The 55,998-nt window shown below is 73.4% G+C and carries 52 protein-coding genes and 3 tRNA genes (1 of these 55 cut by a window edge); 31 read left to right on the forward strand and 24 right to left on the reverse strand.

The features are described from left to right. The 14 genes from tdh to mnhG form a co-directional block, all read left to right on the forward strand. Nucleotides 1–917 carry the 3' portion of an L-threonine 3-dehydrogenase gene (gene tdh, locus AB0P07_RS10300; protein ID WP_365547827.1) on the forward strand. The gene continues 112 nt to the left of window position 1, outside the view, so only the last 917 of its 1,029 coding nucleotides appear in the window; its start codon lies off the left edge, out of view; its stop codon occupies nt 915–917. 31 nt (nt 918–948) lie between these two features. Next, a complete protein-coding gene (locus AB0P07_RS10305) occupies nt 949–2,142 on the forward strand; it encodes a glycine C-acetyltransferase (protein ID WP_365547830.1) in 1,194 nt (397 codons plus the stop codon). A 31-nt stretch (nt 2,143–2,173) separates the two neighbouring features. After that, nucleotides 2,174–3,076, forward strand: coding sequence for a LysR family transcriptional regulator (locus AB0P07_RS10310; RefSeq protein WP_365547833.1), 903 nt, complete (start codon nt 2,174–2,176; stop codon nt 3,074–3,076). 46 nt (nt 3,077–3,122) lie between these two features. Next, entirely contained in the window at nt 3,123–3,731 is a 609-nt protein-coding gene (locus AB0P07_RS10315; RefSeq protein WP_365547836.1) for an XRE family transcriptional regulator, read from the forward strand. Further along, nucleotides 3,728–4,285, forward strand: coding sequence for a GNAT family N-acetyltransferase (locus AB0P07_RS10320; RefSeq protein WP_365547838.1), 558 nt, complete (start codon nt 3,728–3,730; stop codon nt 4,283–4,285). Before AB0P07_RS10315 ends, AB0P07_RS10320 begins: the two co-directional genes overlap by 4 nt. Nucleotides 4,286–4,315: 30 nt before the next feature. After that, nucleotides 4,316–4,675: an MmcQ/YjbR family DNA-binding protein gene (locus AB0P07_RS10325; protein ID WP_365547841.1), complete on the forward strand. Its 360-nt coding sequence runs from the start codon at nt 4,316–4,318 to the stop codon at nt 4,673–4,675. Between the two features lie 161 nt (nt 4,676–4,836). Further along, nucleotides 4,837–6,171, forward strand: coding sequence for an MFS transporter (locus AB0P07_RS10330; protein ID WP_365547844.1), 1,335 nt, complete (start codon nt 4,837–4,839; stop codon nt 6,169–6,171). Nucleotides 6,172–6,276: 105 nt separating this feature from the next. Continuing rightward, a tRNA-Pro gene (locus tag AB0P07_RS10335) sits at nt 6,277–6,350 on the forward strand. 116 nt (nt 6,351–6,466) lie between these two features. Beyond that, entirely contained in the window at nt 6,467–9,370 is a 2,904-nt protein-coding gene (locus tag AB0P07_RS10340; protein ID WP_365547847.1) for a Na+/H+ antiporter subunit A, read from the forward strand. Next, a complete protein-coding gene (locus tag AB0P07_RS10345) occupies nt 9,367–10,131 on the forward strand; it encodes a Na(+)/H(+) antiporter subunit C (protein ID WP_256108090.1) in 765 nt (254 codons plus the stop codon). The genes AB0P07_RS10340 and AB0P07_RS10345 overlap by 4 nt, the downstream gene beginning before the upstream one ends. Further along, nucleotides 10,128–11,807, forward strand: a complete 1,680-nt coding sequence (locus tag AB0P07_RS10350; protein WP_365547850.1) for a Na+/H+ antiporter subunit D — start codon at nt 10,128–10,130, stop codon at nt 11,805–11,807. Before AB0P07_RS10345 ends, AB0P07_RS10350 begins: the two co-directional genes overlap by 4 nt. After that, the gene (locus AB0P07_RS10355; RefSeq protein WP_365547853.1) at nt 11,804–12,403 is read left to right on the forward strand and encodes a Na+/H+ antiporter subunit E; all 600 of its coding nucleotides are present in this window, start codon (nt 11,804–11,806) and stop codon (nt 12,401–12,403) included. Before AB0P07_RS10350 ends, AB0P07_RS10355 begins: the two co-directional genes overlap by 4 nt. Further along, complete coding sequence (locus AB0P07_RS10360; protein WP_365547855.1) at nt 12,400–12,717, forward strand: monovalent cation/H+ antiporter complex subunit F; 318 nt, start codon at nt 12,400–12,402, stop codon at nt 12,715–12,717. The genes AB0P07_RS10355 and AB0P07_RS10360 overlap by 4 nt, the downstream gene beginning before the upstream one ends. After that, nucleotides 12,714–13,079: a monovalent cation/H(+) antiporter subunit G gene (mnhG, locus tag AB0P07_RS10365; protein ID WP_365547858.1), complete on the forward strand. Its 366-nt coding sequence runs from the start codon at nt 12,714–12,716 to the stop codon at nt 13,077–13,079. Before AB0P07_RS10360 ends, mnhG begins: the two co-directional genes overlap by 4 nt. Before the next feature lie 12 nt (nt 13,080–13,091). On the opposite strand, the gene AB0P07_RS10370 is transcribed toward mnhG, so the two are convergent. The 8 genes from AB0P07_RS10370 to AB0P07_RS10405 all read right to left on the reverse strand — a co-directional run bounded on the left by AB0P07_RS10370 (nt 13,092) and on the right by AB0P07_RS10405 (nt 19,469). Next, a complete protein-coding gene (locus AB0P07_RS10370) occupies nt 13,092–13,619 on the reverse strand; it encodes an NUDIX hydrolase family protein (protein WP_030403731.1) in 528 nt (175 codons plus the stop codon). 80 nt (nt 13,620–13,699) lie between these two features. Continuing rightward, the gene (locus AB0P07_RS10375; RefSeq protein WP_365547861.1) at nt 13,700–14,848 is read right to left on the reverse strand and encodes an amidohydrolase family protein; all 1,149 of its coding nucleotides are present in this window, start codon (nt 14,846–14,848) and stop codon (nt 13,700–13,702) included. Between the two features lies 1 nt (nt 14,849). Further along, complete coding sequence (locus tag AB0P07_RS10380) at nt 14,850–16,250, reverse strand: glutamine synthetase family protein (RefSeq protein WP_365547863.1); 1,401 nt, start codon at nt 16,248–16,250, stop codon at nt 14,850–14,852. Between the two features lie 126 nt (nt 16,251–16,376). Continuing rightward, a complete protein-coding gene (locus AB0P07_RS10385; RefSeq protein ID WP_365547866.1) occupies nt 16,377–17,246 on the reverse strand; it encodes a hypothetical protein in 870 nt (289 codons plus the stop codon). Between the two features lie 104 nt (nt 17,247–17,350). Continuing rightward, complete coding sequence (locus AB0P07_RS10390) at nt 17,351–18,001, reverse strand: endonuclease (RefSeq protein ID WP_365547869.1); 651 nt, start codon at nt 17,999–18,001, stop codon at nt 17,351–17,353. A gap of 2 nt (nt 18,002–18,003) precedes the next feature. Further along, nucleotides 18,004–18,336, reverse strand: a complete 333-nt coding sequence (locus AB0P07_RS10395; RefSeq protein WP_365547871.1) for a DUF3140 domain-containing protein — start codon at nt 18,334–18,336, stop codon at nt 18,004–18,006. Further along, entirely contained in the window at nt 18,282–18,602 is a 321-nt protein-coding gene (locus AB0P07_RS10400) for a WhiB family transcriptional regulator (protein ID WP_365547874.1), read from the reverse strand. Before AB0P07_RS10400 ends, AB0P07_RS10395 begins: the two co-directional genes overlap by 55 nt. A 57-nt stretch (nt 18,603–18,659) precedes the next feature. Then, nucleotides 18,660–19,469 (reverse strand): lysophospholipase, encoded by an 810-nt coding sequence (locus tag AB0P07_RS10405; RefSeq protein WP_365547877.1) that lies wholly within the window; start codon nt 19,467–19,469, stop codon nt 18,660–18,662. Nucleotides 19,470–19,668: 199 nt separating this feature from the next. Between AB0P07_RS10405 and AB0P07_RS10410 the strand changes: the two genes are divergently transcribed. From AB0P07_RS10410 to AB0P07_RS10420, 3 genes are all read left to right on the forward strand, one after another. Next, nucleotides 19,669–20,856: a thiolase family protein gene (locus AB0P07_RS10410; protein WP_365547879.1), complete on the forward strand. Its 1,188-nt coding sequence runs from the start codon at nt 19,669–19,671 to the stop codon at nt 20,854–20,856. A 65-nt stretch (nt 20,857–20,921) separates the two neighbouring features. After that, the gene (locus AB0P07_RS10415) at nt 20,922–22,445 is read left to right on the forward strand and encodes a long-chain fatty acid--CoA ligase (RefSeq protein ID WP_365547882.1); all 1,524 of its coding nucleotides are present in this window, start codon (nt 20,922–20,924) and stop codon (nt 22,443–22,445) included. A gap of 61 nt (nt 22,446–22,506) precedes the next feature. Continuing rightward, on the forward strand, nt 22,507–23,280 hold the full coding sequence (locus tag AB0P07_RS10420; protein ID WP_365547884.1) for a sulfite exporter TauE/SafE family protein: 774 nt from the start codon (nt 22,507–22,509) through the stop codon (nt 23,278–23,280). Here AB0P07_RS10420 and AB0P07_RS10425 read toward each other — a convergent pair. The 3 genes from AB0P07_RS10425 to AB0P07_RS10435 all read right to left on the reverse strand — a co-directional run bounded on the left by AB0P07_RS10425 (nt 23,207) and on the right by AB0P07_RS10435 (nt 26,773). Continuing rightward, nucleotides 23,207–25,327, reverse strand: coding sequence for an MDR family MFS transporter (locus tag AB0P07_RS10425; protein WP_365547887.1), 2,121 nt, complete (start codon nt 25,325–25,327; stop codon nt 23,207–23,209). The genes AB0P07_RS10420 and AB0P07_RS10425 overlap by 74 nt on opposite strands. 65 nt (nt 25,328–25,392) lie before the next feature. Further along, a complete protein-coding gene (gene cobF / locus AB0P07_RS10430; RefSeq protein ID WP_365547890.1) occupies nt 25,393–26,166 on the reverse strand; it encodes a precorrin-6A synthase (deacetylating) in 774 nt (257 codons plus the stop codon). A gap of 67 nt (nt 26,167–26,233) precedes the next feature. Continuing rightward, nucleotides 26,234–26,773 carry a DUF309 domain-containing protein gene (locus AB0P07_RS10435; protein WP_365547892.1) on the reverse strand — a complete coding sequence of 180 codons (540 nt, stop codon included), beginning with the start codon at nt 26,771–26,773 and terminating at the stop codon, nt 26,234–26,236. Between the two features lie 100 nt (nt 26,774–26,873). Here AB0P07_RS10435 and AB0P07_RS10440 point away from each other — a divergent pair. The 3 genes from AB0P07_RS10440 to AB0P07_RS10450 all read left to right on the forward strand — a co-directional run bounded on the left by AB0P07_RS10440 (nt 26,874) and on the right by AB0P07_RS10450 (nt 29,535). Continuing rightward, a tRNA-Pro gene (locus AB0P07_RS10440) sits at nt 26,874–26,947 on the forward strand. Between the two features lie 282 nt (nt 26,948–27,229). Beyond that, a complete protein-coding gene (locus AB0P07_RS10445) occupies nt 27,230–28,963 on the forward strand; it encodes a SpoIIE family protein phosphatase (protein ID WP_365547894.1) in 1,734 nt (577 codons plus the stop codon). Between the two features lie 122 nt (nt 28,964–29,085). Further along, nucleotides 29,086–29,535, forward strand: a complete 450-nt coding sequence (locus AB0P07_RS10450; RefSeq protein WP_102931977.1) for a spore-associated protein — start codon at nt 29,086–29,088, stop codon at nt 29,533–29,535. A 79-nt stretch (nt 29,536–29,614) separates the two neighbouring features. Here the strand turns inward: AB0P07_RS10450 and AB0P07_RS10455 are convergent, their stop codons facing one another. Further along, complete coding sequence (locus tag AB0P07_RS10455) at nt 29,615–30,037, reverse strand: ankyrin repeat domain-containing protein (RefSeq protein ID WP_365547897.1); 423 nt, start codon at nt 30,035–30,037, stop codon at nt 29,615–29,617. Nucleotides 30,038–30,134: 97 nt separating this feature from the next. On the opposite strand from AB0P07_RS10455, the gene AB0P07_RS10460 reads away from it, so the two are divergent. Further along, on the forward strand, nt 30,135–31,121 hold the full coding sequence (locus tag AB0P07_RS10460) for an aldo/keto reductase (RefSeq protein WP_365547900.1): 987 nt from the start codon (nt 30,135–30,137) through the stop codon (nt 31,119–31,121). An 18-nt stretch (nt 31,122–31,139) separates the two neighbouring features. Here the strand turns inward: AB0P07_RS10460 and AB0P07_RS10465 are convergent, their stop codons facing one another. Genes AB0P07_RS10465 through iolC form a run of 5 tightly spaced genes read right to left on the reverse strand, consistent with a single transcriptional unit; the run spans nt 31,140 to nt 36,647 of the window. Further along, nucleotides 31,140–31,925 carry a GntR family transcriptional regulator gene (locus AB0P07_RS10465; RefSeq protein ID WP_365547903.1) on the reverse strand — a complete coding sequence of 262 codons (786 nt, stop codon included), beginning with the start codon at nt 31,923–31,925 and terminating at the stop codon, nt 31,140–31,142. A 56-nt stretch (nt 31,926–31,981) separates the two neighbouring features. Continuing rightward, complete coding sequence (gene iolD / locus AB0P07_RS10470; protein WP_365547906.1) at nt 31,982–33,856, reverse strand: 3D-(3,5/4)-trihydroxycyclohexane-1,2-dione acylhydrolase (decyclizing); 1,875 nt, start codon at nt 33,854–33,856, stop codon at nt 31,982–31,984. Beyond that, the gene (gene iolB, locus AB0P07_RS10475) at nt 33,853–34,749 is read right to left on the reverse strand and encodes a 5-deoxy-glucuronate isomerase (protein WP_365547909.1); all 897 of its coding nucleotides are present in this window, start codon (nt 34,747–34,749) and stop codon (nt 33,853–33,855) included. The genes iolD and iolB overlap by 4 nt, the downstream gene beginning before the upstream one ends. Before the next feature lie 25 nt (nt 34,750–34,774). Beyond that, nucleotides 34,775–35,671, reverse strand: coding sequence for a deoxyribose-phosphate aldolase (locus AB0P07_RS10480; protein ID WP_365547912.1), 897 nt, complete (start codon nt 35,669–35,671; stop codon nt 34,775–34,777). Nucleotides 35,672–35,684: 13 nt separating this feature from the next. Then, a complete protein-coding gene (gene iolC, locus AB0P07_RS10485; RefSeq protein ID WP_365547915.1) occupies nt 35,685–36,647 on the reverse strand; it encodes a 5-dehydro-2-deoxygluconokinase in 963 nt (320 codons plus the stop codon). A 252-nt stretch (nt 36,648–36,899) separates the two neighbouring features. Here iolC and AB0P07_RS10490 point away from each other — a divergent pair, with 252 nt between their 5' ends. The 5 genes from AB0P07_RS10490 (at nt 36,900) to AB0P07_RS10510 (ending at nt 41,451) form a co-directional block, all read left to right on the forward strand. Next, nucleotides 36,900–37,922 carry a sugar ABC transporter substrate-binding protein gene (locus AB0P07_RS10490; RefSeq protein ID WP_365547918.1) on the forward strand — a complete coding sequence of 341 codons (1,023 nt, stop codon included), beginning with the start codon at nt 36,900–36,902 and terminating at the stop codon, nt 37,920–37,922. Then, entirely contained in the window at nt 37,922–38,998 is a 1,077-nt protein-coding gene (locus AB0P07_RS10495; protein WP_365547921.1) for an ABC transporter permease, read from the forward strand. Before AB0P07_RS10490 ends, AB0P07_RS10495 begins: the two co-directional genes overlap by 1 nt. A 5-nt stretch (nt 38,999–39,003) precedes the next feature. Then, a complete protein-coding gene (locus AB0P07_RS10500) occupies nt 39,004–40,014 on the forward strand; it encodes an ATP-binding cassette domain-containing protein (protein WP_365547924.1) in 1,011 nt (336 codons plus the stop codon). A 2-nt stretch (nt 40,015–40,016) separates the two neighbouring features. Continuing rightward, the gene (locus tag AB0P07_RS10505) at nt 40,017–40,919 is read left to right on the forward strand and encodes a sugar phosphate isomerase/epimerase (RefSeq protein ID WP_365547927.1); all 903 of its coding nucleotides are present in this window, start codon (nt 40,017–40,019) and stop codon (nt 40,917–40,919) included. A gap of 118 nt (nt 40,920–41,037) precedes the next feature. Continuing rightward, entirely contained in the window at nt 41,038–41,451 is a 414-nt protein-coding gene (locus tag AB0P07_RS10510) for a VOC family protein (protein WP_365547929.1), read from the forward strand. A 37-nt stretch (nt 41,452–41,488) separates the two neighbouring features. Here the strand turns inward: AB0P07_RS10510 and AB0P07_RS10515 are convergent, their stop codons facing one another. Then, nucleotides 41,489–42,493, reverse strand: coding sequence for a Gfo/Idh/MocA family oxidoreductase (locus AB0P07_RS10515; RefSeq protein WP_365547932.1), 1,005 nt, complete (start codon nt 42,491–42,493; stop codon nt 41,489–41,491). A 70-nt stretch (nt 42,494–42,563) separates the two neighbouring features. Next, on the reverse strand, nt 42,564–43,727 hold the full coding sequence (locus AB0P07_RS10520; protein ID WP_365547934.1) for a phytanoyl-CoA dioxygenase family protein: 1,164 nt from the start codon (nt 43,725–43,727) through the stop codon (nt 42,564–42,566). Between the two features lie 130 nt (nt 43,728–43,857). On the opposite strand from AB0P07_RS10520, the gene AB0P07_RS10525 reads away from it, so the two are divergent. After that, entirely contained in the window at nt 43,858–44,904 is a 1,047-nt protein-coding gene (locus AB0P07_RS10525) for a LacI family DNA-binding transcriptional regulator (protein WP_365547937.1), read from the forward strand. A 38-nt stretch (nt 44,905–44,942) separates the two neighbouring features. Here AB0P07_RS10525 and AB0P07_RS10530 read toward each other — a convergent pair whose 3' ends face one another. Further along, a complete protein-coding gene (locus AB0P07_RS10530; protein ID WP_365547940.1) occupies nt 44,943–45,551 on the reverse strand; it encodes a TetR family transcriptional regulator in 609 nt (202 codons plus the stop codon). 84 nt (nt 45,552–45,635) lie between these two features. Between AB0P07_RS10530 and AB0P07_RS10535 the strand changes: the two genes are divergently transcribed. Further along, nucleotides 45,636–46,061 (forward strand): nuclear transport factor 2 family protein, encoded by a 426-nt coding sequence (locus AB0P07_RS10535; RefSeq protein ID WP_365547943.1) that lies wholly within the window; start codon nt 45,636–45,638, stop codon nt 46,059–46,061. Beyond that, on the forward strand, nt 46,058–46,903 hold the full coding sequence (locus AB0P07_RS10540) for an NmrA family NAD(P)-binding protein (protein ID WP_365547946.1): 846 nt from the start codon (nt 46,058–46,060) through the stop codon (nt 46,901–46,903). Before AB0P07_RS10535 ends, AB0P07_RS10540 begins: the two co-directional genes overlap by 4 nt. 58 nt (nt 46,904–46,961) lie before the next feature. On the opposite strand, the gene AB0P07_RS10545 is transcribed toward AB0P07_RS10540, so the two are convergent. Both AB0P07_RS10545 and AB0P07_RS10550 read right to left on the reverse strand, forming a co-directional pair. Next, nucleotides 46,962–48,125: a Gfo/Idh/MocA family oxidoreductase gene (locus AB0P07_RS10545; protein WP_365547949.1), complete on the reverse strand. Its 1,164-nt coding sequence runs from the start codon at nt 48,123–48,125 to the stop codon at nt 46,962–46,964. Between the two features lie 201 nt (nt 48,126–48,326). Then, entirely contained in the window at nt 48,327–49,313 is a 987-nt protein-coding gene (locus AB0P07_RS10550) for a bile acid:sodium symporter family protein (RefSeq protein WP_365547952.1), read from the reverse strand. A 109-nt stretch (nt 49,314–49,422) separates the two neighbouring features. Here AB0P07_RS10550 and AB0P07_RS10555 point away from each other — a divergent pair. Further along, nucleotides 49,423–49,496 (forward strand) — tRNA-Pro (locus AB0P07_RS10555). 229 nt (nt 49,497–49,725) lie between these two features. On the opposite strand, the gene AB0P07_RS10560 is transcribed toward AB0P07_RS10555, so the two are convergent. Next, the gene (locus AB0P07_RS10560; protein ID WP_365547954.1) at nt 49,726–50,805 is read right to left on the reverse strand and encodes a hypothetical protein; all 1,080 of its coding nucleotides are present in this window, start codon (nt 50,803–50,805) and stop codon (nt 49,726–49,728) included. Nucleotides 50,806–50,877: 72 nt separating this feature from the next. Between AB0P07_RS10560 and AB0P07_RS10565 the strand changes: the two genes are divergently transcribed. Next, nucleotides 50,878–52,725 (forward strand): LuxR family transcriptional regulator, encoded by a 1,848-nt coding sequence (locus AB0P07_RS10565; protein WP_365547957.1) that lies wholly within the window; start codon nt 50,878–50,880, stop codon nt 52,723–52,725. 20 nt (nt 52,726–52,745) lie between these two features. Here the strand turns inward: AB0P07_RS10565 and AB0P07_RS10570 are convergent, their stop codons facing one another. Then, nucleotides 52,746–55,853, reverse strand: a complete 3,108-nt coding sequence (locus AB0P07_RS10570; protein WP_365547960.1) for a CHAT domain-containing protein — start codon at nt 55,851–55,853, stop codon at nt 52,746–52,748. Between the last annotated feature and the right edge of the window lie 145 nt (nt 55,854–55,998).

Here is a 55,998-nt window from a genome sequence, read left to right on the forward strand (position 1 = left end):
GCGGCACCGACCTGCACATCCGGGCCTGGGACGGCTGGGCGCAGCAGGCCATCCGCACCCCGCTCGTCCTCGGCCACGAGTTCGTCGGCGAGGTCGTCGACACCGGCCGCGACGTCACCGACATCAAGGCAGGCGACCGGGTCAGCGGCGAGGGCCACCTGGTCTGCGGCAGGTGCCGCAACTGCCTGGCCGGCCGGCGCCACCTGTGCCGCGCCACCGTCGGCCTCGGCGTCGGCCGGGACGGGGCGTTCGCCGAGTACGTCGCCCTGCCCGCGTCCAACGTCTGGGTGCACCGGGTCCCCGTCGACCTCGACGTCGCGGCGATCTTCGACCCGTTCGGCAACGCCGTGCACACCGCCCTGTCCTTCCCGCTGGTCGGCGAGGACGTCCTGATCACCGGCGCCGGACCGATCGGCCTGATGGCCGCCGCCGTGGCCCGGCACGCGGGTGCCCGCAACGTCGTGATCACCGACGTGAGCGAGGAGCGGCTGGAACTGGCCCGCAAGGTCGGCGTCAGCCTCGGCCTGAACGTCTCGAACGCGACCATCGCCGACGGACAGCGTGAGCTGGGCCTGCGCGAGGGCTTCGACATCGGCCTGGAGATGTCCGGCCGCCCCGAGGCCATGCGCGACATGATCGCCAACATGACGCACGGCGGCCGGATCGCCATGCTCGGCCTGCCCGCCGAGGAGTTCCCGGTCGACTGGGCCCGCATCGTCACCTCCATGATCACCGTCAAGGGCATCTACGGCCGCGAGATGTTCGAGACCTGGTACGCCATGTCCGTGCTGCTCGAAGGCGGCCTCGACCTCGCCCCGGTGATCACCGGCCGGTACTCCCACCGCGACTTCGAGGCGGCGTTCGCCGACGCGGCCAGCGGCCGGGGCGGCAAGGTCATCCTCGACTGGACCGCGTGAAGACGTACGTATCCTCTTAGGAGCTTCTGAGATGTTCGACTCCGTGCGCGACGACCTGCGCGCCACCCTCGACGAGATCCGCGCCGCCGGCCTGCACAAGCCCGAACGCGTCATCGGCACCCCGCAGTCCGCCACCGTGAACGTCACCGCGGGCGGCCGCCCCGGCCAGGTCCTCAACTTCTGCGCCAACAACTACCTCGGCCTCGCCGACCACCCCGACGTCGTGGCCGCCGCCCACGAGGCGCTGGAGCGCTGGGGCTACGGCATGGCCTCCGTGCGCTTCATCTGCGGCACCCAGGAGGTGCACAAGGAACTGGAGGCCCGGCTCTCCGCGTTCCTCGGCCAGGAGGACACGATCCTCTACTCCTCCTGCTTCGACGCCAACGGCGGCGTCTTCGAGACGCTCCTGGGCCCGGAGGACGCGGTGATCTCCGACGCCCTCAACCACGCCTCGATCATCGACGGCATCCGCCTGTCCAAGGCCCAGCGGTTCCGCTACGCCAACCGCGACATGGCCGACCTGGAGGCGCAGCTCAAGGCCGCGGGCGAGGCCCGCCGCAAGCTGATCGTCACCGACGGCGTCTTCTCCATGGACGGCTACGTCGCCCCGCTCGACGAGATCTGCGACCTCGCCGAGCGCTACGACGCCATGGTCATGGTCGACGACTCGCATGCCGTCGGCTTCGTCGGCCCCGGCGGCCGCGGCACCCCCGAGCTGCACGGCGTCATGGACCGCGTCGACATCATCACCGGCACCCTCGGCAAGGCGCTCGGCGGCGCCTCCGGCGGCTACGTCGCGGCCCGCGCCGAGATCGTCGCCCTGCTGCGCCAGCGCTCCAGGCCGTACCTGTTCTCCAACACCCTCGCCCCGGTGATCGCCGCCGCCTCCCTCAAGGTGCTCGACCTGCTCGAGTCCGCCGACGACCTGCGCGTACGGCTCGCCGAGAACACCGCGCTGTTCCGCCGCCGGATGACCGAGGAGGGCTTCGACATCCTCCCCGGCGACCACCCCATCGCGCCCGTCATGATCGGCGACGCGTCGAAGGCGGGCCGCATGGCCGAGCTGCTCCTGGAGCGCGGCGTGTACGTGATCGGCTTCTCCTACCCGGTCGTCCCGCAGGACAGGGCCCGCATCCGCGTCCAGCTGTCCGCCGCCCACTCCACGGACGACGTGAACCGCGCGGTGGACGCCTTCGTGGCGGCCCGGGAGCAGCTCACGGCCTAGAAACCCTCAGTGACCTGAGAGAATCGATCCCATGATCGAGGCGCGGCGGCTGCACATCCTGCGAGCGGTGGCGGATCACCGCACGGTGACGGCGGCGGCCGCCGCGCTCTACCTCACCCCGTCGGCGGTCTCCCAGCAGCTGGCCGCCCTGGAGCAGGAGACCGGCCACCGCCTGGTCGAGCGCGGCGCCAAAGGCGTTCGTCTGACCCCGGCCGGCGAGATCCTGCTCAGCCACACCAACGCCGTCCTCGCCCAGCTGGAGCGGGCCGAGGCAGAGCTGGCCGCCTACGGCTCGGGCCAGGCCGGCACGGTCACGGTCGCCTCCTTCGCGACCGGCATCGCCCTCGTCGTCGCGCCCGCCCTGGCCCGCCTCGCCGCCTCGGCGCCCGGCATCCGCGTCCGCGTCCAGGACGCCGAGGGCGACGCAAGCCTGCCGATGGTCCTCGACCGGCAACTCGACGTCGCCGTGGCCGTCGAGTACCGGGGTGCGCCGGCCGCCGACGACCCGCGCCTGACCCACGTCCCGCTGTACGCCGAGCCCTTCGACGCGGTCGTCCCGGTCGCCCACCGCCTCGCCGACGCCGCGGAGGTCCCGCTCGCCGAGCTGGCCAAGGACACCTGGATCGGCCCCTACCCGGGCAACCCCTGCCACGACGTGGTCGTGCTGGCCTGCGAGAACGCGGGCTTCCAGCCCCGCCTCGAACACTCCTCGGACGACTTCCGCGCCGTGGTCTCCCTCGCCGCCGCCGACGCCGGGGTGGCCCTCGTCCCGCGCTCGGCGCTCCACGGCACCGACCTCACCGGCGTGGTCGTCCGCCCGGTCGACGGGGTCGCTCCCACCCGCCGCGTCTTCGCGGCCGTACGCCGAGGGGCGGAGGAACACCCGCTCATCCGCCCGGTGCTGGACGCACTCGGCGAGGTGGCCCGGGCGTGAGGCTTCCGTAACCGGGCTGTCTCATTTCCGGGATATCCTCCCGAATATGACACGAGATGAGGAGTGCGCGGACGACGAGCGCGCGGACGACGAGCGCGCGGATACGGTCGACGCCCGCCTCGCCGCGCGGCTGGCCGAACTGCGGGCCGAACGCGGCTGGTCGCTGGGGGAGCTGGCGGAGCGCAGCGGGGTCAGCCGCTCCACCCTGTCCAGGGCCGAGCGGGCCGAGACCAGTCCCACCGCCGCTGTGCTGAACCGCCTGTGCGCGGTCTACGGGCGGACCATGTCCCGGCTGCTCGGCGAGGTCGAGGGCGAACCCGCGCCGCTGGTGCGGGCGGCCGAGCAGGCCGTGTGGGAGGACCGCACGGGCGGGTTCGTGCGCCGCTCGGTGTCCCCGCCGCACGCCGGACTGCGCGGCGAACTCGTCGAGGGGCGGCTCGCCGCGGGCGCCGACATCGCCTACGACCGGCCACCCGTGCCCGGTCTGGAACAGCACGTCTGGCTCCTGGAAGGGGCCCTGGAGATCACGGCGGGGGACGTGCGGCACGCCCTCGCCGCCGGGGACTGCCTGCGGATGCGGGTGTGGGGGCCGACACGGTTCCGGTGCGCCGGAACCGAGACCGCACGCTATGCGCTGGCGGTGGTCCTGCCGTGATCGTGGACCGTGTCGACGAGCACGGGGTGGTCGGTCTGCTGGACGGCCTGGCCGGTCTGCTGACCGACACCGTCGCGGGCGGTGCCTCCGTCGGCTTTCTCATCCCGCTCGGTCACGCGGAGGCCGCGCACTGGTGGCGGGGGCGGGCCGCCGCGGTGGCCGCCGGTCGGCTCGCCCTCTGGGTGGCGCGGGAGGAGGACCGGGTGGCCGGAACCGTGAGCCTCGCCCTGCCGGACAGACCGAACAGCCGCCACCGCGCGGAACTGGCCAAGCTCATGGTGTCCCGCGAGGCCCGCGGTCGGGGACTGGGCCGACGGCTGCTGACCACCGCCGAGGAGGCGGCCGCGGCGGCCGGCATCACCCTGCTCCACCTGGACACCGAGACCGGCAGCCCCGCCGAGCACCTCTACCGGTCCGCCGGATGGACGCGGGCCGGCACGATCCCCGACTACGCGACGGACCCGCGCGGGGAACTGCGGCCGACGACGCTGTACTTCAAGCAGGTCGGCGGGCAGGACGGCCGCCGGACGGGCACACCCGCCGTCGCCCGGTGATTGTCAGTGCCGGCGGATACCGTGCCTGTCATGCCGGACGCAGAAGACGTACGCCGTATCGCCCTGTCCCTGCCGGACACGACGGAGAAGATCGCCTGGAGCATGCCCACCTTCCGGGTCGCGGGAAAGATGTTCGCGACGCTCCCCGAGGAGGAGACCTCCCTCGCGGTGCGCTGCCCGAAGGAGGAGCGCGACGAACTGGTGCTGGCGGAACCGGAGAAGTTCTGGATCGCCGGCCACGAGGCCCAGTTCGCCTGGGTACGGGCCCGGCTCGCCGCCCTGGAGGGCGAGGACGAGCTGCGCGACATCCTCGCCGACTCCTGGCGCCAGGCGGCCCCGGTCCGGCTGCTGGAGGCCCACCCCCGGCTGGGGCTGCCCGCAGGCGGCTGAAAACCCCTCGGGCGTTGTCAGTGCCCCGTGGCATGATCCGAAGGCGTGCGTGACGGCCGGGACCGGAGGGGGGTCCCGGCCGTCGGACGCACGGTGCGCGGGACCGGGGGTGCGGGGGCGGTTCGCCGGCGGGGGACCGGCAGGGGAGAGAAGAGAGCGGGATGGCCGGTACGTCGTCACAGGCCGGGCGCCAGGGCGCGCCCGCGGACGGGCAGCGGGCGGCGGCGCGAGCCGTCTGGTCGCGGGACTTCGCCCTGTTCTTCACCGCCCGGGCCGTGGCCCGCCTCGGCGACACCATGCTGCCCGTCGCCCTCGCCGCCGGCCTGCTCCAGCACGGGTACGGGGCGGGCGCGGTCGGCCTCGCCATGGCCGCCACCGCCGCCGCCTTCGCCGGTCTGGTCGTCTTCGGCGGAGTCCTCGCCGACCGCTTCAGCACCCGCAAACTGATGATCGGCGCCGACCTGGTGCGGCTCGGCACCCAGGCCCTGGCCGCCGCCTTGTTCTTCTCCGGACACGTCGTGCTCTGGCAGATCTGCGCCATCGGATTCGCCAACGGCGTCGCGGGCGCCGTCTTCCAGCCCGGCGTCGCCAGCACCGTGCCCCGGCTCGCCTTTGACGTCCAGGGCGCCAACGGCGCGATCCGCGTCGCCGAGTCCGCCGCCCAGCTCGCCGGCCCCGCCGTCGCGGGTCTCCTGGTCGGCTTCGCCTCACCCGGCGGGGTCTTCGCCGCCCACGCCACCACGTACGCGATCAGTGCCCTGTGCCTGCTGCTGCTCCGGCTGCCGCCGCTCCCGCCGGGCAGTCGGGCGGTGTCCGGCCGCGGGAGCAGGGCCTTCCGCGCCGACCTGGTCCAGGGATGGCGGGAGTTCCTCGCGCGCCGGTGGCTGTGGAGCGTGATAGCCGTCTGGTGCGTCTACATGATCGCGGTCTGGGGCCCGACCGTGCCCCTGGTCGCCACCGAGGTGGTGCGGGAGCACGGCCCGCGCGCCTACGGACTGGTCAACTCCGCCCTGGGTGCGGGGACCGTCGTGGGCGGTCTGCTCGCCCTGCGGCTCAGGCCGCTGCGCATGCTCCGGGCCGGCGCGATCGCCCTCGTCGGCTTCGCCGCCTTCCCCGCCAGCGTCGGTGCCGGGCTCGGCGTACCCGCGATGGCGGCCGGAGCCGCCGTCGCCGGGGCCGGCATGTCCTTCTGGGGCGTGATGTGGGCGACCAGCGTGCAGACCCAGGTCCCGCCGGACGTCCTCAACCGCATCCACGCCTACGACGTCGCGGGCTCGCTGGCGATGATGCCGGTGGGCCAGGCCCTCGCGGGCCCGGCCGCAGCCGCCCTCGGCGCCGACCACGTCCTGCTCGTCGCGGGGGCGACCAGCTTCGCCGTGTGCGCCGCCCTGCTGCTGATACCGGCGGTGCGCGGGCTGGTCCGGGTGGAGGCGGCCGCGGCGGGCCCGGGCGGCACCCCGGCCGTGACCGAGCCGTCGCGCACGCGGAAGTGCTGACGCCGCCGGATGCCGCGCCGGAAAAGCCGTGCGCGACCACCGGCCCGAGTGCGGTATGGTTTTCCTGCACGTTCGGCCGGGGGAAACCCCAGGTCAGGCGGGCAACGGGACGTGGCGCAGCTTGGTAGCGCACTTGACTGGGGGTCAAGGGGTCGCAGGTTCAAATCCTGTCGTCCCGACTGGAGACAGTCGTTGATCGAGGGGCGGTTCCGGAGAGATCCGGAACCGCCCCTCGATTGTTCGCCCTGCGGCGTGCCTGGGCGCTCAGGCGAGATGCCCGATATATCACTGTCGGGTGTCCGCGCTCATCCTCTGCCACTTCGCGCTCGCGCTGTTCGCCGCGCCGCTGGTGAGACGGTGCGGAACGCGTGCCTTCCTCGTACTGGCCCTGCCGCCCGCCGCGGCGACCGTCTGGGCCGCCACCCGGTGGAGCACGACGGCCGCGGGCGGCGCCGACACCGTCGCATGGCGCTGGCTGCCGGCCTACCGGGTGGACTGGGCGCTGAGACTGGACGCCCTCGCCGAACTGATGGTGCTGCTCGTCGCCGGAGTGGGCACGCTCGTCCTGGTCTACTGCGCCTCGTACTTCGACGACCGCTCGCGGCAGCTCGGCAGGTTCGCCGGCAACCTGCTCGCCTTCGCCGGGGCGATGCTCGGGCTCGTGCTCGCCGACGACCTGGTGCTGCTCTACGTCTTCTGGGAACTGACGACGGTCTTCTCCTACCTGCTGATCGGCCAGACCAGCGACCGCAAGCGCAACCGGCGCAGCGCCCTGCAGGCCCTGACGGTCACCGCACTCGGCGGCCTGACCATGCTCGTCGGCCTCCTGGTCCTCGGCCACGAGGCGGGCACCTACCGCCTCTCGGCGATCCTGGCCGATCCGCCGCCCCCGTCGGCGGCACTGTCCACGGCGATCGTGCTGATCCTCACCGGCGCCCTCGCCAAGTCCGCGATCTGGCCCTTCAGCCTCTGGCTGCCCAACGCCATGGCCGCCCCCACTCCGGTCAGCGCCTATCTGCACGCCGCCGCCATGGTCAAGGCCGGCGTCTACCTCGTCGCCCGGCTCGCCCCCGCCTTCGCCGACGTCACGCCCTGGCGCCCGCTCCTGCTGGTGGCCGGCTCGGTGACGATGCTGCTGGCCGGGTGGCGGGCACTGCGGATGAACGACCTGAAACTCGTCCTCGCGTACGGCACCGTCAGCCAGCTTGGCTTCCTCACCGTCCTCACCGGAGCCGGCCGCCACGACACCGGCCTCGCCGCCACCGCCATGATCCTCGGGCACGCCCTGTTCAAGGCGCCGCTCTTCCTGGTCACCGGCATCGTCGACCACGCCACCGGCACCCGGGACCTGCGGGGGCTCTCCGGACTCGGACGCCGGCTGCCCGCCGTGTGCGCCGTCGCCGTGACCGCCGGGGCGTCCATGGCCGCCGTACCGCCCCTGCTCGGCTTCACCGCCAAGGAGGCCGCCTTCCAGACGCTCCTGGACGGGAGCACCGGCGACCGCTGGGCGCTCGCCGCGACCGTCCTCGGTTCGGCCCTCACCACCGCCTACACCCTGCGCTACCTGTGGGGCGCCTTCGCCCGCAAGCCCGGCCTGCCCGACACCGACGCGCACCGCGTGCCGGTGGCCTTCCTCGCGCCGCCCGCCGTGCTCGCCCTGGCCTGCCTGGTCCTCGGACCCGGGGTGACCTGGCTCCAGGGCCTGCTGGGCAGCTACGCCGGGCAGTTCCCCGCGCCCGCCCATCCCTACCACCTCACCCTGTGGCACGGAGCGGGCCCGGCCCTCGGCCTGTCCGGCGCGGCGTGGGCGGGCGGGGTACTGCTGTTCCTCGCCGCGAGCCCCGTCGCGCGGGTCGGCCGGCAGCTCGCCTGGCGCTCCGCCGACCTCGTCTTCGGACGGATGCTGCTCGCCCTGGAACGCACCGCCCTGCAGTGCACCGGACTCGTGCAGCGCGGCTCGCTGTCGGTGTACCTGGTGACGACCATGAGCGTGGTCCTCGCGGGGCAGCTCGCCGTGCTCGTCGTCGACGAACCCTGGACCGGGGTGCCCGCCCCGAGGCTCTGGGACCACCCGGCCCAGGCCGGTGTCGCCCTGCTGACCTGTGCCGCGGCCCTGCTGTGCCTGCGCGTGCGGCGCCGGATGAAGGCCGTCGTCTTCGCCGGCCTCACCGGCTACGGCACCGCGCTGCTCTTCGTCGCCCAGGGCGCGCCCGACCTCGCGCTCACCCAGTTCTGCGTGGAGACCGTCTCGATGATCGTCTTCGTGCTGGTGCTGCGCCGGATGCCGGTGCGCTTCGAGGAGAACTTCAGCCGGTGGCGGCGCCTGCTGCGGATGCCGGTGGCCCTGGCGGGCGGCGCCGCCGTCGCCGTCGTCGTCTGGATCATGGCGGGGCACCGCCGGGCCGACAGCGCGGGCGCCGCGATGGTCGAGGAGACCGCGCACCACGGCCTGAAGGACGTGGTCGCCACCATCCTCGTCGACCTGCGGGCCTGGGACACGATGGGGGAGTCCGCGGTGCTCGCCGCCGCCGCGATCGGCGTCACCAGCCTCATCTACCTGCACCGCCGCGCCGACGGGACCGAGCAGCCCGTCCTGCCGCTGCCCGGCGACCACCCGCACGCCGGACTGCGCACCGCCTGGCGGGCGGGCGGGTACGAGTCGGCGGGGCTGCCCAGCGGCGACGAAGGGGCACCGGAGCGGACCTGGCTCGCCGCCAGCGCCACCCTCGCCCCCGAGCGCCGCTCACTCGTCCTGGAAGTGGTCGCCCGCCTCATCTTCCACCCCGTCCTCGTCCTCTCCGTATACCTGCTGCTGTGCGCGGAGAACCTGCCGGGCGGCGGCTTCGTCGCGGGCCTGACCGCCGGCGTCGCGTTCATCGCCCGCTACCTCGCCGGCGGACGGCACGAACTCGCCGACGCCGTGCCCTTCAAACCGGGCCTGTTCACCGGCCTCGGCCTCTTCCTGTCCACGGGCATCGCACTGGGCGGCCTCGGCGAGGGGACGGTGCTGCACGGCTGGACCTGGCACGGCCACCTGCCCGTGTGGGGCGACGCCCACCTGTCCACCGCCGTCCTCTTCGACTGCGGGGTCTACCTCCTGGTCCTCGGCGTGGTCCAGGACATCGTGCGGGCCCTCGGCGCCAGGATCGACCGCCAGATCGAACGGGCCGCCCCACGCCCCGAGACGGGCCGCGCATGACCGTCAGCCTCTCCCTGCTGGTGGCCGCCGCCGTCCTCAACGCCGTCGGCGCCACCCTGCTGTTGACCCGGTCCCTCACTCGGATCCTGCTGGGCGCCGTCGTCCTCGGCAACGGCGTCAACCTGCTGGTGCTCGCCTCCACCGGCAGCGCTGGCGAGGCACCGCTGCTCTACCCGCACATCATCCGCAACCGCGTCACCGACCCCCTGCCCCAGGCCATCGCCCTCACCGCGATCGTCATCACCCTCGCCACCACCGCGTTCCTGCTCTCCATGGCCTACCGCAGCCACCAGGTCACCGGCTCCGACGAGATCAGCGACGACACCGAGGACCGGATGGTCGCCCTGCGCGCCGAGTTCCTCGACCGGCGCGGCGAGCTCCGCGACCGCTACCGCGAGGCCCGCGCCGAGGACGGCGGCGCCGACGCCGAGCAGCGCGCCCGCTACCGCGCCGCCCGCAAACGGCTCCGCCGCCGGGTCCGCCGGGAACGCGCCTACCAGGCCCGCGCCAACGACGTCTCCGGCAACCTCTGGAACGACATCCTCGGCGCCGACCCCGAGGACTACCGGGAAGGCCGCGAGCTGGGCTCCACCGACGCCGCGGGCCGCCCCGGACCGGCGCCCGCCCGGATCGCCGGGCCCTCCAACGACCCCGAGGAGACCGGCCGCGAGCCCGACTCGCTCCCCGGCGAGGACTCCTGCCACCCGCCGCCCGACCAGCCCGACGACCCGGGCGGCGCCGGCACGGAAGGAACCAGGTGAACGCGCTCGTCCCGCTCCCCGTCCTGCTGCCCCTGTGCGTCACCGGCCTCAAGCTGGCCATCGGGCCCCGGCTGCACCGGCTCCAGCGCTTCATCAGCCTCGCGGTGCTCGGCGCGGTCCTGGTGCTCTCCGTGGTGCTCATGGTGGCCGCCGACCGCCACGGCCCGCTCAGCGTGCACCTCGGCGACTTCGCGCCGCCGGTCGGCATCACCCTCGTCGCGGACCGGCTGGCGGGGCTGATGCTCACCGTCTCCAGCGCCGTCACCCTGCTCGTCCTCGTGTACTCCCTCGGCCAGGGCATGGCAGACCGCGACGACCAAGCGCCGGTCGGGGTCTTCCACCCCGCCTACCTCATCCTCGTGGCGGGCGTCTCCTGCACCTTCCTCGCCGGTGACCTCGTCAACCTCTACGTCGGCTTCGAGATCATGCTCGTCGCCAGCTTCGTCCTGCTCACCATCGGCGGCACCGCGACCCGGATCCGCGCCGGATCGACGTACGTGATCATCTCGCTGTTCTCCTCCGTGCTCTTCCTGATCGCCATCGCCATGACCTACGCGGTCGCCGGGAGCGTGAACCTCGCCCAGCTCTCCCTGCGGCTCCAGGAGGTGCCGCTCGGGGTGCGCACCCTGCTGGAGGCCATGCTGCTGACGGTCTTCGCCATCAAGGCGGCCGTGTTCCCGCTGGCGGCCTGGCTGCCCGACTCCTACCCGACCGCGCCCGCACCGGTCACCGCGGTCTTCGCCGGGCTGCTGACCAAGGTCGGCGTGTACTCGATGCTGCGCACCCAGACCCTGCTCTTCCCCGGCCACCGCCTGGGCGACCTGCTGATGCTCGCCGCGCTCGCCTCCATGGTCGTGGGCATCCTCGGCGCCGTGGCCCAGACCGACCTGAAGCGGGTGCTGTCCTTCACCCTCATCAGCCACATCGGCTACATGGTCTTCGGTATCGCGCTCGCCGGGCACGGCTCGATCAGCGGCGCGATCGTGTACGTCGCCCACCACATCACCGTGCAGACCACCCTGTTCCTCGTCGCCGGGCTCATCGAGCGGCGCGACGGCACCACGGAACTCACCCGTCTCGGCGGCCTGGCGAAGGCGGCGCCGCTGCTGGCCGTGCTGTTCTTCGTGCCCGCCATGAACCTCGCGGGCATCCCGCCGCTGTCCGGGTTCATCGGCAAGCTCGGTCTGATGCGGGCCGGTGTCGACGCGGGCGGCGGCTGGGCCTGGGCGCTGGTCGCCGGGTCCGCGGCGACCAGCCTGCTCACCCTCTATGTCATGGCGAAGGTCTGGAACCTCGCGTTCTGGCGCGACGCGCCACCGGGGGCGGAGGAGGAGGGCGTGGTGCTGGAGTCCGCCGAGGACGAAGAACCGGGCGACGACGAGGACGACGGGGAGGAGGAGAGGGCGAGCGGCCCGGGGAGAGGCAGCGACCGGGGACGGGACGCCGGTGCCGGGCTGCCGGTGCCGGCGGGCGCCGTGGTCTCCGAGGGCTTCCTGGGGCAGTCCATCACCACCACCAAACGGCTGCCCTGGCCCATGACGGCGGCGACCGGCGCCGCCGTCGCCCTCGGCCTGTCGTACACGGTGCTCGGCGGCCCCCTCACCACCTTCACGCAGGCCGCCGCGACCGAACTCCTCGCCCGCACCCCCTACATCGAGGCGGTGCTCGGCCGGTGAGCAACCTCTTCCGCGACCGTTCGCCCTACAGCTGGTCCTTCAGAGTGGGCCGCGGCCGGCGCGTCCTCGACCTGCCGCTCGTCGGCTGGCTCACCGTCATCTGGATCCTGCTGTGGGGCAGCCCGTCCTGGGCCAACCTCGTCAACGGCGTCCTCGTCGCCGTCTGCCTGTGCCTGGCCTTCCCGCTGCCCGCCGTGGACATCGGCCTCAGGCTGCGCCCGCTGGGCATCCTGCGCCTCGCCGCCTACCTGCTGTACGACATGTTCTCCTCCAGCGTCGAGGTCACCCGGCAGATCTTCGCCAAGGGCCCCTACCACGCCGCGGTCGTGGCCGTCCCGCTGCGGGTGCGCAGCGACCTCATGCTGACGGCCACCGCGGTCGCCGTCTCCAACGTCCCCGGCGGCTCCGTGATCGAGGTGCGGCGGTCCACGGCCACCCTGTTCCTGCACGTCCTCGACGCGGCCAACCCCGGCGAGATCGAGGGCGCCCAGCGGCAGGTGTGGCGCATGGAGGAACTCGTCGCCCGCGCCTTCGGCACCGCCGAGGACATCGCCGACGCCGCCCGTCCCGTACCGGAAGGTGACCTCCCGACGTGACCACCCTGCACGCCGTCGAAGACGCCCTGCTCGTCGCCTCGCTCGCGATGATCCTCGTCGCCGGCGCCCTGCTGCTGTACCGGATCTGGTACGGCCCCTCGATGCTGGACCGCGCCGTCGCCCTCGACGTGCTCGCGGCGCTCATCATCGCCGGCATCGGCGTCAAGGCCGCCCACGACCGCGACTCCTTCTACTTCCCCGTGATGCTGGTGCTCGCCTTCCTCGGCTTCAGCGGTTCGGTGGGCATCGCCCGCTTCATCGCCGTACGCGACCGGCCCTCCGTGCAGCCGGACGGCAGGCAGGACCACCGGTGAACGCCTGGACCGATGCCGCCGACCTGGCCGGGACCGTGCTGCTGCTCCTCGGCTGCCTGCAGTGCCTGCTCGGGGTGATCGGGATGCTCCGCTTCCCCGACGTGCTCTCCCGCAGCCACGCGGCGACCAAGCCGCAGACGCTCGGCATGCTCCTCGTCCTCGCCGGAGTGGGACTGCGGCTGCGCCACGGCACCGACGTGGGCACGCTCGCGCTCATCGTCTTCTTCCAGTTCCTCACCAGCCCGGTCGCCTCCCACCTGGTGGCCCGCTCCGCCTATCGCACCGGGCAGACGGGATCCCGGGGCCTGCTCCGGGACGACCTGGACCCGCAGTTGAGCGACGAGGGCCGGCGCGAGGAGTAGCCGGGGAAGCGGTCAGCCCACGCAGCCCACGTGCGCCAGTGCCTGCTTCAGCAGCACCCCGTGCCCGCCCGGCATCTCGCTCTGCACCGCCTCGGACAGGGCCTCGCGCGGATCGAACCAGACCAGGTCGAGGGCGTCCTGGCGCGGCCGGCAGTCACCGGTCACCGGCACGACGTAGGCGAGCGAGACCGCGTGCTGCCGGGGGTCGTGGTACGGCGTGACACCGTGCGTCGGGAAGTATTCCGCCACCGTGAACGGCTGGAGCGAGGACGGCACCCGGGGCAGCGCCACCGGGCCGAGGTCCTTCTCCAGGTGGCGCAGCAGGGCGTCCCGCACCCGCTCGTGGTGCAGCACCCGGCCGGAGACCAGCGTCCGGCTGACCGTTCCGTCGGGCCCGATGCGCAGGAGCAGGCCGACGCTGGTGACTTCGCCGCTGTCGTCCACGCGTACGGGCACGGCCTCGACGTACAGGATCGGCATGCGGGCGCGTGCCATCTCCAACTCGTCCGTCGTCAGCCAGCCCGGCGTGGTCTCGGTCATGTCAGACATCGCTTGATCATACTTTCAGCCGTTCGAGAGTCCCGGGCGGCGCTCCGGGACTGTGACCCGTCACACGCCGCTCAGCCGTCGTCCGCCGGACCGCCGGGAAGCCCGTAGACCCGGCGGGCATTGTCGCGCCCGGCCCAGCTGGCGAGGCGCAGCGCGTCCGGCAGGGACAGCTCGTCGGCGTCCACCCGCTCCTGCAGCAACCCGGCCAGCCCCCGGCGGAAGGCCAGCGCCCCCAAGTGGTGGAACTCGGCCACCCCGTAGGCGTCGGAGCTGTACAGCAGCTTGCGGAACGGAGTGATCTCCAGCGCCTCCGCGAGGACCGCGCCCGCCCGGGCGGGGCCGACGTGGTGCAGGGTGAGACCCACGTCGAGGTGCACCCGCTCGAAGACCGCCGACAGATAGGCCGCCTGGCGCTGGTAGGGCCAGCAGTGCAGCAGCAGGACCGGGATCGTGCCGGCGGTCAGGTGCAGCCAGTCGGTCAGCAGGGCGGGGTCCACCCGGTGCATGCGGATGTCGGCGTCCCCGAACCCCGTGTGCAGCTGCAGCGGCCGCCCGAGGTCCACGGCGGTCCACAGCAACTCCCGCACCAGCACCGGGTCGTCCAGCCGGCCGCCGCCGCGCGCCAGCCAGCGCGCGGCGGCCCGGGTGACCTCGGCGGGCGAGGGACGGGCCGGGTCCAGGTCGAAGCCGGTGCGGTAGGCCGCGACCGACTTGACGCCCACCACGCCCGGCCGCCCGACCGCCTCCCACGCGGCCGTACGGAACGCCTCCGCGTACGCGTCCGGCTCGACACCGCCCGCCGCCACCGCCTCCGCGACGCCCTCCAGCCGGACCACCTCGTAGGCCGCCGCGCCCGCCGCCGCGGCCAGCTCGGCCGGACCCGTCACGGGGTGCGGGGCGAATCCCGTGTCCACGCAGAACATGCCGGCGCCCGCGGCCCGCAGGAACCGCCGGTTGACCTCGGCCGCACCCAGTTCCGCGCGCCGGGCCACGTACCCGTCGGCGGGGGCGTGGCGCGGCAGGTCCAGCAGGGGCGCGCAGTGCCGGCGTACGGCGAGGCCGACGGGAGTGTCGAAGGGGGAGACGCCGGGCCACGCCTCACCCGCGGTGAGCAGGGCCTCGAACCCGGCGCGGTCCAGGTCGTCGGTCACCGCGCCGTGGCAGTGGTGGTCCACCAGGTCGAGCGCGGCGAGCCACTCGTGCACGGGCCCGGCGGTCATCTCAGTACTTCCAGCGGTAGGCCGCCGCCACACCGTCGTCGTCCAGTCCCTCGGCCGCCGCGGCCTCACCCAGCCGTACGGCGATCACCGCGTCGGTCAGTACCGGCCCCAGCGCCCTCCTGAGCACCTCGTCCGTACGGAAGGCCGCCACCGACTCCGTGAGCGTGACCGGCAGCCGCCGCACGCCCCGGGCCGCCGCCTCGGCGGGGTCGAGCCGGGCCGGGTCGCCGGTGGTCTCCTCCGGCAGCGGCGCGGACGAGGCGAGCCCGTCGAGGCCGGCGGCGATCACCGAGGCGAGGGCGAGGTAGGGGTTGGCGGCGAGGTCGACCGGCTTGACCTCCAGATTGGCCGCGCGGTCGTGGATCCCGGCGGTGCCGGTGACGATCCGCAGCGCGGCCTCGCGGGTCTCCCGGCCCCAGGCGGTGAACACGCCCGCCCACTGCGACGGTCGCAACCGCAGCCGGCTGGCGGGGCTGGGCGCGGTCATCGCCGTGAGCGCCGGGAGCCGGCCGAGGACTCCGGCCACGAAGGACTCGGCCTCGGTGGTCATGCCGTAGCGGCCCGTGCCGCCCGCGTGCAGGTTTGCTCCGTCACGCCAGGTGGAGAGGTGGAGGTGCCCGCCGTTGCCGACGCCCTGCCCGAGGACCGCCGGGGCGAAGGAGACGCGCAGCCCGTGTCGCCGGGACACGGCCCGGATCGTCTGCCGCACCAGCACGCTGTGGTCGGCCGCCGCCACCGGGTCGAGCGCGCCCACCGAGAGCTCGAACTGCCCCGCCGCGTACTCGGGATGGAACTGCTCCACGTCCACGCCCTGCGCCGCGAGCGCCGCCAGCAGGTCGGCGGCGCAGTCGCTCAGCTCGATCTGCCGAACGGCGCCGTACGCGGGTCCGCAGACCGCGGGGACGAACGCGTCGCCCTCCGCGTCGTCCCGGCCCACGGCCCACTCGATCTCCACGGCGGCCTTGAAGGTGACGCCGTGCCGCTCGGCCGCCCCGGCCACCGTCCGGCGCAGCACGGTACGTGCGCACGCCGGATGCGGTGCTCCCTCCTGCGTGATCCGGTCGACCGGGGCCCACGCCCAGCCGGGCTGCGCCGCCAGCACGGTCAACCGGTCGAGGTCGGGGTAGAGGCGCAGGTCGCCGTCGGGGGAGCCGAGGACGTCCGTGGTGACGATCGAGTCGTCGGCGAGGAAGGTGTCGAACACCGGTGACATGCCGACGCCCCAGGCGGCGGTGGGAGCGAGCTTCGCGGTGGGCACGGTCTTCACCCGCGTGATCCCGGCCGTGTCGACGTAGGCCAGGACCACGCCGTGCACGCCCTGCCCGGTCAGCTCGCCGCTCAGCGCGGTGGCCCGCTCCACTTCACCGGGGCGGCCGCCGGGCACGGGGTCGCTCTCGCTCACGTCTGGGCTCCTTCGCGCGTGCGCCGTCCGTCGTGGACCATTGTGCCGTCCGGTGATCACGCTGTCCGGGTTTCGCCGGATGTGCGCACGACGCGGTGAAGGCCGCCCGGGATGCCCCGGTGGAGGTCAGTCCAGGTTGGTGGGCTGCGGCGAGGGCGTCCCGCCGTCGAGGACGGTCTGCAGGCGTTCGGTGCCCTGGCGTACGCCGCGCTCGACGGAGGAGGCCTGCCCGCCGTCCAGACCGCCGGCGGTGATGGCGAGGGCGGAGGTGTCGACGCGTACGGCGGCGATGTCCAGGGTGAGCGTGACCGGGGTGGAGTCGGCGCTGCCCTGCACGGTCACGTGCACACCCTCGCGGGCGTCGCCGACGTCGGGCACCGAGGCCTCGGTCACCTGGACCGTGCGCTTGTTGCCGTCGGGGTCGGTCGCGGTGAACTCGTCGCAGGTCTGCGGCAGGGAGTCCAGCCACTTCATGCGGTCGTCGAGACCGGCGCGGTCGTACCCGGCGACCTGCTCCAGGAGGCGGGAGTCCCCCTGCTCGAAGCCGGTGAGCGCGGACGGCCCCGACGGCTCGCCGAGCAGGTTGTCGCGGTAGAGCCCGTCGAGCAGCTGCTGACACTCGGCCGCCTCGGCCTTCGCGGAGAGGAAGGCGGCCACGTCGACCTCGCCGACGAGGAGCCGGTCGCGCCACTTGTCCGCGTCCTGGACCTGGTTCCAGTCGTCCTCCAGGTCGGCCTCGGTGAGCAGGGCGGCCTTGGCGCCGGACTCGGTGAGGGTGCCCGGGGAGGCGCTGGGCGAGCCGGTCGGGGACGTCGTGGGGGAACCGCTCGGGGTCTGCTTCGCCGCGTTCTGCTCGGCGATGCCGGCTTGTTCGGCGGCGGTGCCCGAGGCGCTCCGCGAGCCGGCACCGTCCGAGCAGGCCGCTGTGGTCAGCAGCGCGCCCGCCGCCAGGGCGGAGGCCAGGAGACGGACGGGGTGGGACGGACGACGGCTCATCGCGGGATGCCCTCCTGGGACGGGAAACGGTGTCCTCAGGGCATCACCGGGGCCGAAGGCGCACCAGCGCACCGGGCTGTTCGGGTGAGGGGCCGCCCGGCCGCTCAGGCCGCGTGGTGGAGGGCGTCCTCGGCGACGTCCTTGTCCACCGCCGCCCGCACCAGCGCCGCCGCGAGGACGGCCGGTTCCGTCTTCCCGGCCAGGGTGAGGAGCCGGTCCGCGTCGTCGGGCAGACCGAGGCGCCTGGCGCCCTGGAGGGCCTTGCGGTCCAGGTAGGGGGCCGCCTCCGGCCAGACCAGTTGGGCCTCCCGCAGGAAGATGTCCGCGCCGGTCGGCCCCACTCCGGGAAACTCCTGGAGCAGCCGCCGTTCTTCCGACACGTCGCCGTTCGCCTCGTCGCGCAGCTTGCGCAGGTCTCCGCCCCACCGCTCGGTCAGCAGTTCGGCGCCCTCGCCGAGCTGGGTGGCGGTGCGCTCGTCGTAGCGCCGGTAGCCGCCCCGGCCGAGCGCGTCCACCCGTTCCTGCCAGTCGGCACCGGCCATGCGGCGCGGGTCGCGCAGCCCCGCCTCGCCCAGGGCGCGGGCGGCGGCGACCGCGATGGAGGCGCTGATGCGGGCGCTGAGCAGGTGCGCGAGGACCAGCAGCCGGTACAGCGGCTGCGGCGTGTCCTTCAACCGGATGCCCGCCTCGCCGGCGTACGTCTGCCCGTGCGCGCCGACGAGGTCGCCGACGATCCGTCGTTCGTCGCGGCCCACGGCTACGGCTTGAGCGGGTCGTGACCGACCGTCATGAGCCGGTGCCGCAGGCGGGTGTCGTCGGCCTCGGGCTCGTTCTCCAGGTCGGTCTGGGAGGTGACGGTGTCCACGACCTTGCGCATCGCCCGCAGGTCGTCCTCCGTCAGGTCGGTGCGCCGCTTCTGCAGGATCGACAGGACGTGCTGCCCGAGCGGCGGCCCGGCGTCGTCCGGCAGCGGCTCGGTCAGCTCGCCCGAGTCGCGCACCCGGAGCCAGTCCGCGAGTTCCGCGGAGGTCATGTTCACCACGCGGTGGAAGTCCTCCCACAGCGCGTCGAGTTCGAGGGTGTCGGCCATGAGGGGTCCCTCATTTCGTCGTGCGTACGTGCGTGCGGTGTGGTCAGCCGGAGCAGCGCGACGCGCTCCGCCTCGTCGGTGCCGCCCCACACGCCCGACGTCTGCCCCGACTGCAGCGCGAACGTCAGGCACTCGGGGGTCACCGGGCATCTGGCGCAGACCCGCTTGGCGGCCTCCGTGTCCCGCAGGGCGGGCCCGGCGGTGCCCACCGGGAAGAACAGATCGGGGTCCTCGTCCACACAGGCGGCGCTGCGCAACCACTCCATGCCGGCGCGGGTGCCCATGGGGCGCACGGGCAAACGCCGGGCGGGCGCCGCGCCGGATCAGCGGGCGAGCACGTCGTCCAGGAAGCGCGTGAGGTCCGTGAACACCTCGTCCCGGTTGGTCTCGTTGAAGAGCTCGTGCCGGGCGCCCGGGTAGATCCGCTCGGTGAGGTCGCCGCCGCTCAGCGGCTCGACGCCGACGCGGCTGCCGGGCAGCGGCACCAGCCGGTCGTCGTCCCCGTGCACCCACAGCAGCGGCAGCCGGCCGACGTCGCCGCCTTTGGCCACCGTCTCCAGCGTCCGCACGAACGCCTCCAGGGTCGGCCGCTTCATCGGACCGTGCCAGACCAGCGGGTCCGCCGCGTACGCCGCCCCCACCGCCGGGTCGCGGGAGAGCGAGGCCGGGCTGATCGGGGTGTCGGGGACCTCGTCCAGGGCGAGCAGCCGACGCGGCAGCTCCCAGTCGCCGATGACCGGCCCCGACAGCACCAGCGCCGCCAGCTCTCCGGGGTGGCGCTGGGCGTACCGGGAGGCGATGAGGCCGCCCATGGAGTGTCCGACCATGACGACCGGCAGGCCCGGGTGGGCGGCCCGGGCGAGCTCCGCCACGGCGTGCACGTCGGTGACCACGTCCTCGAAGTCCTCCACCACCACCCGCTCGCCCTCCGAGCGCCCGTGTCCCACGTGGTCCGGGGCGTAGACGGCGGCGCCGTGGCCGGTGAGGACGCCGGCCACCTCCTCGTAGCGGCCGGAGTGCTCGCCGTACCCGTGGACCAGCACGGCGACGTAGCGCGGCTGCCCGGCGGCCCACTCGCGGACGGTGATCCGTCCCCGCGTTCCGGTCAGGGTGTGCTCGCGGGTCTCGGCCATGTCTCCTCCGGCTGCGTCGGTGACCGTTGTCCGTTGTCCGTTGTCCGTTGTCAGGGGGATCTTCCCAGGAGGCCGCCCGGCGGTCTATAGTCCAAAACTAGCAGTGCTAATTAAAGGTAGTGCTCATCAAGGTTCGCGGTGGTCGACGCGACGGCGGTGCGCCGTCCGGCGACCGCGCGACGACGGTCAGGAGTTCCCCGTGCGTCCCGTCCACTTCGCGGCCGCCCGCCGCACCCCGATCGGCAAGCTGCGCGGTTCCCTGTCGGCCGTACGGCCCGACGACCTCGCCGCCGCGGTGATCCGGGGCCTGGTCGCCGACGTGCCCGCGCTCGACCCCGCCCGGATCGACGACGTGTACTGGGGCGCCGCCAACCAGGCCGGCGAGGACAACCGCAACGTCGCCCGGATGGCCGCCCTCCTCGCGGGCCTGCCCGAGACCGTGCCCGGCGCCACCGTCAACCGGCTCTGCGCCTCCGGCCTCGAAGCCGTCACCGCCGCCGCCCGCACCATCGCCGCCGGCGAGGCCCACATCGTGCTCGCGGGCGGCTCCGAGTCCATGAGCCGCGCCCCCTTCGTGCTGCCCCGCCCCGACGAGGCGCTGCCCCACCGCATCGAGACCGCCGACACCCGGCTCGGCTGGCGCCTGGTCAACCCGGCGATGAAGGACCTGCACGGACTGCTCGCCATGGGCGAGACGGCCGAGGAGGTCGCCGAGCGGTACGGCGTCCCGCGCGAACGCCAGGACGCGTTCGCCCTGCGCAGCCACCGCCTTGCCGCCGAGGCCCGCGGATGCGGCCACTTCGACGACGAGATCCTTCCCGTCGAGCGCCTGGACGGCGTGGTCGTCGACACCGACGAGTGCGTCCGCGAGGGCACCTCCCTGGAGAAGCTGGGGCGTCTGAAGCCGGTCTTCCGCCCCGGCGGCACGGTCACCGCGGGCAACGCCTCCCCGATGAACGACGGCGCCGCCGGACTCCTCCTGGTCAGCGAGGAGGCCCTGAACGACCTCGGCCTGGAGTCGCTGGGCCGCTACGTCGCGGGCGCCTCGGCGGGTGTCCATCCCGACGTCATGGGCATCGGCCCGGTCCCCGCCACCCGCAAGGTCCTCGCCCGGGCCGGCTGGAGCGTCGGCGACCTCGCGGAGGCCGAGTTCAACGAGGCGTTCGCCGCCCAGGCCCTCGCCTGCGTCGACCGGCTCGGCATCGACCCCGACCTGGTCAACCCGACCGGCGGCGCCATCGCGCTGGGCCACCCGCTCGGCTGCTCCGGCGCCCGCATCCTCACCACCCTGCTCCACCGCATGCGCCGCACGGGGGCCGGCCGCGGGCTGGCCACGATGTGCGTGGGCGTGGGGCAGGGCAGCGCGGTTCTCGTCGAACGCCACTAGGCCGAGCCCCCGCCCCAGAGCCACCCCCTGTGCAGAGCCGCAGCAAGGAAACGGAGCAACACCCCATGGCAACCCTCTCCGTCGCCGCCGTCCTCGCCGAGAACGCCCGGCGCCGCCCCGACAAGGAGGCGCTGGTCGAGGGCGACCTGCGCCTGACCTTCGCCGAGGTGTGGCGGCGGGCCCGCGCCCAGGCCGGCGCCCTCGTCGGCCTGGACGTCCGGCCGGGGGACCGGGTGGCGCTGATGGCGCCCAACACCGCCGACTTCCCGCAGGCGTACTACGCCGTCGCCGCGGCCGGCGCCGTCGTCGTCCCCGTGCACCTGCTGCTGTCGGCCGCCGAGGTCGAGCACGTCCTGCGCGACAGCGGCGCCACCCTGCTGCTGTGCCACCCGGCGCAGGCGGAGACCGGGGCCGCCGCCGCGCGGGCGACCGGCGTACGGATGATCACGCTCGGCGAGGAGTTCGGCAAGCTCGCCGCGGACGCCGAGCCCCTGCCCTCGTACGTCACCCGGAACGCCGACGACCCGGTCGTCGTCTTCTACACCAGCGGCACGACCGGCGTCCCCAAGGGCGCCGTGCTCAGCCACTTCAACCTGGTGATGAACGCGACGGTCAACGCCTTCGACGCCAACGACATCCGCCCCGACGACGTCGCGCTCGGCGCACTGCCCCTCTTCCACGCCTTCGGCCAGACGGTTTCCCTGAACTCCACCTGGCGGGCGGGCGCGACCCTCGTCCTGCTGCCGCGCTTCGACGCGGCGCGCGCGATCGACCTGATGGTGCGGGAGAAGGTCAACACCTTCCACGGGGTGCCGACCATGTTCGTCGCCCTCGCCGCCGCGGCGGCCGACGCCGAGGCCCTGCCCGAGCTGCGGGTGTGCGTCTCCGGCGGCGCCTCGCTCCCGGTGGCCGTCCTGGAGCGGTTCGAGGCGGCGTTCGGGGCGAAGATCTACGAGGGGTACGGGCTCTCGGAGACCTCGCCGGCGGCGGCCGTGAACCAGCCGGTGTTCGGCGTCCGGCCCGGCACCATCGGCCACCCGCTGTGGGGCGTGGACGTGGAGATCGCCCGCGCGGAGGTCGAGGACGCCGTGGAACTGCTGCCGGCCGGCGAACTGGGCGAGGTCGTCGTGCGCGGTCACAACGTCTTCTCCGGCTACCTCGGCCGCCCCGAGGCCACCGCCGAGGCGCTCGTCGACGGCTGGTTCCGCACCGGGGACCTCGGCACCAAGGACGAGGACGGGTTCCTGCGGATCGTCGACCGGAAGAAGGACGTGATCATCCGGGGCGGCTACAACGTCTATCCGCGGGAGGTCGAGGAAGTGCTGATGCGCCACCCGGGCATCGCCCAGGTCGCCGTCATCGGACTCCCCGACGAACTGCACGGCGAGGAGGTCTGCGCCGTCGTCGTGCGCGCCCCGGGCACCGGCTCCGGGGCGGCGCCCGACGCCGGCGAGATCACCGACTGGTCCAAGGAACACCTCGGCCGCCACAAGTACCCGCGCCGGGTGGAGTTCGCGGACGAACTGCCGCTCGGGCCGAGCATGAAGGTGCTCAAGCGGGAGCTGAGAGCTCGGTACACCGGCCGCTAAGGACCAATGGGCGAGACGGTGCTTACGGTGCCGGTGGGGTGCGCATAGCATCGGTGCCCGCATGGACACCATCACGCTCTGGCACCTCACCGGCTGGGAGTTCGCCGCGCTCGCCCTCGCGGCGCTGCTCGTCGGCTTCTCCAAGACCGCGGTGAGCGGGGCCAACACGGTCAGCCTCGCGATCTTCGCGGCCGTCCTGCCGGCCCGCGCCTCCACCGGCATCCTGCTGCCGGTGCTGATCGCCGGGGACGTCCTCGCCGTCCTCACCTACCGGCGCCACGCGCACTGGCCCACCCTGTGGCGGCTGTTCCCGGCGGTCGGCGTCGGCGTGGTCGTCGGCACCCTGTTCCTGGTGTGGGCGGACGACGCGGTCGTGCGTACGTCGATCGGCGTGATCCTGCTGTTCATGGCCGGGGTGACGGTGTGGCGCCGACGGCTGGCCGATGCCGCCGAGCAGCCGGACGAGGTGGCCTCGCGCACCGGTCGCGCGAAGGCCCGCTCGTACGGCGTCCTGGGCGGGTTCACCACCATGGTCGCCAACGCGGGTGGCCCGGTGATGTCGATGTACCTGCTGTCCGCCGGGTTCAGGAAACTCGGCTTCCTGGGTACCTCGGCGTTCTTCTTCCTGATCGTCAACGTCTCCAAGCTGCCGTTCAGCGCGGGCCTCGGCCTGATCGACGGCCACTCGCTGCTGCTCGACGCGGTGCTGGTCGTCTTCGTGGTGCCCGGCGCGTTCCTCGGCAAGTGGGCCGTGACCCGGATCAACCAACGTCTGTTCGAGCGCCTGGTGATCGCGGCGACGGTTGTGGGCGGTCTGCAGCTCCTGCTTGCCTGACCCGCTGCGGCAGACCGTTGCTGAGGTCCTCCACCAGCAGGCGCTTGGCGATGGCGTCGACGGCGGCGCGCAGCTCCGTGTCCGTCGGCCGCCCGATGTCCCGCTCCACCCGGTCCTCCAGCCAGGCCGCCCAGGCCCGGCCGATCACGAGGGCCTCGCGGGCGCCCGCGTCGGTGTGCGAGAGCAGGGAGCCGTGCCGGGTGAGGAACCCCTCCGCCACCATCCGGTCGAAGACCGGCAGCAGCACCTCCGGCGGCAGCCTGCGGCGGGCCGCGATCAGACCGAGGCTCGCGTGTCCGACCAGCCGCGTGAACAGCTCGACCTGCATCACGGCCCAGGCCCCGGCGACGTCCAGCCGCGTGTCGCTGTCCGCGACGATCCGGCGCGCGGTGTCCAGCTCCGTACCGCCGATGACCTTGCCGACGGACGCCTCCAGGGCCCGCCTGCTGCTCGCGTCGTGCGGTGAGGCGAAGCCCTCGCCCATGTCCGTGGAACGTGCCCGGGCACTGTCGCGCAATCGCACCTGCTTGAGGAACAGGGCGACGACGAAGCCCAGGACCGCGACCGGCACCGTCCACAGGAACACGGTCTGGATCGTGTCCGCGTACGCGCCGACGATCGGCGCCGACGCCGCGGGCGGCAGCCGGTGCACGCCCTCCGGACTGGTCGCCGCCCCGGCGATCACCGACGGGTCGGCGGCGCCGGTGCGGGCCGCCGCGCCGACGGCGTCCCGCAGGTTGGGACCCAGCGCGTTGGCGTAGATCGTGCCGAACACGGCGGTGCCGAAGGAACTGCCCAGCGTGCGGAAGAAGGTGACGCCGGAGGTCGCGGTGCCGAGGTCGGAGTACGCGACCGTGTTCTGCACGGCGATGGTCAGCACCTGCATGGACAGCCCGATGCCCGTGCCCAGCACGAACATGTACAGCGACTCCAGCCACACGCCCGTGTCCGGATCCATCAGCGACATCAGAAACAGGCCGACGCCCATCACCAGCGTGCCCACCATCGGGAACAGCCGGTACCGCCCGGTCTTGCTGACCACGTTTCCGCTGAACACCGACGCGATCAGCAGCCCCGCCACCATCGGCAGCGTCCGCACCCCGGAGACCGTGGCCGAGTCGCCGTCCACGTACTGCAGATAGGTCGGCAGATACGTCAGCGCCCCCAGCATCGCGAACCCGACGATGAAGCTGAGGACCGAGCAGACCGTGAACACCGGGTTGGAGAACAGCCGCATCGGCAGCATCGGTTCGGCCGCCCGGGTCTCGGCCCAGCAGAACAGGCCGAGCGCGACCAGCCCGCCCGCGAACAGCCCGACGATCACCGCCGAGCCCCACGCGTACTCGTTGCCGCCCCAGCTCGTCGCCAGGATCAGCGCACTCGCCCCGACCGCGACCAGCGCGATGCCCAGGTAGTCGATGACGGGACGGGCCGCCGACTTCACCACGGGGATGGTGCGGGCGGCGGCGACCACGACGACGACCGCGATGGGCACGTTGACGTAGAACGCCCAGCGCCAGGACAGATGGTCGGTGAACAGCCCGCCGAGCAGCGGCCCGATGACCGTCGCGACCCCGAACACCGCGCCGATCGCGCCCTGGTACTTGCCCCGTTCCCGCAGCGGGATGACGTCCGCGATCAACGCCATCGACGTCACCATCAGGCCGCCCGCGCCGACGCCCTGCACCGCCCGCCAGAGGATCAGCAGCGGCATGTCGGTCGCCAGCCCGCACAGGAACGAGCCGGTGATGAACACGACCGCGGACACCTGGAAGACCACCTTGCGGCCGAACAGGTCGCCGAACTTGCCGACCAGTACCGTCGCCACGGTCTCCGCGAGCAGGTAGGAGGTCACCACCCACGACATGTGTTCGGCGCCGCCCAGGTCCGACACGATGGTGGGCAGCGCGGTGCCGACGATCGTCTGGTCCAGGGCCGCGAGCAGCATGCCGAGCATGATCGTGACGAAGACGACGTTGCGGCGTCGCCGGTCCAGCACGGGCGGCTGGGCGGCGGCCGTCCGTGGCGATTCCTCGGCGACTGTCACGCGGCCACGATCACACCGGTGCACCGGCCACGCATGCGGGACGGGGCCGCCCGGGTATGCGGCGGTCAGCGGTCGCCGGGGTTGCGCCGCAGCAGATAGGTGTCCATGATCCAGCCCTTGCGCTCGCGCGCCTCCGCCCGCAGCCGCTCGATCCGGGGCGCCGCCTCGGCGATCGGACCGGAGGCCAGGATCTCGTCCGGGGTGCCCAGGTAGGCGCCCCAGTAGATGTCGATGTCCTGGTCCGCGTACTGCCGGAAGGTCTGGTGGGCGTCCAGCATCACGACGACGTCGTCCGCGTCCTCGGGGAAGCCCTCGGCCAGCCGCCGCCCCGTGGTGATCTGCACCGGCCGCGCCACCCGGTTCAGCCCGGTCCGGTGCCGGGCGACCAGTGAGGAGACGCTGCTGATACCGGGCACCACGTCGTACTCGAACGCCACGGCCCCGCGCTGCAGGATCTCCTCCAGGATGCCCAGCGTGCTGTCGTACAGCGCGGGGTCGCCCCACACCAGGAACGCGCCGCTCTCGTCCTCGCCCAGCTCCTCGGCGATCAGCCGCTCGTAGATGCCGGCGCGGGCATTGCGCCAGTCCCCGACGGCGGGGGAGTACGCCGCGCCGCCCGCGCTCCGGTCCCGCTCGGGGTCGCGCGCCTCGACGACGCGGTAGGTCCCCTCCGGTATGTGCGTCTCCAGCATCTCCCGGCGCAGCCGCACCAGGTCGGCCTTGGCCTCGCCCTTGTCCAGGACGAAGAACACGTCCGTGCTCCGCAGCGCCCCGACCGCCTGGAGCGTCAGCTGGTCGGGGTCGCCCGCGCCGATTCCGATCACATGAATTGTCCGCACGCCACGAGTCTGCCGTACGACTCCGGCAACGCCCCGGCCGGGCTGCCCCCGGCGGGCTGCGGACCGGTCAGCCGCTCAGCCGGGGCGCCCGCGCCGCCGCGTCCACGGAACCGCCGCCCTCCACCTCACCGGCCAGCTCCCGGGCCCACGCCGCCACCGAGCCGAGGTCCATCCCGTACGGCCGCTCCCGCCCGGCCTCCGACGCCTCCCACGCCGTGACGGCACCGGCCCCGCGCCGCAGCAGCCTGGCCCCGCCGGTGACGTTGCCGCGCGCCGCGTGCGTGAGCCCGACGGCCAGCTGGGCCATTCCGCGCCACAGCTCCCGCTCCTGCGCGGGCCCCGACTTCCAGGCGTCCTCGAAGACCTCGTGCGCGTGGAACGGTTTCCCGTCGTCCAGCAGCCGCTGCGCCTCGGCGACGGTCTCGTCCGGGGCCCGTACGACCCCCTCGGGCTGGCGCGGCACGCCGTCGGCGCCGTACGGCAACGGCCGCCCGAGCCCGTCCCGCGGCCGGGCATTGCGGGCCCGCCCCTCCTCGTCACGGTCCCGGCCGCCCACCGGTCGGTCGGAGGCGGCGTCGTCCACGGGGCTGTCGGCACGGCTGTCCATGGGACCGATTGTGCCTCGCCGACGCCCGCTTAGGCGTCGCCCGGTGTGTGGGGTAAAGTGCTGTCCGCGTGATCGCGCGGTGCACCGTGCGTGAGCACACCGGGACGTGGCGCAGCTTGGTAGCGCACTTGACTGGGGGTCAAGGGGTCGCAGGTTCAAATCCTGTCGTCCCGACTGGAGACAGTCGCAGGTCGGGGTCGGTTTCAGAGGTATGTGAAACCGGCCCTTGATCTTTTCGGAGGACCGTTCGGGACCACGTCGTCCCAGGTGTCCGTCTGCCTGCCGGCGGACGACGCCGCCCACCTCACCACCGCACCGCTGATCGCACCGTCCCCGGCCCGTCCGCTGCCGAGGTGAGACTTGTGTGCCGCCGCGGGAACATCGAGATGCAGACTTCGGAGGACGACCTGAGCAGGAGTGGGACCGAGGCGGCACACGGTCAGGAGGAGACCCGACATGGCAGGCGCGGCAGACACGGAGAGCGGTGGGCAGCGGCGCCGGGGCGACGCGCCCGGCCGGCTCACCGAAGCCCTTGAGGCCATCGGGGCGGGGGCGTACGTGGTCGACGCGCAGGGGTGCATCCTCGCCGTCAACAGCCGGGCCGAGGAACTGCTGGGCCGCCGGGCCGAGGACATGGCCGGCCAGGACGCACACGATCTCCTGCACCGGGGGCCCGAGGGACAGCAACTGCCCGCCACCCAGTGCGGGATGCGGCAGGCGTTCCACGCCGGACGCCCGGGACAGGCCGCGCTCGACCACTTCGCCCGCGCCGACGGCTCCACGCTGTCCGTCTCCTGGCTCGTCACCCCCTACTCCGGGCACGGTCGGAACGCCCACACCCTCGTCATCTTTCATCCGCGCGAGCAGGCGCGCTCCGCCGAACCGCCCCCGGAGCGGTCCGTGCGGCCCCTGAGCGAACTCGAACGACTGGCCCTGCTGGCCGAGACCACGACCCGGCTGACCTCCACGCTCAACGTCGACGAGACGCTGCGCAGACTGGTGGCCCTGGTCCTGCCGCGGCTGGCCGACTGGGCCGTCATCGATCTGATCACCGAGCACGAAGAGGTGTGGCGCACCGCAGTGGTCCATGCCGAGGGGGGCCGCCTGGTGCACCGGGAGGATCTCGAAGGGCCGATGCCGCCGGTGCCCGAGGAGTCGCTCATGCCGCTCTCCCGTGCCCTGCGCGGAGTCGCCTCCGCGCTGGCCGGGCCCGACACCTACCGGGGCACCCCGGACTCCGGCATCGCCGTCGAGCAGCGCCGGATGCTCGACGCCACCGGCATCCGGTCCGCCGCCATCGTCCCCATCCGGGGAACCCGGGAGGTCCTGGGAGCCCTCACCCTGGGACGGGCCGACGCACCGGGGGAGTTCTCCACCCCCGACCTGCCCCTGTTCGAGGACGTCGCCCGGCGGGCCGGCCTCGCCCTGGACAACGCCCGCCTCTACCAGCGCCAGCGTGCCGTCGCCGAGACCATGCAGAATCACCTCCTGCCGCAGATGCCGCGCGTCCCCGGGCTGCAGATGGCCGTCCGCTACCTGCCCGCCCCCGACGCCTCCCAGGTCGGCGGGGACTGGTACGACGCCTTCTCCCTGTCCGACGGCGCGACCGCGCTGGCCGTCGGGGACGTCGTGGGCCACGACCTGGAGGCCGCGGCCGGAATGGCCCAGTTGCGCAACATGCTCCGTGCCTACGCCTGGTCGCAGCAGGAGCCGCCCAGCCGCGTCGTGGAACGCCTGGACGAGGCGATCATGCCCATCACCGACGTCTCCATGGCCACGCTCGTCTTCGGCCGCGTCAGCAGGACGGACAACGGACTCTGGCGGCTGTCCTGGACCAACGCCGGTCATCCCCCGCCCCTGCTCGTCACCCGCGAGGGTCTGACCGACTACCTCACCGACGGACACAGCCTCCTGCTCGGCACGGGCCTGGGCACCTCCCGTCCGGACGCGACCGTCCTGCTGCCACCGGGCTGCACACTCCTGCTGTACACCGACGGCCTCATCGAAGTGCCCGGTCGCACCCTCGACGAGGGCCTGGACCGGCTGCGCCAGCACGCCGCCGCGCTCGCCCACCGGCCCCTGCCGGCCTTCGCCGACCAGCTCCTGCACCGGGTCCGGCCCCCCGGTCTCGACGACGTCGCCCTCCTGGCGCTGCGCACACCCGGAAGGGCACCGCACGGGCACGGGTGACGGAGAGCCAGGGGGCCGCCGGAGGACGGACGGAAAAGGCGCATCCGGAGCACAACCAATCCCCGCCGCCCGTAGTCACACCAGGCAGGAGTAAACGACTCCTACGACCGCAAGGGGGAAATATGCGCATTGCACGCTCCGCCCTGTCCGTCACCGCCGTGGCGGCCCTGTCCCTGGGCACCGCGACGGCGCTCGCCGCACCCGCGTCCGCCGCTCCCAACACCACGCCCGGCAAGGTCTGCGGCAGCGGCTACAAGACCGTCAACTCGGCCGCCGTCGGCTCGCGCGGCACCGTCTACCTCACCTACAACGCCACCAACGGCAAGAACTGCGTCGCGACCATCCGCAACACCCCGGGCACCGCGACGGACATGTCCGCCTGGATCTACGTGCCCGACACCCAGGCGTACGACGAGGACTACGGGACGTACACCTCGTACGCCGGCCCCACCTACGTCTACGGCAAGGCCCACTGCGTGGACTGGGGCGGCAGCATCGGCAACGTCAGCGTCCAGATCACCGGCTCCAACTGCGCCGCCCTCGCCGAACACCGGGTCACCACCGTCCGTTGACCGGCCCCCGGTGACGGCCGCGGCGCGTCGCGTGCCGTCACCGTCCGCGGCCGCGGGTGGCGTTGCCGGCCCCGGGCGGTCACTCCCGGGGCCGGGCCCCCGCGGCCACGAGCAGGTCCGTCGTCTCCCGGTGCGGGCCGGTCGACGCCCAGTCCAACGGCGTCCGGCCGGTGCCGTGGTCCTCGCGCAGATTCGGGTCCGCTCCGTGATCGAGGAGCGTGCGGACGGTCTCCGCGTGGCCCCAGCAGGCCGCCCCGCACAGGGGCGTGCCCTCCGAGCCGGTCCCGCTCTCCGTGTCGGGTCGGGCGCCGGCCTCGAGCAGCACGCGGACGACGCCGACGTCCCCGTTCACGGACGCGAGGTACAGCGGAGTGCTTCCCGCCGTGTCCGCCGTCTCGGCCGGCGCTCCGGCCCGCACTGCCGCCCGGACCCGCGCCACGTCGCCGACGAGCGCGGCGTCGACGAGACGCCGGGACAGTTTCTTGTGCTTTCGCCTGTTCACGCGAGCCGAGACTACCGAGTGCTTGACTTGAAGCGCACTTCAAGTTGAAGACTCCCCGCCGTGCCCGGACGACCGGACACGCATGGGGAGGAACATCATGAAGTACCGCACCATCGGCACCGACCCCGCCCACCGCCGGGAGGTGAGTGTGCTGGCGCTCGGCGCCATGCTCTTCGGGTCACTGACCGACGAGAGGACCTCGTTCGCCGTCCTCGACCGCTATGTGGAGGCCGGCGGCAACTTCGTCGACACGTCCGACAACTACGCCTTCTGGACCGACGGCGGCCAGGGCGGCCAGAGCGAGGAGCTCCTCGGCCGCTGGCGGCGCAGCCGCGGGGTCGGCGACGAGGTCGTCGTCGCCACCAAGCTCGGCGCGCGTCCACTGGCGCCCGGCACCGGCTACACCGACAACCCGGAGGGCCTGTCGGCCAAGGTGATCCGCGAGGCCGCCGAGCGCAGCCGGGACCGGCTCGGGGTGGACAAGCTCGACCTGCTGTACGCGCACATCGACGACTACACCGTGGAGCAGCGCGAGACCGTGGAGGGGTTCGGCGCACTGGTCGCGGAGGGCACGGTGGGGCTGCTCGGCGTCAGCAACCAGGCGATGTGGCGCGTCGAGCGGGCCCGCGCCCTGGCCGCCGCTGCCGGGCTGCCCGGCTACGAGGTGCTGCAGTACCAGCACAGCCACCTGCGGCCCCGCTTCGACGTGCCCAGCGAGTTCTCCCCGTACGGCAGCCTCGGCCACGCCGGCGCCGAACTGCTCGGCTATCTGCGGGCCGAGCCGGACCTGACCCTCGTCGCCTACTCGCCGCTGCTGGCCGGCGCCTACGTCCGCGAGGACAAGCCGCTGCCCCCGGACTACGACCACCCGGGCACCCCGGCCCGGCTCGCCGTGCTCCGCGAGGTCGCCCGGGAGACCGGGGCCACGGTCAACCAGGTCGTCCTCGCCTGGCAGATCGGCGCGGACCTGCCGATCGTGCCGCTGGCCGGGGCCTCGTCGCTCGCCCAGCTCGAGGAGAACCTCGCCGCCGTGGACCTGGAACTGACGACGGACCAGCGGGCCCGCCTGGACGCCGTCCACTGAGGCCGGCCGGTCGTCCGGTCAGTTCCTGACCAGCAGCTGGAAGTCGAACGCGTACCGGGACGCGCGGTAGACGTGCGTCCCGTACTCGACCGCCCGCCCCGTGTCGTCGTAGGCGGTGCGCTGCATGGTGAGCAGCGCGGCGCCCTCCGCCTCGCCGAGGCGCTCGGCCTCCTCCCGGGAGGCGATGCGGGCGCCGACGGTCTGCCGGGCGCTGTGCAGGGTGATGCCGGACGCGCGCATCATCCGGTACAGGCCGGTCGACTCCAGCCGGGCGTCGTCGAGTTCCAGCAGGTCCGCCGGAAGGTGGTTGCACAGCATCGCCACCGGCTGGCCGTGGGTGAGGCGCAGCCGCTCCAGGACGGTGACCTCGGTGCCCTCCGCGACACCGAGGGCGGCCGCGACCTCGGCTGCGGCCGGAACGCGCTCGTTGCGCACCACCCGGGTGCCGGGGCCCTGCCCGGCCGCCTCCAGGTCGTCGTAGAGACTGCTCAGTTCCAGCGGGCGCTTGACCTGGCTGTGCACCACCTGGGTGCCGACCCCGCGCCGCCGCACCAGCAGCCCCTTGTCGACCAGCGACTGGATGGCCTGGCGGACGGTCGGCCGGGACAGGCCGAGGCGGACGGAGAGATCGACCTCGTTGCCCAGCAGGTTTCCCGGCGCGAGCACGCCGTGTTCGATCGCCGCCTCCAGCTGCTGGGCCAGCTGGTAGTAGAGCGGCACCGGACTGCCGCGGTCCAGGGCGAAGTCCAGGGTGCCGGTCGCGGGGGCGGTCACGGCACGTGCGGGGTCGCCGGAATTCGCCATGGACGTACCTCCCTTGGATGGGTGACTGGCTGTCGGGGCGGGCGGCGGAGGCAGGGTCAGAGGTGGTGGCGGCGGTCGGCCAGCGCGCGCTCGTAGGCCTTGCGCGCGTCGGTGGCCGCCTCGCGGGCGGACACCTCGGCCACCGGCACGTCCCACCAGGCCTGGGCCGGCAGCGCGGCCGACGGGGGCGCCGTCTCGACGTACACGCACGTCGGGCGGGTCGCCGCCCGGGCCGTCGCCAGCGCCTCGCGCAGCTCCCGCACCGTCTTGGCGCGCAGGACGTCCATGCCGAGGCTGGCCGCGTTGGCGGCGAGGTCGACGGGGAGCGGGGCCCCGGTGAACGAGCCGTCGGCGACGCGGTGGCGGTAGTCGGTGCCGAAGCGTTCGGCGCCCACCGACTCGGACAGGCCGCCGATGGAGGCGTAGCCGTGGTTCTGCACCAGGACCAGCTTCACCGGCAGGTTCTCCTGCACGGCCGTCACGATCTCCGTCGGGTTCATCAGGTACGTGCCGTCGCCCACCAGGGCCCACACGGGGGTGCCGGGCGCGGCCTGCTGGACGCCGAGCGCGGCCGGGATCTCATAGCCCATGCAGGAGTAGCCGTACTCCAGGTGGTACTGGCGCGGGGACCTGGCCCGCCACAGCTTGTGCAGGTCGCCGGGGAGCGAGCCGGCCGCGTTGATCACCACGTCCTCGTCGCCGACCACCGCGTCGAGCGCGCCCAGCACCTGCGTCTGGGTCGGCACCGCGCCGTCGTCCTCGGCCCGGAAGGCGGCCTCGACCTTCTCCTCCCAACGGGCTTTCCCCGCGCGGTACTCCGACTCGTACGCCGCGTCCACGCGGTGGCCGGACAGCGCCTCCGTCAGCGCCGTGAGCCCGGCCCGCGCGTCGCACACCAGGGTGCCGGCGGCGAGCTTGTGGGCGTCGAAGGCGGTGATGTTGAGGTTCAGGAAACGGACGTCCGGGTGCTGGAAGAGGGTGCCGGAGGCGGTGGTGAAGTCCGAGTAGCGGGTGCCGACGCCGATCACCAGGTCGGCTCTGCGGGCGAGTTCGTCGCTCACCGCGGTGCCGGTGTGGCCGATGCCGCCGAGGTCGGCCGGGTGGTCGTGGCGCAGGGCACCCTTGCCGGCCTGGGTGGAGGCGACCGGGATGCCGGTGGCGTCCACCAGCGCCCTCAGGGCGTCCTCGGCCTCGCTGTGGTGGACGCCGCCGCCCGCGACGATCAGCGGGCGCGCGGCGGCGCGGACCGCCCGTACGGCCTCGGCCAGCTCCGCCGGGTCGGGTGCGGGGCGGCGCACCCGCCAGACGCGGTCGGCGAAGAACTCCTCCGGCCAGTCGTACGCCTCCGCCTGCACGTCCTGCGGCAGCGCCAGGGTGACCGCGCCGGTCTCCGCCGGGTCGGCCAGCACGCGCACGGCCTTCGGCGCGGAGGCGAGGAGCGCCTCGGGCCGGGTGATCCGGTCGAAGTAGCGGGACACGGGCCGCAGGGCGTCGTTGACGGACGCGTCGGCCTCGACGGGGTGCTCCAGCTGCTGGAGCAGCGGGTCGACGGCGTGCGAGGCGAAGTAGTCGCCGGGGAGGAGAAGAACCGGCAGCCGGTTGATCGTGGCGAGGGCGGCGCCGGTGACCAGGTTGGTGGCGCCGGGGCCGATGGAGGTCGTCACCGCTTGCGCGGACAGGCGGCCCAGCTGCCGGGCGTGGCCGACGGCCGCGTGCACCATGGCCTGTTCGTTGCGGCCCTGGTGGTACGGCATCGCCTCGCGGTACTCGACGAGCGCCTGGCCGAGGCCGGCCACGTTGCCGTGGCCGAAGATGCCCCAGGTGCCCGTGATCAGCCGGCGTCGCGCGCCGTCGCGTTCGGTGTACTGCGCGGCCAGGAAGCGCACCAGGGCCTGGGCGGTGGTCAGTCGGCGGGTGGCGGCGGCGCTCATGCGGACCTCTCCGGTGCGGTGTAGAGGGGGAGCCGGCAGTCGACCGGCTGCTCGGGCCAGGTGTCGCGGACCCAGGCGTGGTCGGGGTGGTCGCAGATCAGCCACGCGCGCTCGGCCTCCGGCCCCGCCATGACGTTGAGGTAGTACATGTGGTGACCGGGGACCGCCATCGACGGTCCGTGCCAGCCGTCGGGGATCAGCACGACGTCCCCGTCGCGCACCTCGGCGAGCACGTCCGTGCCCCGTCCCTGCCCGGAGGGGGAGACGCGCTGGTAGCCGAGGCCCGGGGTGCCGTCGTGGGCCGCGAACTCGAAGTAGTAGATCTCCTCCAGCACCGACTCCTCGCCGGGGCGGTGCTCGTCGTGCTTGTGGGGCGGGAAGGAGGACCAGTTGCCGCCCGGGGTGAGCACCTCGACCGCGATCAGCCTGTCGCACTCGAACGTCCCCGCCGCGCCGAAGTTGTTGACCTGTCGCGAGCAGTTCCCGGTGCCGCGCAGCTCCACGGGCACCGACGACGCCGGGCCGTAGCGGGCGGGCAGGCGGCGGGTGCAGCGGGCACCGGTCAGCGCGAACCGGCCGCCGCCGGGGGACGTCAGGGTCGTGCGGGCGTCGCGGGGGGCGTACGCGAAGTCGGTGACGCCGCTGAACACGCTGTCGCGTCCGGTGAGCCGGAAGGTCTCCTCGCCGGAGTCGTCGGTGACCCCGACCGTGCAGCCGCCGCTCAGCGGCAGGACGATCCACTCGCTCTCGCCGCTGTCGAAGGTGTGGCTGCCGCCGGGGGGCAGGTTCACCACGCGCAGGCTCGAGTAGCCCCAGCCCGCGCTCTCGGGCGTCACGTCCACGACGTACGGGCCGTCGGCCGCGGCCTTGCCCGCCGGAAGGTGATAGGTCATCCCCTGCTCCTCCGCCTCGGTTGACTCACAGCAGTCCCACGGCCGTGTCCACTGCCTCTTCCACGCTGCCCCCGGCCGGGTAGAGCAGCGAGCGGCCGACCACCATGCCCTGCACGGTGGGCAGCCTCAGGGCCTTGCGCCAGCGTTCGTAGGCCGCGGTCTGGTCCGCGGGGGAGCCGCCTATGTCGCCGCCGAGCAGCACGGCGGGCAGCGTGGAGGTCTCCAGGACCTCGGCCATGTCGTCCGGGTTCCGGGTGACGGGCAGTTTCAGCCAGGTGTAGGCGGAGGTGCCGCCGAGGCCGGAGGCGATGGCGACGGAGCGGGTCACGGCCTCGGCGGACAGGTCGTTGCGGACCCGTCCGTCGATCCGGCGGGAGATGAACGGCTCCACGAACAGCGGCAGTCCGTGTGCGGCCATGGCGTCCACCGCGCGGGCGCTCGCCTCCATCGTGGTCAGCGAGCCGGGGTCGTCGTAGTCGATGCGCAGCAGCAGCTTGCCCGCGTCGAAGCGCAGGCGGGCGATGTCCTCGGCGCGGTGGCCGGTGAAACGGTCGTCCATCTCGAAGGCGGCGCCCGCGAGGCCGCCGCGGTTCATCGAACCCATGACGACCTTGTTCTCCAGCACCCCTAGCAGCAGCAGGTCCTCCAGCACGTCGGCGGTGGCGAGCACCCCGTCGACGCCGGGCCGGGACAGGGCCGTGCACAGGCGTTCCAGCAGGTCGGCCCGGTTGGCCATGGCGAGCCGGCGGTCGCCGACGCCGAGCGCGCCGCGCGCCGGATGGTCGGCGGCCACGATCATCAGGCGGCCGGAGTCGCCGATCAGCGGTCGGCGCACCCGGCGCGCGGCGGCCTCGGCGATCGCCTCCGGATGCCGGGCCCTGACCGCGGTGAGGTCCGGGATGCTGGAGATGCTGGGGGACAAGACGTAGCTCCGTTCAGGGAGTGGCTCGCGCGAGGAGGTCGTCGACCTCCGCCCCGGTGGGCATCGCGGAGGAACAGGCGAGACGGGAGGCGACGAGGGCGCCGGCCGCGTTGGCGTACCGCATGATCCGCTCCAGCTCCCAGCCGGAGAGCAGACCGTGGCACAGGGAGCCGCCGAACGCGTCGCCCGCGCCGAGGCCGTTGACGACCTCGACCGGGACCGGTGGCACCTCGGCCGACCGGCCGTCGCGGTGCACGGCGAGGACGCCCTTCGGGCCCTGCTTGACGACGGCCAGTTCCACTCCGGCCGCCAGCAACGCGTCGGCGCAGGCGCGGGGTTCGCGCACGCCGGTGGCGATCTCGCACTCGTCCAGGTTGCCGACCGCGACGGTCGCGTGCGCGAGCGCCTCGGCGTAGTACGGGCGGGCCCGGTCCGGGTCGGCCCAGAACATGGGGCGCCAGTCCAGGTCGAAGACCGTGGTGCCGGACTTCGCGCGGTGGGCGAGGGCGGCCAGCGTCGCCGTGCGGCTCGGCTCCTCGCTCAGCCCGGTGCCGGTCATCCAGAAGATCGAGGCCGCGCGGACGGCGTCCAGGTCCAGTTCCTCCGGGTGGATCTCCAGGTCCGGCGCCTTGGGGCGGCGGTAGAAGTACAGCGGGAAGTCGTCCGGCGGGAAGATCTCGCAGAAGGTCACCGGGGTCGGGTAGGCGGCGACCGGGGTGACCCAGCGGTCGTCGACGCCGAACTCCTTCAGCGCGCCGTGCAGATAGCCGCCGAAGGGGTCGTCGCCCGTGCGGGTGATGACGGCCGCGGTACGGCCGAGCCGGGCGGCGGCGACCGCCACGTTGGAGGCCGAACCGCCGAGAAACTTGCCGAAGGTCTCAACCTCCGCCAGGGGTACGCCCGTCTGCAGAGGATAGAGATCGACCCCGATGCGGCCCATCGTGATCAGATCGAAACGCGGGACTGACTCGGCCATGTGCGACGCTCCTCGGGCTGGGCGGGGGCCTGCCGCCTCCCAGGTGTATGACTCCTGGACGACGCTGTCAAGACTTTGTACTTACATTCGGACCTGTGAGTGAAATGATGTCTTGACAAAGTATTGACAGTGGGCGTCTCAAGGACTTGTATCCGGTCCCAGCGCAGCAACAGCCATTCTTCTCGGGTCTGGCACTCGGGTCAGGCACACGGCTCTCCCGTCGCACAGTCGCACAGTGAGGTGCAGGAAAAGATGGACCGCTCTTCGCACGCCCGCTCCCGCAGATTCGCCCCCGCCGTGGCCCTCGCCGCCGCCGCGGCCCTGACCCTCGCCGGCTGCTCCAGCAGCTCGGGCGGGAAGAAGGCCGACGACGAGGGCGACTCGGGTGCCTCCGCGGGCAAGGCGAACACCCCCCGCATGACCGTCGCCCTGGTCACCCACCAGGCGCCCGGCGACACCTTCTGGGACATCGTCCGCAAGGGCGCCCAGGCCGCCGCCGACAAGGACAACGTCAAGCTCGTCTACTCCGCCGACCCCAACGCGGGCAACCAGGCCAACCTGGTGCAGAACGCGATCGACCAGAAGGTCGACGGCATCGCCGTCACGCTCGCCAAGCCGGACGCCCTGCGCAGCGTCCTCGCCAAGGCGGAGAAGGCCGGCATACCCGTGGTCGGGCTCAACTCCGGTCTGGCGGACTGGAAGAAGCTCGGCCTGATGGAGTTCTTCGGCCAGGACGAGAGCGTGGCGGGCGAGGCGTTCGGCAAGAAGCTGAACGAGGTGGGCTCGAAGAAGGCCCTCTGCGTCATCCACGAACAGGGCAACGTCGGCCTGACCCAGCGCTGCGACGGCCTGAAGAAGACGTTCGAGGGCTCGGTGGAGAACCTGTACGTCAACGGCGCCGACAAGCCCTCGGTCAAGTCGACGGTCACGGCCAAGCTGCAGCAGGACGGCGCCATCGACCACGTCGTCACGCTCGGAGCCCCCTTCGCCATGACCGCCGTGCAGTCGGTGGACGAGTCCGGCAGCAAGGCCAAGGTCGCCACCTTCGACCTCAACAAGGAACTGACCGGCGCCATCGAGAAGGGCGACATCGAGTTCGCCGTCGACCAGCAGCCCTACCTCCAGGGCTACCTGGCGATCGACGGACTGTGGCTCTACAAGAACAACGGAAACTACAGCGGCGGCGGTGAGCAGCCGGTGCTGACCGGCCCGGCCTTCGTCGACAAGTCCAACGTCAAGGCCGTCGCCGAGTTCGCCTCGAAGGGCACTCGGTGATGAGCATGGCCAGCCAGGCTGAGCCGGCGGTGACCACACCGCCGGCTCCCGGCCCCGAGGAGACCGACGGGCGGACCCGTGAGCGCCACGTGGCGCTGCGGCTGCTCGCCCGGCCCGAGGTCGGGGTCTTCCTCGGCGCCGTCGCCGTGTTCGTCTTCTTCCTGATCGCCGCGCCCACGCTCCGCGACGGCGGCTCCATGGCGACGGTGCTGTACCAGTCGTCCACCATCGGCATCATGGCGCTGCCCGTCGCCCTGCTGATGATCGGCGGCGAGTTCGACCTGTCGGCCGGTGTCGCCGTGGTCACCTCGGCGCTCACCGCGGGCATGCTCAGCTACCAGCTGACCATGAACGTCTGGATGGGCGTCGTCGTCGCCCTGGTCGCCTCGCTCGCCGTCGGCGCCTTCAACGGCTGGGTGCTGGTGAAGACCGGCCTGCCGAGCTTCCTGGTGACGCTGGCCACCTTCCTGGTCCTCCAGGGCGTCAACCTCGCCGTCACCAGGCTCGTCACCGGCAACGTCGCCACCGACGACATCAGCGACATGGACGGCTTCGACCAGGCCAAGGCGCTGTTCGCCTCGTCCTTCGACGTCGGCGGCATCGAGGTGAAGATCACCGTCGTGTGGTGGCTGGTCTTCGCCGCCCTGGCCACCTGGGTGCTGCTGCGCACCAAGTACGGCAACTGGATCTTCGCCGTCGGTGGCAGCCAGGAGTCCGCCCGCGCGGTCGGCGTGCCGGTCACCTTCACCAAGATCACGCTGTTCATGCTGGTCGCCTTCGGCGCCTGGTTCGTCGGCATGCACCAGCTGTTCTCCTTCAACACCGTGCAGTCCGGCGAGGGCGTCGGCCAGGAGCTGATCTACATCGCGGCGGCGGTCATCGGCGGCTGTCTGCTCACCGGCGGCTACGGCTCCGCCATCGGCCCGGTCTTCGGCGCCTTCATGTTCGGCATGGTGAACCAGGGCATCGTCTTCGCGGGCTGGAACCCCGACTGGTTCAAGGCCTTCCTCGGCGCGATGCTCCTCGGCGCCGTCCTCATCAACCTGTACGTCCGCCGCGCCGCGACCCGGAGGTGACCGCAATGACCGGCAAGACCCCCGGGACCGCACAGCCCCCCGGTACCCACGGCGCCGTTCTCGCCGACCCAACACCCGAGCGCGGCCGTCCGCTCGTCGAACTGCGCGGCACCGGCAAGTCCTACGGCAACATCCGCGCCCTGCACGGCGTCGACCTCGCCGTCCACCCCGGCAGAGTGACCTGCGTGCTCGGTGACAACGGGGCCGGCAAGTCCACCCTCATCAAGATCATCTCCGGACTGCACCAGCACACCGAGGGCGAGTTCCTCGTCGACGGCGAGGCGGTGCGCTTCGCCAGCCCGCGCGACGCCCTCGACCGGGGCATCGCCACGGTCTACCAGGACCTCGCGACCGTCCCACTGATGCCGGTGTGGCGCAACTTCTTCCTCGGCTCCGAGATGACCAAGGGCCCCTGGCCCGTGCGCCGCCTCGACATCGCCCGCATGAAGCGGACCGCCGACGAGGAACTGCGCCACATGGGCATCGTCCTGGACGACCTCGAACAGCCCATCGGCACGCTCTCCGGCGGCCAGCGCCAGTCCGTCGCCATCGCCCGCGCCGTCTACTTCGGCGCCCGCGTCCTCATCCTCGACGAGCCCACCGCCGCCCTCGGCGTCAAGCAGTCCGGCGTGGTCCTCAAGTACATCGCGGCCGCCCGCGAGCGCGGCCTCGGCGTCGTCTTCATCACCCACAACCCCCACCACGCCTACATGGTCGGCGACCACTTCAGCGTGCTGCGCCTGGGCACCCTCGAACTCAGCGCCGCCCGCGCCGACATCACCCTGGAGGAACTCACCAACCACATGGCGGGCGGGGCGGAACTCGCCGCCCTCAAGCACGAACTGGCCCAGGTCGGCGGCGTCGACCTCGCGGCGCTGCCCGACGACCCGGGCGATGCGGCGAGGGCCACCACGCCCGATACTGCCGACAAGGCCCGCAAGACCGACCGGACCGACCAGAGCGAGAGCGTCCCGTCCGACAGCACCGCACCCGGCACCGCCGAAGGGAAGGCCTGAGCATGCCCTCTGCCCTCGACCGCATCCGCGTCGGCTCGGCCCCCGACTCCTGGGGCGTCTGGTTCCCCGACGACCCCCGGCAGGTGCCCTGGGAACGGTTCCTGGACGAGGTCACCGAGGCCGGCTACGACTGGATCGAGCTGGGCCCCTACGGCTATCTCCCCACCGACCCCGCCCGGCTCACCGACGAGGTGACCCGGCGCGGCCTCAAGGTCTCCGCGGGCACCATCTTCTGCGGGCTGCACCGCGGCCCCTCCGAATGGGACGCCACCCGGGAGCAGGTCGGCCGCGTCGCCGCCCTGACGCAGGCCATGGACGCGAAGCACCTCGTCGTCATCCCGTCCTTCTGGCGCGACGACAAGACCGCAGAGATCCTGGAGCCGCCGGAGCTGACCGGCGAGCAGTGGACCCACCTCACCCGGGGCATGGAACGCCTCGGCCGCGAGGTGCGGGACACCTACGGCCTGGACATCGTCGTCCACCCGCACGCCGACACCCACATCGACACCGAGGAGCACGTGGAGCGCTTCCTCGACGCCACCGACTCCGACCTCGTCAACCTCTGCCTGGACACCGGCCACTACGCCTACTGCGGCGGCGACAGCGTCAAGCTGATCGAGACCTACGGCGAGCGCATCGGCTACCTCCACCTCAAGCAGGTCGACCCGGAGATCCTCGCCGGCGTGCGGGAGGGCGGGGTGCCGTTCGGACCGGCCGTGCAGCGCGGCGTGATGTGCGAGCCACCGGGCGGCGTGCCGGAGCTGGGCCCGGTGCTCACGGCGGCCCAGGAACTCGGCGTGGACCTGTTCGCCATCGTCGAGCAGGACATGTACCCCTGTGAGCCGGACAAGCCGCTGCCCATCGCGGTGCGCACCCGGAAGTTCCTGCGGTCCTGCGGCGCCTGAAGCGGCCCCACCGGCGGGCAGGGTACCGCCGGTGCGCCGCTCGGCGGGCCGTTGTCAGTGCCGCGCGCTAGCGTGCGAGCACTGACGACCGCATCTCGTCCCGTTCCGGGAGGCAGCCATGACCTCGCGTCTCAACCCGTACCTCAGCTTCGACGGCGACGCCCGACAGGCGATGGAGTTCTACGAGCAGGTGTTCGGCGGCAGCCTGGCGCTGAACACGTTCGGCGAGTCCGGCATGCCGGACCCCGCGTACGCCGACAAGGTCATGCACGCCATGCTGGAGACCTCGGGCGGCTTCACCCTGATGGCCTCCGACACCCCGCCCGGGATGGAGTACAGGCCGGGCAGCAACTTCTCCGTGAGCCTCAGCGGCGACGACGCGGCCGAGCTGCGCGGCTACTGGGAGAAGCTGTCCGCCGGCGGTTCCGTCGCCGTGCCCCTGGAGAAGCAGATGTGGGGCGACGTCTTCGGCATGTGCACGGACCGGTTCGGCGTCCCCTGGATGGTGAACATCAGCGAGCCGGCGAGCTGACCGAGCAGCCCGCCGGCCCGTAGCGGCCCGCGCCCCGTCAGCCCCGCCGCACCTCCGCGATCGTCACCGGACGGTGCTCGTGCAGCGACAGGGCGCACGCCTCGGCGATCCAGCCCGCCTCCAGCGCGTCCTCGATCGTGCAGGGGGAGGTGCGCGTACCGGCCACGACCTCGGTGAACGCGGTCAGCTCGGCCCGGTAGGCGGCGGCGAAGCGGTCCATGAAGAAGTCGTGCGGAGTACCGGCCGGGAAGGTCGTGCCCGGCTCCACCGAGCGCAGCGGCAGCTTGTCCTCCAGGCCGACGGCGATCGAGTCGTCGAAGCCGTGGATCTCCATGCGTACGTCGTAACCGCGGGCGTTGTGGCGGCTGTTGGAGACCACGGCGATGGTTCCGTCGTCCAGGGTGAGGATCGCGCCCGTGGTGTCCGCGTCGCCCACCGCCCGGATGAAGTCGGCGCCCCGGTTGCCGCCGACGGCGTACACCTCGCTCACCTCACGCCCGGTCACCCAGCGGATGATGTCGAAGTCGTGCACCGAGCAGTCCCGGAAGATGCCCCCGGAGGCGGCGACGTACGCGGCGGGCGGCGGCGCCGGGTCCAGCGTGGTCGACCGTACGGTGTGCAGCGTGCCCAGCTCACCGCCCAGCACGGCCGCCCGCGCGGCGGCGAACCCGGCGTCGAAGCGGCGGTTGTAGCCGATCTGGACGGGCACGTCCCGGCCCGCGAGCGCCTTGAGCACCTCGACGCCCTCCGTCATGGTGCGGGCGACGGGCTTCTCGCAGAAGACCGGCACGCCGGCCTCCGCGGCGGCGAGGATCAGACCCGGATGGGCGTCGGTCGCCGCCGCGACCACCACACCGTCCGCCCTCGCGGCCAGTACCGCCTCGGGGGAGTCCGCGACCTCGGCGCCGAACCGCTCGGCGGCGGCCCGCGCGGCGTCCGCGAACGGGTCGGCGACGACCAGCGAGTCGACGGCGTCGAGTCCGGCGAGGGTCTCGGCGTGGAAGGCACCGATGCGGCCGAGGCCGAGGATTCCGATACGCATGTGCTCCGTTGCTCCTTGCGTGGGGTGGTGATGGGTGTCCGCGCCGGGGTCCGTGCCCCCGCGGTGCCGTTCACCGGCTCTCTCGTCGTTCGCGGCCCGCCCGCAGCCGCGCGCGCAGCGCCTCGGGTGTCCACTCCTCGCGCAGCGCCCGCCGTACGAGGTCCGCCTGGGAGGGCGGGGCCAGTCCGTCGACCGGCGGGTCCCGGTCGAGGTTCGTGGGGAAGGGATATCCCTCCGCGCTCGCGGCGACCACCTGCTCCAGCCACCGCTCGCCCGCGCCCTCGGCCTTCCGCCTCAGCAGCAGCGGGTAGACGGCGTTCACCACCGCCTCCCGGTCCACCGTCTCCATGGCGCGGCCGAAGGCCGAGGAGATCTGCAGCAGGTTGGCCATGCGACGGATGCCCGACGACCGGTTGGCGCCCGCCGCGTGGAACAGGGCCGGATTGAAGAAGACCGCGTCGCCCTTGGCGAGGGGCAGCTGCACGTGGTGCGCCTCGAAGTAGGCCCGGAACTCCGGCAGCCGCCAGGCCAGGTAGCCCGGCTCGTACTTCTGCGAGTGCGGCAGGTACAGCGTGGGGCCCGACTCCACGGGCATGTCGCAGTGCGCGACCGCGCCCTGGAGCGTGAGCACGGGGGAGAGGCGGTGCACGTGCGCCGGGTAGGCGGCCGCGCCTTCGGCGGACAGGAAACCCAGGTGGTAGTCCCGGTGCGCCGTCTGGGCGGCGCCGCCCGGGTTGACCACGTTGATCTGAGAGGTGACCTGGTGACCGGGGCCGAGCCAGGCCCGGGCCACCAGGGACAGGGCGTCGTTGGCGTAGTAGTCGGCGAACGCCTCGGGGTCGTGCAGGGCCGCCTTCTCCAGGGCGTTCCACACCCGGTCGTTGGCCCCGGGCGCGGCGAAGTGGTCCCCGGCGGCGGCACCCGAGGCACGCTGCTCGTCGATCAGCGCGTCGAACACGGCGGTGGCCCGGTCGACCACCGCCGGGTCCGGAAAGGCGCTCTTGAGGACCACGATGCCGGGACCGTCGGCGAGGGCGTGGACGAGTTCGGCCGCCGTCCCCGCGTCGTCGCGCAGCCTTCCGGCGTCGTACAGGAGGACGTTTCGCTCCACGGCGGCGGCCCTCGGGTAGGCGGCCGGGTCGGTCGGCCGCTCGACGAGGGCGCGGAAGGCACCGAGATCGCAGTCGCGTTCGGACAGATGGGCACGGCCGGCGGCGACGGGCGCTGCGGACATCGTCGTCCTTTCGCTGACAGGGGCGACCTGGTGCTGTCATTCTTGTCCTGACAAACGTGTCGAACAACCAGCAGGCGGCCATCAAAAACCCCTCAGGACGTGCCGCGCCGACGCAGCCGAGGAGCCGGTCATGGGGCACCCCTTCCCGATCCGGGAGATCGCACGTCAGGCGGGCCTGAGCGAGGCCACCGTCGACCGGGTCCTCAACGGCCGCGGCGGGGTGCGCGAGAGCACCGCGTACGAGGTGCGCCGGGCCATCGCCGACCTGGACCGCCAGCGCACCCAGGTCCGGCTGGTCGGCCGCACGTTCATGTGCGACATCGTGATGCAGGCGCCGGAACGCTTCTCCACCGCCGTACGGACCGCGCTGGAGGCCGAACTGCCCGCCCTGCACCCCGCCGTGGTGCGCTGCCGCTTCCACTTCCGCGAGACGGGCCCGGCCGGCGGCCTGACCGACACCCTGGACCGGATCGCCCGGCGCGGCTCCCAGGGGGTGATCCTCAAGGCCCCGGACGTCCCCGAGGTGGTGGCCGCCGTGAGCAGGCTGAGCGACGCGGGCGTCCCCGTCGTCACCCTGGCCACCGACCTGCCCGCCAGTACCCGGGTGGCGTACGTCGGCATCGACGACCGGGCGGCGGGCGCGACGGCCGCCTACCTCATGGGCCAGTGGCTCGGCGACCGTCCCGGCAACGTACTCACCAGCCTCAGCAGCGGCTTCTTCCGCAACGAGGAGGAGCGCGAGATGGGCTTCCGCGGCGTCATGCGGGCCCGCCACCCGGCGCGGGCCCTCGTGGAGATCGCCGAGGGACAGGGCCTGGACGCCACCCAGTACGACCTGGTCCGCGCCGCGCTGGTAGGCGATCCCGGCATCCGGGCGGTCTACTCGATGGGCGGCGGCAACATCGCCACCCTGCGCGCCTTCGCGGATCTCGGCCGCCCCTGCGACGTGTTCGTCGCCCACGACCTCGACCAGGACAACACCCGGCTGCTGCGCGAGCGGCGCCTGTCCGTCGTCCTCCACCACGATCTGCGCCAGGATCTGCGCGAGGCCTGCCGCCACGTGATGCGGGCCCATGGCGCCCTGCCACCCGCCGGTCCGGCGCGGCCGTCGGCGATCCAGGTCGTCACCCCGCACAACATGCCGCTCGGAGTGAGCCCGGACGGAAGCCACCGGTAACGGGGCGACCTTCCGCCTGCGCCGGAGGCCCCGGTCGGTCATGTTCCGGCGGTCCGCCCCTGCGGTGGACCGGAGGCCAGAACGCCGGTGACGAAGTCCGCCAACTGCGACCGCAGTCTTTCCCGCGGCACCTGCTCTGCTCCGGCCAGGTGCTCCACGAGGTCGGCTCGCGTGGCCGCGAGCAGGGCGTGGGCGGTGAAGTCGCTGCCGGTCAGGCCGGGGATCTGCTCCAGCACGGCTCGGAGCAGGCTGTGCCACCGCTCGTAGTGCTCCGCCCGGTACGGGCTGCTGCTCCCGTCCTCCTCCAGGGCGAGCGCGAGGCGCCGGTTGTCGAGTTTGAAGCACAGGACGGCATCGAGCAGGGCGGGTACGCGCTCTTGCGGCGGGGTCGCCGGGCCCAGGGGCGGTGGGCCGGTCTCGGCGGCCTGCCTGACCGGTTCGAGCCGTGCCTCGTACAGCGCGCGGAGCAGTCCGGCGCGATCGCCGAAGCCCCGGAAGAGCGTGCCCTTGCCAACGCCGGCCGCCGCGGCGATCCCGGCCATGGTGACGTCCTCGGGGCTCTCGCAGCGCGCGAAGAGCGCGTCGGCGGCCGCGAGCACGGCCTCCCGGTTGCGAGCGGCGTCCTTGCGGGGCGTGCGCTCGGGCATGCCACCTCCGTTTGCAAAGCGGACTAGCGGTCCGTATCGTCAAAGCGGACCAGAGGTCCGGATTGCTCGAGAGACAGGATACCCATGTCCGCACCGACTTCCCCGGCGGACCTGTACCGCCACAGCCTGAGACTGCTGCTCGACAAGGACATCCCCGCGTGGGTCGCCCTGTGGGCCGAGGACGGCCTCATGGAGTTCCCCTTCGCCCCCGAAGGCCGGCCGAAGCGCCTGGAGGGCAGGGAGGCCGTCGCCGCCTACATGCGCCACTACCCCGACCACATCGACCTGCACGACTTCCCCGAGCTGCGGATCCACGAGACCACCGATCCACAGACCGTCGTGGTCGAGATGCGCGGCGTCGGCCGGCTGGTGGAGAGCGGCGCTCCCTTCGACATGACCTACATCGCCGTCGTGACCGTCCGAGACGGGCGCATCACCTCCTACCGCGACTACTGGAACCCCCTCGCCGCCCAGCAGCCCGGCGCCGACTTCACCGGGAGCGGCCGATGACCACCAGCGGCACCACACTGGTCATCGGTGCCACCGGCACCACCGGCAGCCGCAGCGCCGCACGACTGACGGCCGAGGGCCACCGCGTCAGGGCCGCAAGCCGCCGGGCCGTCCCGGTCGCCGGTGCCGAGCCGGTCCGCTTCGACTGGTACGACCCCGCCACCCACGCGGCCGCCCTCGACGGCGCCGACCGCGTCTACCTCGTACCGCCCGTGGGCGACTCGGACCCCGCGGCGACCATGCTGCCGTTCCTCCGCCGGGCCCGCACCGCCGGCGTGCGGCGTGCGGTCCTGCTGAGTTCCTCGGCCGTCGCGGAGGGCGGCCCGGCGGTGGGTGCGGTGCACCGGGCCCTGCCCGGTCTCTTCGGACAGTGGGCGGTCCTGCGGCCCTCGTGGTTCATGCAGAACTTCACCGGCACACACGCGCACGCGCGCAGCATCCGCGACGAGGGCGTCATCCGGACCGCCACCGAAAGCGGTCGGGTCGGCTTCGTCGACGCCGAGGACATCGCGGCCGTCGCCGTCCGCGCCTTGACCGACGAGCAGGCACCCAACACCGATCTCGTCCTCACCGGACCCGAGGCACTGAGCCACGACGACATCGCCGCGGTCGTCACCGAGGTCACCGGTCGGTCGGTGGCCCACCGCCGTCTGTCCTACGAGCAGATGCGCGATCGCCTCACGGCGGAGGTGCCAAGGGAGTTCGCCGCGATGCTGGCCGGCCTGGACCGGGCCATCGCCGACGGCGCGGAGGACCGCGTCACCGACACGGTCCGGCGCGTCACCGGCCGGCTCCCGGGCACCTTCCGGGCGCTCCTCGAGAGGGTGGCGCGGAGCGGGTGACAGCGGGACGATCGTGAAGTTCCGGCCCGATGGCGCGGGCCGGCCCGCCGCCGCGCCGTCACCCGGCCGGCTCGGGACTGACCCAGGTGCCGCGCTCCGCCGAGCGCGCCATCGCGTCCAGGACGGCCGCGCTGTGCACGGCGTCCGCCAGGGTGGCGCCGTACGGGGTGCCCTCCGCGATCGAGCGCAGGAAGCGGTGGGCCTCCACCACCTTCAGGTCGTCGTACCCCATGGCATTGGCCGCGCCCGGCTGGAAGGCCGCGAACTCGCCGTGTTCGGGGCCGACGTAGACCGTGCTGACCGGCTGGTCCTGGTACGCCGTGCCGCGGCTGACGCCCAGTTCGTTCATGCGCCGGAAGTCCCAGTACACCGCCCCGGTGGTGCCGTGCACCTCGAAGCCGTAGTTGTTCTGCTCGCCGACCGAGACCCGGCAGGCCTCCAGGACCCCGCGGGCGCCGGAGGCGAAGCGCAGCAGGCAGCCGACGTAGTCCTCGTTCTCGACCGGTCCCGGCTCGCCGCCCGCCGCCCGGGAGTGACCGGCCGCGGCCACGGTCGGGCGGGCCCGCTCGGGCAGGAAGACGGCCGTGTCCGCGGTCAGGGACGAGATCTCGCCGAGCAGGAACCGGGCCAGGTCGGCCCCGTGCGAGGCCAGATCCCCCAGTACTCCGCTGCCGCCGCGCTCCCGCTCGAACCGCCAGGTCAGGGCCCCCTCGGGATGGGCGGCGTAGTCGCTGAAGAGCCGGATGCGCACATGGGTGACGGCGCCGATCTCGCCGGCGGCGATCAGGTCGCGGGCCGCTTCGACGGCGGGCGCGTTGCGGTAGTTGAAGCCGACCGCGCCCTGCACCCCCGCCTTGGCCACCGCGTCCGCCACCGCGCGGGCGTCCCGGGTGGTCAGCCCCACCGGCTTCTCGATCCAGATGTGCTTGCCCGCCTCGGCCATCGCCACGGCGATCTCGCGGTGCAGGAAGTTCGGCGCCGTGATGCTGACCGCCCGGACACGCGGATCCGCGGCCACCTCGCGCCAGTCGCGGGTGGTCGAGGCGAACCCGAACTGCGCGGCGGCCTCCTCGGCCCGCCCCGGCACCTCCTCGGCGACCGTCACCAGCTCGGGGCGCAGCGCGAGGTGCGGGTAGTGGTGCCGGACGCGGGCGTACGCCTGGGTGTGCACCCGTCCCATCCAGCCGAAACCGACGACCGCGACACCGAGCGCGTCCACCATGAGCACACCTCTCCGGATCCGTCCGTGATCTGTCCAGCGTGTTCTGTCCCGGCCACCCTGGGCGGACGTCCGCATCCTGTCAACCTTTTGACAGGACAAACGTCAGCGGCCGTTCGCACGGCCGGCCGGGGACGAGACGGCGACCAGCCACACGGCACCCGCAGTCGGACGGCATCGGCCGACGAAACGGCGCTTGCCCGCTCAGCCGCCCGCAGGTCCCCGCCGCGACAGCCACGCGGCGACCACCGCACCGGAGACGTTGTGCCAGACGGAGAAGACCGCGGCCGGCAGGGCGGCGAGGGGACTGAAATGGGCGGTGGCCAGCGACGCGGCGAGGCCGGAGTTCTGCATGCCGACCTCGAAGGCCATCGCGCGGCTGCCGGGCTCGCCCAGCCGGCCCAGGCGCCCCGCGCCGTAACCGAGGGCGAGTCCGAGGCCGTTGTGCAGCACGACCGCGACGAAGACCAGCCCGGCGGCCGACTTGATGGCGTCCGCGCTGCCCGCCACGACCACCGCCACGATCACGGCGATGGTCAGCGCGGACAGCCAGGGCAGCGCCGGCAGCGCCCGCTGCACGTACCGTCCCGCGAGGAGCCGTACGACGACGCCCGCGAGCACCGGCAGCAGCACCGTCTTGAGGATGTCCGTGACCATGGACCCCGCGTCCACCGGGAGGTACTCGCCGGCCAGCAGCAGCGTCAGCGGCGGGGTGACCAGCGGCGCGACCAGCGTGGAGACGGTGGCCACCGAGACCGACAGGGCGACGTCGCCGCGGGCCAGGTAGGTCACCACGTTGGACGCCGTACCGCTGGGCGCGCAGCCCACCAGGATCACGCCGGCGGCGAGCTGCGGGGGCAGGTCGAGCAGGTGGGCGACGGCCCAGCCGAGCCCCGGCATGATGACGTAGTGCGCGACCAGCCCCAGCGCCACCGCCCAGGGACGCCGCACGACCCCGCGGAAGTCCTCCGGGGTCATGGTGATGCCCATGCAGAACATCACGACACCCAGCAGGTACGGCACCGCCTCGCCCCACCCGGTGAAACTCCCGGGCAGCAGCAGGCCGAGCGCGCCGGCCAGGAGGACCAGGACCGGGAAGACGGTGACGGCACGCCGCGCGGAGCGGTCGCCGCTCACGTCGTCGCCCAGGGATTCGTTTCGTTCCGCTCGCTGAGTTCTTTCGGTACGCACCGTGCGAGGTAACGCCTGGTGGGCGAGGCAGCGCAAAGCCGTCTCGTCATGTGATCACCGGATGGGGTAGGGTTGACCAGCGCGATCACGCAGAACACGGATCGCGCACCGGGACGTGGCGCAGCTTGGTAGCGCACTTGACTGGGGGTCAAGGGGTCGCAGGTTCAAATCCTGTCGTCCCGACGGTGTGCGAAGGGTCTTCGCGGGCGGAAGCTCGCGGAGGCCCTTTTCACTTGGGGCACCGGTTCCCTCCGCCGTGTACCCCTCGGACGCATGGCCGTGCCCGCCGCCCCCCAGCGGCGGACACGGCGTGGGCCGCGGAACGTCCGCCCACCCCCGAAGGAGACGTTCCGCGGCCGGCCCCCGGCGCCGGTTCACGGCCACGGCGCCCGGGCATCTGCGAGCCGTGCGGTCACCAGTACATGACCGCCGTCTCGCCCGCACCCCACGAGGAGTACAGGCGCACCCGGACGACATAGCGGCGGCCCTTGACGAGACGGGCCCTGACAGTGGCGTTGCGGGGGCTTCCCCCGTCGTCCTGTCCGGCGAAGTAGCGGGGCACGCCGTCCCGCTCCTCGAAGACGACGACGACGGCGTCGCTGTCGCCGAAGGTGCCCACGGTGTACTCGCGGGTCTCCGGCGGATCCACCCGGAAGTCGGCCTGCTCACCGGGGCCGAGACCCAGCGGCACCGAGCGGAAGGGCACCAGCGGACCGGGCCGGCCGGTGGGCGGGTACCAGCGCAGGGCGAACTCCTTGTCGGCGGCGGAGAGGACACCGGGCGGGTGCAGGCCGGAACGGTAGTGCTCGGGCTCCAGTATCAGACCCGACGGGAAGGGGTACTCCATGATCGACTGCGGGTCCCAGACGGGGGCGTTGGCCTCGTCGCCGTCGAGCTTGCGCAGAATGTTGTCGAAGGTCCGCTCCCGGCTCCAGTGGTTGGGCGGGCCCGCCAGCTCGGTGTAGACGGCCTCGTCGTCCCAGAGGATGCCGGCGAACGGGCTCTGGTGCTCGTGCAGCATCCCGAGCGCGTGCCCGATCTGGTGCAGGGCCGTCGCACGCTCGCCCGGGGCGGTCAGGTCCCAGCCGAAATTCATCGTACGGTCGTTGAGACCGACCCGGAGCGCGTCCTTGCCCACCGCCGACCAGGACCCGTCGCCCGGCTCGAAGCCGATGCGCAGCTCCGCCTCCGACCGGTCGCGGACCTCGGTGAGGTCGAGCCCGATGCCTAGGTCCCGCCACTCCCGGAAGCAGTCGCGCACCACGTCCCGCTGCTCCTCGGTCCCGACCCACGAACCCCGCCGCGGCCGGCCGGCACCCGGCATCGGGACCACCGAGGTGTCGACGTCGCCCCCGAGGAAGCAGTAGTGCAGCACGGTTCCGTTGACCCACATCCGCTGCCCGCCGACGAGCGCGGCGACGCGCTCGGCGGCCAGCCCCGGTGCGAGCACGGGGGCGGGCTGCCGCGGCAGCGAGCAGTAGCGTGCGGTCATGGCCGTCATGGTGCCGTCCGGCCCGCCGCCGGCGCCTGAGTCGAGGGGTACTCAAGTCACCCTGTATCAGGGATGAGTAGGCCGACTCATGTTCCCGTGACGACTGTGACGACTTCTCTGCGGGACGCGACGGCACCCGACGCCCCCTGGCCGTTCACCGGGCGGGCGGACGAACTGGAGCTGGTGCGCAGGTCCGTGGCGGCCGGACGGGGCGGCCTCGTGGTGACGGGACCGGCCGGATCGGGCAAGACCCGGCTCGTGACGGAGGCCGTGCGCGGCACGGACCGCGCCCGGGTCGCCGGGACACCCGAGACCCGGGAGATCCCCTTCGCCGCCTTCGCCCACCTGCTCCCGGAGACCGTCACCCTGCACCGCGCGGTCCAGCTCCTGTCCGGCGTACGGCTGCTGCTGGTCGACGACGCACACCTGCTCGACGACTCCTCCGCCGCCCTCCTGCACCAGCTCGCCGTGCACGGGCGCATCCGCCTCCTGGTCGTCGCGACCGACGGCGCCCCCGTACCGGACGCGGTGGCCCGGCTGTGGTCCGGGGATCTGCTGCCGCGCCTCGCCCTGGAACCGCTGCCCCGCGAGGAGACCGCGGAACTCCTCACGGCCGGCGCCGGCATCGGCCTGGAACCGCTCACCGTCGACCGCCTGCACCGGTTGAGCCGGGGGGACCTGCGACTGCTGCGCGAACTCCTGACCGCCGTGCGCGAGGAGGGGCTTCTCGTGCCGGTGCCGGGCACGGACCGGCGCGCGTGGCGGGGCCCCGTGCCGATCACCCGGGCGGTCCGCGAGCGCACCGCCCGGGTCCTCGACCGCGTCCGCGACCGTGCGGAGGAGCGGGAGACACTCGACCGCCTGGCCTTCGCCGAACCGCTGCCCCTGGACCCGGGCCGGGACGACCTCGACCTGCGGGCCCTGGAGAACCTGGAGGCCGAGGGCCTGGTGACCGTCGACGACCACGGCGCCGCCCGTCTCGCGCACCCGCTGCACGGCCCGGTCCTGCGCGCCGCCGCGGGCCGGCTGCGGGCCCGGCGCCTGGCCCGCACCCCCGACCGGACCGGGCCCGCCCTGGAGGCGGAGCGGGCCGCCCTCGCCCTGCGCATCGAGCAGGCGGACGTACGGCCCGTCGAGACACCCGTGGGGGACTGGCTGGTCGCCGAGGGAGCGCCGCTGCCGGCCCCGTACGCGGCGCTGCGGGCCCGGTACGCACGGCTGCGCGGCCGGTTGCGCGACGCGGCGGCCTGGGCCCGCGAGGGACTGGGGGTCGGGGACGACGACGCGGCCTGCCGCCGCGAACTCGTCCTGGCCGTCGCACAGTCGGGCGACGACCCGGCAGGCGTCAGTGGTCCGGCAGAAGCCTGCGCGGCCTGGGCCGCCGCCGCACGCGGCGACCTCGGCGAGGCGGTCCGGGCGGCCGCCGCCAAGGACCCGTACGACGCCGTCCGGTTCGGCGCGCCCGAGTGGGCGACCGGCCGGCTGACCGGTGTCTTCGCCGCCCACGCCGACGCCCTCGCGCGCGGGGACGGGCCGGCGCTCGACCGGGCCGCCGGGGAACTGGAGAGACGCGGCTTCCTGCTCTTCGCGGCCGAGGCCAACGCCCAGGCGGTACGCGCCCACCGCGACCCCCGGGCCGCCCGTACCGCCCGTACCCGTGCCGCCGCCCTTGCCCGATGCTGCCAGGGCGCCCGCACCCCCGCGCTGTCCGGCCTGGTACTCGGCGAACTCACCGCCCGTCAGCGGCAGATCGTCACGCTCGCCGCAGCGGGGCTGAGCAACCGTCAGATCGCGGAGCGGCTCACCCTGTCCGTCCGTACCGTCGGCAACCACCTCTACGGCGCCTACACGCGACTCGGTGCGGGCGACCGCGGCGCCCTGCCCTGGCTGATGGAACTGCCCGAGCCGCTGACCGCCTGACCGGGCGGCGGCCGGCGGTCTCAGGCCGCCCCGAACGCGGTGAAGGCCCACCCCGTCGCCTGGTGCACCGCGTCGCCCGGCAGCGAGGCGCGCGCGTCACGCAACGCCTCCGCCAAGGACAGGCCCGCGTCCAGGCCCTTGTGCAGCGCGAGCATCAGGGGCACCGCGGCGGCGTCGTTGACCGGCGCGGTGCACGCCACCACACCGGCCGTGCCCAGCGGCAGCAGCGCGGTGACGAGACCGAGCAGTTCGTCGGCGCCGACCGACGCGAAGCGCGCGGTGTCGCAGCAGGGCAGGATGATCCGGTACGGGCTGCGTTCGAGGCGCTCGAAGTCGTGCACGATGAGCGGCCCGTCCGCCATCCGCAGCGAGGAGAACAAGGGGCTGTCCGCCCGGAAGGTCCCGTGCGCCGCGATGTGCGCCAGCGCGGCCCCGTCCAGCTCCCGCAACACCCTCGGCACCCGCGCCTCGTCCCCCTCCAGCACCGTGGGCCCACCGCGCCGGTCCGGGCCGCCGGGGGACCGCGCCGTGCGTGCCCGTGGAGGACGACCACCCGCCCCCTCCGCTGCGTCCCACGGCACAGGCCTCCGAACGCCCTCACCACTCACCGCGCCCGGGCCTCCCGGTCCGGCCGTCGCGGGCGGGCTCCCCGAGCCGTCCGTCGCGAACCGGGTCCCACCACCGGCCGCCGGGACAGGGACTTCGCCGCCCGGCGCCGGGGACCGGGTCTCGCGGTCGGTGGCCCCGGGCCGGGTGTCGTCGTCGGGGAGCCGGGACGGGGTCCCTCGGGCGGGCTCCGCTGTCCGGGTTTCGGCGGCGGTCGACCCGGCATCGGGTTCCCCGCCGGGGAGCCCGGGCCGGTCCGTGTGGTCGGTCGCCCCGTAGTGGATGCCGTTGCCGGACGGCTCAGCCTCCGGGGCGCTGCCGCCCGGGCCGTACCCCTGCCCGGGTGGCCGGTGCCACGCCGCACCGTCCTTCGGTGTCCGCATCGCCCCGTACCGTTGCGCGAGTTCCGGGATCTCGGCGCCGCCGCTCGCCAGACCGGGGCCGCGGACCAGCACCTGGCGGCCGCCGGGCGGGGCGGCGGTGTCCCGCGCGCGCAGCCAGCTGCTCGCCGACGGCGACACGCTCAGGACCCGTTCGCGCAGGGCGGGCAGCAGGGACCACGGCACGCGATGCAGACGGGCCGGCGGGACCACGACGACCGGACCCGAGCCGAGGTGTGCCGCGGCCGGCCCCAACAGCAGGTGCTGCAGCCGGGCGCCGGCCGCCTCCACCAGCGGCAGCCGCGCCTCGGCGCCGGGATGGGCCAGCCGTCGCAGACCCGCCTGCACGTGCTCCGCCTCCGCCTCCGCCTCGGCCAGCAGCCCGGCCTCGAACCGCCGCACCCGCCCCTGCCCGCACAGCAGCACGTGCACGCGCCCGTCGAGCACCGCCAGCTCCACCAGCCGCACCTCGTCGCCCAGCCGGCGCAGCAGCCGACCCACGTCGAACCGGTCGCCGTCGCCGGGCGCCTCGCCCCGCATGTGCAGGGTGCGGGAACGGATCTCCCGCTCCAGGCGCCGCTGTTCGCGCTCCAGCGCGGGCGCCGGCCGGCCGCCGTCCGAGCGGGTCTCCTCGGCGCGGGCGGCGAGCTCCCGGAACGCCGTCATGGCGGTCAGCAGCACCGGATCGGCCGGCGGCCGGGTCGGCGGCGCCGAGAGCACCGTCGCCCGCCAGCGCTCGCTCCAGCCCAGCAGCCGCCGCGGCCCGCCCGAGACCAGCGACGCCCGCTGCGCCAGCGCCGCCAGTTCCGCGCCCTGCGCCGTGGCCCGGGCCCGCAGCTCCGAGGCGCCCAGCGTCATCCGGTGGTCGTCGAGGACGTCAAGACCCCGCCGGCAGGCCTCCAGCACACCCCGCGCCGACCCCGCCGCCCGCGCCCGCAGCGCCTGTGCCGCCCAGCCCGTCATCCGCGCCAGCGGTGGCCCGCTGTGCCGGCTGCGCGCGGCCACCGCGAGATGCCGTTCCGCGTCGGCCGTCCAGCCGAGGTCCAGCGCGATCCTGCCCGCGAGGAGCGAGGCCTCCGGCGCGGCGGGCGCACCGAACGCCGCCAGCCGCTCCGCCACCGTCGCCGCGTCCGCGACCAGCCGGCCCGACCCCCGCCCCGTGGCGACCCGCGCCTCGATCAGCACCAGCCGGGCGTGCGTCTCGTACCAGGTCCGCCGCTGCCCGGCGAACAGTCGCACCGCGACCGCCGCGCGCGCGAGCGACGTCTGCGGCTCGCCCGCCAGCCGGGCCGCCCGCGCGGCCACCAGCAGCAGCTCGGCCCTGCGGGTGGACTGCCCGCCGATCCCCTCCAGCACCGCGATCGACCCGTCCGCCTCCGCCAGCGCCTCCATGGCGAGCCCCGCGGCCATCAGCACCTCGCAGCGCCGGATGGTGAGCATGAACGTCGGCGTGCCCAGCTTCGCGTACCGCTCCTCCGCCTCGTCGAGGAGCCGCAGCGCCGCCGGCACGTCGCCCGACCGGAACGCCGCGAGGCCCCGGCTCTCCACCGCGTCGGCCTTGTCGTGTTCCTGGCCCGTGGTGTCCCACAGCGCCTCCGCCGCGGTGAAGTCGGCATCCGCCCGCTCCACCGAGCCCAGCGCCAGGTGCACGGTCGCCCGCAGCGTCAGCGCCCGCGCCGTCCAGATCACGTCGTCGGCCTGCCGCAGCACCGGGATCGCCCGCCGTACGTCCTCCAGCGCCTCGCCGTGCCTGCCCAGCACCCACCACACGTACGCCCGCCGGTACAGCACTCGCGCGCGCGTGTGACCGCTTCCGCGCGCGACCCCCTGCTCGAACGCGGCCAGCCCCGCCCTCGTACGCCCGGCGTGCACCAGCGCGACCCCGAGCGTGGCCAGGACGTCCGCCTCCCGCTCGGCCGAGTCGGCACGGGCGGCCAGGTCGCGGGCGCGCCGCAGATGGGCCAGGGCACGCCGGGTGTCGCCGAAGTCCCGCTGCCAGATGCCGATCACCTGATGAGCGACCGAGGCGTGCAGCGGCGAAGGATCGGCGCCCAGCAACTCCTCAGCCCGCGCCAGCGCTTCGCCCGGGGCGGCGAACACCATCGGCAGCAGTTCGAGAACCGAGTCGTTTCGCGCTGTCACTCCACGGATGGTAGTGCTCCGGAACCACGCCACACAGGTTCGAGTCTGTATCAATCGGCCGCCCCGGGACTCTGATTGACGACCGCTGCCGCCACCGTGGTCACGTTCGCGGTCACGACCGCGGCTTTGAACGTCGTCACCGCCA

Origin of the sequence: Streptomyces sp. NPDC085944 (genome assembly GCF_040686295.1) — a bacterium.
Lineage (GTDB): Bacteria > Actinomycetota > Actinomycetes > Streptomycetales > Streptomycetaceae > Streptomyces > Streptomyces salinarius.

Bases quoted from the DNA above. Each gene is read 5' to 3' on its own strand.
- AB0P07_RS10420 (WP_365547884.1), top strand. From the start codon at position 22,507: ATGGACACCATCACGCTCTGGCACCTCACCGGCTGGGAGTTCGCCGCG.
- AB0P07_RS10535 (WP_365547943.1), top strand. From the start codon at position 45,636: ATGTCCGCACCGACTTCCCCGGCGGACCTGTACCGCCACAGCCTGAGA.
- AB0P07_RS10525 (WP_365547937.1), top strand. From the start codon at position 43,858: ATGGGGCACCCCTTCCCGATCCGGGAGATCGCACGTCAGGCGGGCCTG.
- AB0P07_RS10435 (WP_365547892.1), bottom strand. From the start codon at position 26,773: ATGGACAGCCGTGCCGACAGCCCCGTGGACGACGCCGCCTCCGACCGA.
- AB0P07_RS10545 (WP_365547949.1), bottom strand. From the start codon at position 48,125: ATGGTGGACGCGCTCGGTGTCGCGGTCGTCGGTTTCGGCTGGATGGGA.
- AB0P07_RS10330 (WP_365547844.1), top strand. From the start codon at position 4,837: ATGGCCGGTACGTCGTCACAGGCCGGGCGCCAGGGCGCGCCCGCGGAC.
- AB0P07_RS10540 (WP_365547946.1), top strand. From the start codon at position 46,058: ATGACCACCAGCGGCACCACACTGGTCATCGGTGCCACCGGCACCACC.
- AB0P07_RS10400 (WP_365547874.1), bottom strand. From the start codon at position 18,602: ATGGAGTGGTTGCGCAGCGCCGCCTGTGTGGACGAGGACCCCGATCTG.
- AB0P07_RS10385 (WP_365547866.1), bottom strand. From the start codon at position 17,246: ATGAGCCGTCGTCCGTCCCACCCCGTCCGTCTCCTGGCCTCCGCCCTG.
- AB0P07_RS10315 (WP_365547836.1), top strand. From the start codon at position 3,123: ATGACACGAGATGAGGAGTGCGCGGACGACGAGCGCGCGGACGACGAG.
- AB0P07_RS10310 (WP_365547833.1), top strand. From the start codon at position 2,174: ATGATCGAGGCGCGGCGGCTGCACATCCTGCGAGCGGTGGCGGATCAC.
- AB0P07_RS10445 (WP_365547894.1), top strand. From the start codon at position 27,230: ATGGCAGGCGCGGCAGACACGGAGAGCGGTGGGCAGCGGCGCCGGGGC.
- AB0P07_RS10395 (WP_365547871.1), bottom strand. From the start codon at position 18,336: ATGGCCGACACCCTCGAACTCGACGCGCTGTGGGAGGACTTCCACCGC.
- AB0P07_RS10460 (WP_365547900.1), top strand. From the start codon at position 30,135: ATGAAGTACCGCACCATCGGCACCGACCCCGCCCACCGCCGGGAGGTG.
- AB0P07_RS10520 (WP_365547934.1), bottom strand. From the start codon at position 43,727: ATGTCCGCAGCGCCCGTCGCCGCCGGCCGTGCCCATCTGTCCGAACGC.
- AB0P07_RS10560 (WP_365547954.1), bottom strand. From the start codon at position 50,805: ATGACCGCACGCTACTGCTCGCTGCCGCGGCAGCCCGCCCCCGTGCTC.
- AB0P07_RS10370 (WP_030403731.1), bottom strand. From the start codon at position 13,619: ATGACCGAGACCACGCCGGGCTGGCTGACGACGGACGAGTTGGAGATG.
- AB0P07_RS10415 (WP_365547882.1), top strand. From the start codon at position 20,922: ATGGCAACCCTCTCCGTCGCCGCCGTCCTCGCCGAGAACGCCCGGCGC.
- AB0P07_RS10495 (WP_365547921.1), top strand. From the start codon at position 37,922: ATGAGCATGGCCAGCCAGGCTGAGCCGGCGGTGACCACACCGCCGGCT.
- AB0P07_RS10530 (WP_365547940.1), bottom strand. From the start codon at position 45,551: ATGCCCGAGCGCACGCCCCGCAAGGACGCCGCTCGCAACCGGGAGGCC.
- AB0P07_RS10505 (WP_365547927.1), top strand. From the start codon at position 40,017: ATGCCCTCTGCCCTCGACCGCATCCGCGTCGGCTCGGCCCCCGACTCC.
- iolD (WP_365547906.1), bottom strand. From the start codon at position 33,856: ATGAGCGCCGCCGCCACCCGCCGACTGACCACCGCCCAGGCCCTGGTG.
- AB0P07_RS10375 (WP_365547861.1), bottom strand. From the start codon at position 14,848: ATGACCGCCGGGCCCGTGCACGAGTGGCTCGCCGCGCTCGACCTGGTG.
- AB0P07_RS10515 (WP_365547932.1), bottom strand. From the start codon at position 42,493: ATGCGTATCGGAATCCTCGGCCTCGGCCGCATCGGTGCCTTCCACGCC.
- AB0P07_RS10450 (WP_102931977.1), top strand. From the start codon at position 29,086: ATGCGCATTGCACGCTCCGCCCTGTCCGTCACCGCCGTGGCGGCCCTG.
- AB0P07_RS10500 (WP_365547924.1), top strand. From the start codon at position 39,004: ATGACCGGCAAGACCCCCGGGACCGCACAGCCCCCCGGTACCCACGGC.
- iolC (WP_365547915.1), bottom strand. From the start codon at position 36,647: ATGGCCGAGTCAGTCCCGCGTTTCGATCTGATCACGATGGGCCGCATC.
- AB0P07_RS10565 (WP_365547957.1), top strand. From the start codon at position 50,878: ATGAGTAGGCCGACTCATGTTCCCGTGACGACTGTGACGACTTCTCTG.
- AB0P07_RS10405 (WP_365547877.1), bottom strand. From the start codon at position 19,469: ATGGCCGAGACCCGCGAGCACACCCTGACCGGAACGCGGGGACGGATC.
- AB0P07_RS10490 (WP_365547918.1), top strand. From the start codon at position 36,900: ATGGACCGCTCTTCGCACGCCCGCTCCCGCAGATTCGCCCCCGCCGTG.
- AB0P07_RS10345 (WP_256108090.1), top strand. From the start codon at position 9,367: ATGACCGTCAGCCTCTCCCTGCTGGTGGCCGCCGCCGTCCTCAACGCC.
- AB0P07_RS10325 (WP_365547841.1), top strand. From the start codon at position 4,316: ATGCCGGACGCAGAAGACGTACGCCGTATCGCCCTGTCCCTGCCGGAC.
- AB0P07_RS10465 (WP_365547903.1), bottom strand. From the start codon at position 31,925: ATGGCGAATTCCGGCGACCCCGCACGTGCCGTGACCGCCCCCGCGACC.
- AB0P07_RS10305 (WP_365547830.1), top strand. From the start codon at position 949: ATGTTCGACTCCGTGCGCGACGACCTGCGCGCCACCCTCGACGAGATC.
- iolB (WP_365547909.1), bottom strand. From the start codon at position 34,749: ATGACCTATCACCTTCCGGCGGGCAAGGCCGCGGCCGACGGCCCGTAC.
- AB0P07_RS10510 (WP_365547929.1), top strand. From the start codon at position 41,038: ATGACCTCGCGTCTCAACCCGTACCTCAGCTTCGACGGCGACGCCCGA.